This window comes from Ensifer sp. CCNWLY38 (assembly GCF_037120565.1).
GTDB classification, from domain to species: domain Bacteria; phylum Pseudomonadota; class Alphaproteobacteria; order Rhizobiales; family Rhizobiaceae; genus Ensifer; species Ensifer adhaerens_H.
The window spans coordinates 224,422-282,092 of the sequence record NZ_JBBBBO010000004.1 but is presented as its reverse complement, the minus strand read 5'-3'; the positions used below and the strand labels follow the sequence as shown (position 1 = coordinate 282,092).

At 64.4% G+C, this 57,671-nt stretch carries 51 protein-coding genes (2 of these 51 only partly in view); 24 read left to right on the top strand and 27 right to left on the bottom strand.

What is annotated here, in order from left to right:
* From V7S54_RS10950 to V7S54_RS10880, 15 genes are all read right to left on the bottom strand, one after another.
* Window positions 1-885: the 5' portion of a sugar phosphate isomerase/epimerase family protein gene (locus V7S54_RS10950; protein WP_065375023.1), read on the bottom strand. The gene continues 54 nt to the left of window position 1, outside the view; 885 of the gene's 939 nt are visible here — the first part of the coding sequence; the start codon lies at window positions 883-885; the stop codon falls past the left edge of the window.
* Window positions 886-899: 14 nt separating this feature from the next.
* On the bottom strand, window positions 900-1,745 hold the full coding sequence (locus V7S54_RS10945; protein ID WP_065375024.1) for a TIGR01459 family HAD-type hydrolase: 846 nt from the start codon (window positions 1,743-1,745) through the stop codon (window positions 900-902).
* Window positions 1,742-3,022, bottom strand: a complete 1,281-nt coding sequence (locus V7S54_RS10940) for an FGGY-family carbohydrate kinase (RefSeq protein WP_065375025.1) — start codon at window positions 3,020-3,022, stop codon at window positions 1,742-1,744. The genes V7S54_RS10945 and V7S54_RS10940 overlap by 4 nt, the downstream gene beginning before the upstream one ends.
* Window positions 3,019-4,071: a class II aldolase/adducin family protein gene (locus V7S54_RS10935; RefSeq protein ID WP_065375026.1), complete on the bottom strand. Its 1,053-nt coding sequence runs from the start codon at window positions 4,069-4,071 to the stop codon at window positions 3,019-3,021. Before V7S54_RS10935 ends, V7S54_RS10940 begins: the two co-directional genes overlap by 4 nt.
* A gap of 11 nt (window positions 4,072-4,082) precedes the next feature.
* Window positions 4,083-5,618 (bottom strand): glycerol-3-phosphate dehydrogenase, encoded by a 1,536-nt coding sequence (locus V7S54_RS10930; RefSeq protein WP_336408366.1) that lies wholly within the window; start codon window positions 5,616-5,618, stop codon window positions 4,083-4,085.
* A gap of 12 nt (window positions 5,619-5,630) precedes the next feature.
* Window positions 5,631-6,293, bottom strand: coding sequence for a class II aldolase/adducin family protein (locus V7S54_RS10925; protein WP_065377459.1), 663 nt, complete (start codon window positions 6,291-6,293; stop codon window positions 5,631-5,633).
* A 10-nt stretch (window positions 6,294-6,303) separates the two neighbouring features.
* Window positions 6,304-7,341, bottom strand: a complete 1,038-nt coding sequence (locus tag V7S54_RS10920; RefSeq protein WP_065377460.1) for a 2-hydroxyacid dehydrogenase — start codon at window positions 7,339-7,341, stop codon at window positions 6,304-6,306.
* Window positions 7,338-8,915, bottom strand: a complete 1,578-nt coding sequence (locus tag V7S54_RS10915; protein ID WP_065377461.1) for an FGGY-family carbohydrate kinase — start codon at window positions 8,913-8,915, stop codon at window positions 7,338-7,340. Before V7S54_RS10915 ends, V7S54_RS10920 begins: the two co-directional genes overlap by 4 nt.
* Window positions 8,915-10,039, bottom strand: coding sequence for an ABC transporter ATP-binding protein (locus V7S54_RS10910; protein ID WP_336408367.1), 1,125 nt, complete (start codon window positions 10,037-10,039; stop codon window positions 8,915-8,917). Before V7S54_RS10910 ends, V7S54_RS10915 begins: the two co-directional genes overlap by 1 nt.
* Window positions 10,036-11,154 carry an ABC transporter ATP-binding protein gene (locus V7S54_RS10905; protein WP_336408368.1) on the bottom strand — a complete coding sequence of 373 codons (1,119 nt, stop codon included), beginning with the start codon at window positions 11,152-11,154 and terminating at the stop codon, window positions 10,036-10,038. The genes V7S54_RS10910 and V7S54_RS10905 overlap by 4 nt, the downstream gene beginning before the upstream one ends.
* A 3-nt stretch (window positions 11,155-11,157) precedes the next feature.
* Complete coding sequence (locus V7S54_RS10900; RefSeq protein WP_057253349.1) at window positions 11,158-12,015, bottom strand: carbohydrate ABC transporter permease; 858 nt, start codon at window positions 12,013-12,015, stop codon at window positions 11,158-11,160.
* Window positions 12,016-12,026: 11 nt separating this feature from the next.
* Window positions 12,027-12,950: a carbohydrate ABC transporter permease gene (locus V7S54_RS10895; RefSeq protein WP_065377464.1), complete on the bottom strand. Its 924-nt coding sequence runs from the start codon at window positions 12,948-12,950 to the stop codon at window positions 12,027-12,029.
* Between the two features lie 183 nt (window positions 12,951-13,133).
* Complete coding sequence (locus V7S54_RS10890; protein WP_065377465.1) at window positions 13,134-14,576, bottom strand: extracellular solute-binding protein; 1,443 nt, start codon at window positions 14,574-14,576, stop codon at window positions 13,134-13,136.
* Between the two features lie 124 nt (window positions 14,577-14,700).
* Complete coding sequence (locus tag V7S54_RS10885) at window positions 14,701-15,666, bottom strand: sugar-binding transcriptional regulator (protein ID WP_065377475.1); 966 nt, start codon at window positions 15,664-15,666, stop codon at window positions 14,701-14,703.
* A 232-nt stretch (window positions 15,667-15,898) separates the two neighbouring features.
* The gene (locus V7S54_RS10880) at window positions 15,899-16,669 is read right to left on the bottom strand and encodes a helix-turn-helix transcriptional regulator (protein WP_419178192.1); all 771 of its coding nucleotides are present in this window, start codon (window positions 16,667-16,669) and stop codon (window positions 15,899-15,901) included.
* A gap of 219 nt (window positions 16,670-16,888) precedes the next feature.
* Here V7S54_RS10880 and V7S54_RS10875 point away from each other — a divergent pair, with 219 nt between their 5' ends.
* From V7S54_RS10875 to V7S54_RS10850, 6 genes are all read left to right on the top strand, one after another.
* Window positions 16,889-17,971, top strand: coding sequence for an ABC transporter ATP-binding protein (locus tag V7S54_RS10875; protein WP_065377467.1), 1,083 nt, complete (start codon window positions 16,889-16,891; stop codon window positions 17,969-17,971).
* 69 nt (window positions 17,972-18,040) lie between these two features.
* Complete coding sequence (locus V7S54_RS10870; RefSeq protein ID WP_065377468.1) at window positions 18,041-19,201, top strand: polyamine ABC transporter substrate-binding protein; 1,161 nt, start codon at window positions 18,041-18,043, stop codon at window positions 19,199-19,201.
* 225 nt (window positions 19,202-19,426) lie between these two features.
* Window positions 19,427-20,293: an ABC transporter permease gene (locus V7S54_RS10865; protein ID WP_065377469.1), complete on the top strand. Its 867-nt coding sequence runs from the start codon at window positions 19,427-19,429 to the stop codon at window positions 20,291-20,293.
* Window positions 20,293-21,108 (top strand): ABC transporter permease, encoded by an 816-nt coding sequence (locus V7S54_RS10860; protein WP_065377470.1) that lies wholly within the window; start codon window positions 20,293-20,295, stop codon window positions 21,106-21,108. The genes V7S54_RS10865 and V7S54_RS10860 overlap by 1 nt, the downstream gene beginning before the upstream one ends.
* A 4-nt stretch (window positions 21,109-21,112) precedes the next feature.
* Window positions 21,113-21,874: an SDR family NAD(P)-dependent oxidoreductase gene (locus V7S54_RS10855; RefSeq protein ID WP_065377471.1), complete on the top strand. Its 762-nt coding sequence runs from the start codon at window positions 21,113-21,115 to the stop codon at window positions 21,872-21,874.
* Between the two features lie 142 nt (window positions 21,875-22,016).
* Complete coding sequence (locus V7S54_RS10850) at window positions 22,017-22,394, top strand: hypothetical protein (protein WP_065377472.1); 378 nt, start codon at window positions 22,017-22,019, stop codon at window positions 22,392-22,394.
* 15 nt (window positions 22,395-22,409) lie between these two features.
* On the opposite strand, the gene V7S54_RS10845 is transcribed toward V7S54_RS10850, so the two are convergent.
* From V7S54_RS10845 to V7S54_RS10815, 7 genes are all read right to left on the bottom strand, one after another.
* Window positions 22,410-23,216, bottom strand: coding sequence for a class I SAM-dependent methyltransferase (locus V7S54_RS10845; RefSeq protein ID WP_065377473.1), 807 nt, complete (start codon window positions 23,214-23,216; stop codon window positions 22,410-22,412).
* Between the two features lie 377 nt (window positions 23,217-23,593).
* Window positions 23,594-25,252 (bottom strand): urocanate hydratase, encoded by a 1,659-nt coding sequence (locus V7S54_RS10840; RefSeq protein WP_065377474.1) that lies wholly within the window; start codon window positions 25,250-25,252, stop codon window positions 23,594-23,596.
* A 321-nt stretch (window positions 25,253-25,573) separates the two neighbouring features.
* A complete protein-coding gene (locus V7S54_RS10835) occupies window positions 25,574-25,903 on the bottom strand; it encodes a cold-shock protein (RefSeq protein ID WP_065377532.1) in 330 nt (109 codons plus the stop codon).
* A gap of 13 nt (window positions 25,904-25,916) precedes the next feature.
* A complete protein-coding gene (locus V7S54_RS10830) occupies window positions 25,917-27,011 on the bottom strand; it encodes a DUF917 domain-containing protein (protein ID WP_065377531.1) in 1,095 nt (364 codons plus the stop codon).
* A gap of 1 nt (window position 27,012) precedes the next feature.
* Entirely contained in the window at window positions 27,013-28,296 is a 1,284-nt protein-coding gene (locus tag V7S54_RS10825; RefSeq protein WP_065377530.1) for a Zn-dependent hydrolase, read from the bottom strand.
* Complete coding sequence (locus tag V7S54_RS10820; RefSeq protein WP_336408369.1) at window positions 28,296-29,672, bottom strand: dihydroorotase; 1,377 nt, start codon at window positions 29,670-29,672, stop codon at window positions 28,296-28,298. Before V7S54_RS10820 ends, V7S54_RS10825 begins: the two co-directional genes overlap by 1 nt.
* 28 nt (window positions 29,673-29,700) lie before the next feature.
* The gene (locus tag V7S54_RS10815; protein WP_065377533.1) at window positions 29,701-31,239 is read right to left on the bottom strand and encodes an aromatic amino acid lyase; all 1,539 of its coding nucleotides are present in this window, start codon (window positions 31,237-31,239) and stop codon (window positions 29,701-29,703) included.
* Between the two features lie 208 nt (window positions 31,240-31,447).
* Here V7S54_RS10815 and V7S54_RS10810 point away from each other — a divergent pair, with 208 nt between their 5' ends.
* The gene (locus V7S54_RS10810; protein ID WP_336408370.1) at window positions 31,448-32,626 is read left to right on the top strand and encodes a LysR family transcriptional regulator; all 1,179 of its coding nucleotides are present in this window, start codon (window positions 31,448-31,450) and stop codon (window positions 32,624-32,626) included.
* Window positions 32,627-32,945: 319 nt separating this feature from the next.
* Here the strand turns inward: V7S54_RS10810 and V7S54_RS10805 are convergent, their stop codons facing one another.
* A complete protein-coding gene (locus tag V7S54_RS10805; RefSeq protein WP_065375624.1) occupies window positions 32,946-33,917 on the bottom strand; it encodes a GlxA family transcriptional regulator in 972 nt (323 codons plus the stop codon).
* Between the two features lie 108 nt (window positions 33,918-34,025).
* Here V7S54_RS10805 and V7S54_RS10800 point away from each other — a divergent pair, with 108 nt between their 5' ends.
* The 9 genes from V7S54_RS10800 (at window position 34,026) to V7S54_RS10760 (ending at window position 46,508) form a co-directional block, all read left to right on the top strand.
* The gene (locus V7S54_RS10800; protein ID WP_065375625.1) at window positions 34,026-34,928 is read left to right on the top strand and encodes a 3-keto-5-aminohexanoate cleavage protein; all 903 of its coding nucleotides are present in this window, start codon (window positions 34,026-34,028) and stop codon (window positions 34,926-34,928) included.
* 157 nt (window positions 34,929-35,085) lie between these two features.
* The gene (locus V7S54_RS10795) at window positions 35,086-36,579 is read left to right on the top strand and encodes a carnitine 3-dehydrogenase (RefSeq protein WP_065375626.1); all 1,494 of its coding nucleotides are present in this window, start codon (window positions 35,086-35,088) and stop codon (window positions 36,577-36,579) included.
* 141 nt (window positions 36,580-36,720) lie between these two features.
* Complete coding sequence (locus V7S54_RS10790; RefSeq protein ID WP_065375627.1) at window positions 36,721-37,881, top strand: acyl-CoA dehydrogenase family protein; 1,161 nt, start codon at window positions 36,721-36,723, stop codon at window positions 37,879-37,881.
* A 231-nt stretch (window positions 37,882-38,112) separates the two neighbouring features.
* Entirely contained in the window at window positions 38,113-40,179 is a 2,067-nt protein-coding gene (locus tag V7S54_RS10785; RefSeq protein ID WP_065375629.1) for an acetate--CoA ligase family protein, read from the top strand.
* Between the two features lie 5 nt (window positions 40,180-40,184).
* Entirely contained in the window at window positions 40,185-40,967 is a 783-nt protein-coding gene (locus V7S54_RS10780; protein ID WP_065375630.1) for a carnitinyl-CoA dehydratase, read from the top strand.
* A gap of 391 nt (window positions 40,968-41,358) precedes the next feature.
* Complete coding sequence (locus V7S54_RS10775; RefSeq protein ID WP_065375631.1) at window positions 41,359-42,948, top strand: ABC transporter substrate-binding protein; 1,590 nt, start codon at window positions 41,359-41,361, stop codon at window positions 42,946-42,948.
* A complete protein-coding gene (locus V7S54_RS10770) occupies window positions 42,945-44,060 on the top strand; it encodes an ABC transporter permease (RefSeq protein ID WP_065375632.1) in 1,116 nt (371 codons plus the stop codon). The genes V7S54_RS10775 and V7S54_RS10770 overlap by 4 nt, the downstream gene beginning before the upstream one ends.
* Entirely contained in the window at window positions 44,057-44,884 is an 828-nt protein-coding gene (locus V7S54_RS10765) for an ABC transporter permease (protein WP_065375633.1), read from the top strand. The genes V7S54_RS10770 and V7S54_RS10765 overlap by 4 nt, the downstream gene beginning before the upstream one ends.
* Window positions 44,877-46,508, top strand: coding sequence for an ABC transporter ATP-binding protein (locus V7S54_RS10760; protein WP_065375634.1), 1,632 nt, complete (start codon window positions 44,877-44,879; stop codon window positions 46,506-46,508). The genes V7S54_RS10765 and V7S54_RS10760 overlap by 8 nt, the downstream gene beginning before the upstream one ends.
* 122 nt (window positions 46,509-46,630) lie before the next feature.
* Here the strand turns inward: V7S54_RS10760 and V7S54_RS10755 are convergent, their stop codons facing one another.
* Window positions 46,631-46,888: a DUF1127 domain-containing protein gene (locus V7S54_RS10755; RefSeq protein ID WP_065375635.1), complete on the bottom strand. Its 258-nt coding sequence runs from the start codon at window positions 46,886-46,888 to the stop codon at window positions 46,631-46,633.
* A gap of 146 nt (window positions 46,889-47,034) precedes the next feature.
* On the opposite strand from V7S54_RS10755, the gene V7S54_RS10750 reads away from it, so the two are divergent.
* Window positions 47,035-48,465, top strand: a complete 1,431-nt coding sequence (locus V7S54_RS10750) for a LuxR C-terminal-related transcriptional regulator (RefSeq protein ID WP_065375636.1) — start codon at window positions 47,035-47,037, stop codon at window positions 48,463-48,465.
* A 10-nt stretch (window positions 48,466-48,475) separates the two neighbouring features.
* On the opposite strand, the gene V7S54_RS10745 is transcribed toward V7S54_RS10750, so the two are convergent.
* Window positions 48,476-48,817 carry a PAAR domain-containing protein gene (locus V7S54_RS10745; RefSeq protein WP_065375637.1) on the bottom strand — a complete coding sequence of 114 codons (342 nt, stop codon included), beginning with the start codon at window positions 48,815-48,817 and terminating at the stop codon, window positions 48,476-48,478.
* 58 nt (window positions 48,818-48,875) lie between these two features.
* Entirely contained in the window at window positions 48,876-49,670 is a 795-nt protein-coding gene (locus V7S54_RS10740; protein WP_065375638.1) for a helix-turn-helix domain-containing protein, read from the bottom strand.
* 160 nt (window positions 49,671-49,830) lie between these two features.
* Here V7S54_RS10740 and V7S54_RS10735 point away from each other — a divergent pair, with 160 nt between their 5' ends.
* From V7S54_RS10735 to V7S54_RS10705, 7 genes are all read left to right on the top strand, one after another.
* Entirely contained in the window at window positions 49,831-51,420 is a 1,590-nt protein-coding gene (locus V7S54_RS10735) for an ABC transporter substrate-binding protein (protein ID WP_065375639.1), read from the top strand.
* A 56-nt stretch (window positions 51,421-51,476) separates the two neighbouring features.
* On the top strand, window positions 51,477-53,471 hold the full coding sequence (locus tag V7S54_RS10730; RefSeq protein ID WP_065375640.1) for a CocE/NonD family hydrolase: 1,995 nt from the start codon (window positions 51,477-51,479) through the stop codon (window positions 53,469-53,471).
* A gap of 120 nt (window positions 53,472-53,591) precedes the next feature.
* Window positions 53,592-54,086, top strand: a complete 495-nt coding sequence (locus tag V7S54_RS10725; protein WP_065375641.1) for an HPP family protein — start codon at window positions 53,592-53,594, stop codon at window positions 54,084-54,086.
* Window positions 54,083-54,649 carry a TetR/AcrR family transcriptional regulator gene (locus tag V7S54_RS10720; protein WP_065375642.1) on the top strand — a complete coding sequence of 189 codons (567 nt, stop codon included), beginning with the start codon at window positions 54,083-54,085 and terminating at the stop codon, window positions 54,647-54,649. The genes V7S54_RS10725 and V7S54_RS10720 overlap by 4 nt, the downstream gene beginning before the upstream one ends.
* A 178-nt stretch (window positions 54,650-54,827) precedes the next feature.
* Entirely contained in the window at window positions 54,828-55,292 is a 465-nt protein-coding gene (locus V7S54_RS10715) for an SRPBCC domain-containing protein (RefSeq protein ID WP_065375643.1), read from the top strand.
* Window positions 55,285-56,883, top strand: coding sequence for an MFS transporter (locus V7S54_RS10710; protein WP_336408371.1), 1,599 nt, complete (start codon window positions 55,285-55,287; stop codon window positions 56,881-56,883). Before V7S54_RS10715 ends, V7S54_RS10710 begins: the two co-directional genes overlap by 8 nt.
* A gap of 112 nt (window positions 56,884-56,995) precedes the next feature.
* Entirely contained in the window at window positions 56,996-57,415 is a 420-nt protein-coding gene (locus V7S54_RS10705) for a GFA family protein (RefSeq protein WP_065375645.1), read from the top strand.
* Between the two features lie 21 nt (window positions 57,416-57,436).
* Here the strand turns inward: V7S54_RS10705 and V7S54_RS10700 are convergent, their stop codons facing one another.
* On the bottom strand, window positions 57,437-57,671 hold the 3' portion of the coding sequence (locus V7S54_RS10700; protein WP_065375646.1) for an ACT domain-containing protein. Its footprint extends 167 nt past the window's final position; the window shows 235 of its 402 coding nt (coding positions 168-402); the start codon falls outside the window, past its right edge — the gene reads right to left on this strand; the stop codon is at window positions 57,437-57,439.

The window sequence follows — 57,671 nt, the reverse complement described above, 5'->3', positions numbered from 1 at the left end:
TTCGACGGACTCCCGGATCATTTCCACGACGGTGTGATCGGTCGGCTCGCGCTCGCGGAAGGAAAGCTCCAGGCAGATCTCGTTGTCGGTACCGCCCCCCGCTTTGACAGCGCCGATCAGCTTCTCCGGCGTGATGCGGCCGTCCCGGTTGTAGGCAGCGGTAAAGGGCCAATGGCCGCCCTTGTTCATCGACGACTGCTTGATGTGGATGATCGGCGAGCGCTCGGGAAAGGCGCCAGCCCAGGCATAGGGGTCGATATCGTCAGGATTGTCCGAGGTGACGTCGCCATGGTCGATATCGACCATCATCTTCATCGGGATCGGGAGATCGGCCTCGGCCAGCCGTCGGTCGAGCGCCCGGCATGCGGCGATCGTGTGGCCGAACTCGCGGCCGACCGACATCGGCTCCCAGAAGACATAAGAAAGTCCCGCCGCCTTGCCGTGCTCGGCCACCTCGCGCCAGCAATCGATGGCGACCCGCATCATCTCCTTGCGGCGCGCGGGATCGTCGTAGTCTTTCAGTGTGAAGATCGCGAACTGCGTGCCCATGCCGGAAGCACCGAGCTCGGCGGAGATATCGGCAAAGGTCTTGAACCAGTCGACATAATAGCGCCTGACGTCCGGATCCGGATGGCCGAAATGGTTGAGCCGGCCATAGGGGCCGGTCATGCCCGAGGTGATCTTCACGCCGGTGCGGTCAAGCGCCCGCCGGAACTGCCTGAGGGTCTTCGCGATCGTTGCCGCCGGCCAGCCGGGATTGACGAACTCATGGGTGAGTTGCACGTAGCCGATGCGGATCTTCTCGGCGATCGTGTCGATCAGGTCGTCAGGCTCGGCGAAGCGGTTGACCAGCGGATTGGTGTTGAGCGACAGCGTGAAGGCCACGACCTTACTCCTGGCTACCAGAGAAATTTCGGAAGGATGAAATCGGGGCTGGCGCCGTGTTCGGCAAAGAGCTTGCGGCGCTCTTCGCCCGAGGCCTTCTCCAGGATCCCGGTCGTCACCAACGCGGAATGAAGCCCGGCATTCGCCGCACCCGCAATGTCGTGCTCGATGCTGTCGCCGATGGCGCAGACCCGTGCCGGATCGGGATGACCGAGGAAATCAAGCGCGAAGGCGTAGATGTCGGCGAAGGGCTTGCCGATCCAGCGCACGTGGCCGCCGAGTTCCTCGTAAAGCTCGGCGATACGCCCAGCGGCGAAGGCATTTCCGGTCTTCGTCAACATTACCTTGTCGGGATTGGTGCAGAGGCAGGGAACGCCGCGCGCAGCCGCCGGCGCCAGCAACGCCTCATAGTGAGAGAGCGGATAGACGTCGCCCTCGCTCCCGGCCAGAAGCACGATATCGGCATCCGCGCCGTTTTCGGCGCGCTCGAGATCGAGGCCCGTCATTGGCGAGAGATCATCATCACGGCTGACGAGCAGGCATTTGCGCGCCCCGCCGCTTACACCTTCACCTTCCCGTTTCAGGATCTGCCAGGCGACCTCGCCCGAGGTCAGGAACCAGTCCCAGCTGCCGGCAACGAAGCCCAGATCGACAAGGCGACGGTCGTTCTCCGCCGAGCGTTTTCCCGAGTTGGAGAGAATGATGATGCGTTTTCCGGCATCCTTCAGCTGCACCAGCGTTTCGGCCGCCCCCGGATAGGGACCGCGCCCGTCTCTGAGCACGCCGAACTGGTCGATCAGGAAGGCATCGTAGCGATCGACGATGGCGCTCAGCCCGTCGATGGTTTGAATACCCGTCACAGCACACCTGCCTCTCTGGCGCCGGCAAGGGCAAGCCGCGCCGTGCCGGCCGCCGCCTCCTCGGAAAACACAGGCAGGAATGGCACGCCGAGCTTGCGCGTGCGGATCGCGGTCCAGGCCGCATTCTTTGCGCCGCCGCCGACGCTGCGGATCGAACGCAAGCCCGGCCCGCCAAGCGATGTCAGCCGCTGATAGGCAAGGTTCTCGACCCCGGCGATGCCTTCGAAGATCGCCTTCAGAAAGGTCGCATCGTCGGAGGGCCGTGGGCTCATGCGCGGCAGAAAATCCGGATCGGCGACCGGAAAACGCTCGCCGGGTTTGACGAGTGGATAATAGTCGAGCCTGGTATCGACAGCCGGGTTGATCTCCCCAGAAAGTGCGGCGATCCGTTCCGGCGAGAAATGCGCGGTGAGCACCACCCCGCCGGTATTGGATGCCCCGCCGGCCAGCCACATCTCGCCGATACGATGGCTGTAGAGCCCGTATTCCGGAGCAAACAGCGGGCGGTCGGAAAACATCTTCACCGTCAGTGTCGTGCCGAGCGCGCTGACGCCGTCGCCCGGCTGATCGGCGCCGGTGGCGAGAAACGAGGCGCACCCGTCCGTGGTGCCGGCAACGACCACCACCTCACCTGAAAGCCCGAAGGCTTCGGCAGCCACGGGACTGATGGTTGCGATCGGCGCTCCGGCCGGCAGCACATCCGGCAGCAGATCGACGCGCGCTCCGGTCTTTTCCATCCAGCCCGGCCAGGATCGCGATACCGGATCGTAGCCGGTCTTCAGCGCGTTGTTTTCGTCGGAGACATCGTAAAGCCCGGTGAAATGCCCCGCGAGCCAATCCGCCTGATGGATCACCCGGAAGACACCCGGCACCGACTGGAAGGCGAGAAGCTTGGCGAGGCCGGATGTGGCACCATGGGCGGCACTCTCCCGCGGCGCATGCGCAGAAACCGCGTCGAGAATAGCCCGGTCGGCAACCGGATCGTTGTACATCATCGGCGTCGCCAGCGGCGCACCGCTTTGATCGACCGGCAGCATCGTGCCCGAGGTGCCGTCGATCGCAAGCGCTAAGACCTTTTGGCGGTCGATGCTTCCGAGCGTTTCGCCGAGCGCCGCCTGCACCGCCTTCCACCAGCCGATGGGATCGCGATGATCCCCGGAAAAGGACGAGAGCTTCGCCGCACCCGTTGCGACGACGACACCATCCGCAGCCATGGCGACAGCACGCGCGCCCGAGGTGCCGATATCGATGCCGATAACGAGCCTGTCGCCGCTCATTGCAGCACCTGCCCTGCGCGGTTGAGCTGCTGGCGGTATTTTTCTGCGTCCCAGCCAAGAAGCTCGGCGTTCTCAGCCTCGGTCAGGTAGCGCAGGCGTGCATCCGCCGGAATGCGCGCCGTCACGTCGGCAAGGCACCGCGCCATGGCGAAGGCACCGGCGGACATCTCCTTCTGCACCAGCACGCCCTTGCCGGGGAAGAGCAGCAACGGCGGCAGGCTCTCGCCGGCTGCGCGCCGCTTCTCCTCGATCGACAAGGCAGTCTCGCCGGGAGCGGCTACTACGACGCCTTTGCCGAGGAAGATCACATGATCGGGATAGAGGCTGCCGCCGGCCGCAAGCCGGCAACTGTCGAGGTCTGCCGCGACCGCATGCAGGCAAGCATCTTCCGGCAACCGATACCCGCTATCGACTGCAAGCCGCGACAACGACGCGAGATCAGCCGTCGGCGCCTGCCGCCTTTGCCCGGTCAGGCGGCGCGTGACGTCGGTCAAAAGGATTGCCGTACCCGCAACGCTCTCGGCAGCGACGACGAGGCCGTGATTGCCGAGGACCAGCACCGACGTGTTGTCCTGCACCCGTTCGGCGATCGCCCGGGCAAGCGGCAGGCCCGGCCGGGCATAGGGCACAAAGACATGCGGAATACCGGCGAGCCGCTCGGCGGCGATCGCTGCACCGTTCGTCTGCACCGCCGTCGCGATCGTCTCGACGCAGTGCACATGCACGACCACTCTTTGCGGCATCAGCGCATGCACCGTCGTTTCGATCGAAGGGCGCAGGCCCGAGGGGTTGCGCTCGGCAATCACGAAATCCTGGGCCTTCTCGGTCGCCGGATCGTTCCGCTCCAGCGCGTCGAGCAAGGGGTCGAGCGCCACCGGCACCATGACGTCGCGCTGGCGCGCATGCGCCAGCCAGAGCCCCGATGCCTTGATCCAGAGCGTGCCACCCTCCTTGATAGAGGTGTTGCCACCCGCCCCCTGCACCAGCAGCGGGTCTGCCCCGACGCGGGCCGAAAGGTCGAGAAGCGCTTCGAATTCCAGACTTCGCATCTCGGTCTCCTTCAGGCCGCCGCCTGCTGACGCTCAAGCCAATGGGTGAAGGCCTGCCGTTCGGCCGGCGTCATGTGCAGGCCGTGTTTGGTGCGGCGGTCGAGAATGTCCTCCGCCGTCAGCGCCCATTCGTTGTCGATGAGGAAACGCGCCTCACGCTCGCGAAGGAGCGAACCAAAGGCCGGCCCGAGATCCTCGAGCGACGTGGCACCGGCAAGCAGCGCATGCGTCCTGGTGCCATAGAGCCGCGCATAATGCTTGGCGAGATCGGCGGGCAGCCAGCGGTAGCGCGCCTTGAGATCACCCAGGAACTGCTCGAAATCGGCATCCGCCATGTCGCCGCCCGGCAGATGGGCGCGTGCCGTCCAGGCCGGTCCCATCTTGGGGAGGAAGGGCTTCAGCCGTTCCAATGCATGTTCGGAAAGCTTGCGGAACGTGGTGATCTTGCCGCCGAACACCGAGAGCAGCGGCGCCTGGCCATCGGCCGCATCGACCTCGAAAATATAGTCGCGGGTGACGGCGGAGGGGTTTTCGGCATTGTCGTCATAGAGCGGGCGCACGCCGGAGAAGCTGTAGACGATATCGTCAGAGGTCAGTTGTTGCTTGAAGTAGCGGTTCACCGACTTCAGCAGATAGCTGATCTCGTTGCCGTCGGCAGATACGTCCTCCGGCCGGCCCTCATAGGGGATATCCGTCGTGCCGATCAGCGCCAGGTCGTTCTGATAGGGGTTGATGAAGATCACCCGCTTGTCCGGGTTCTGGACGAGATAGGCCTGCCGCCCCTCCCAAAACTTCGGCACGACGATGTGGCTGCCTTTGACCAGGCGCACGCTGCGGCTGGAGTTCATCCCGCCGATCCGGCCGATGACGTCGTTGACCCAGGGGCCGGCGGTGTTGACGACCGAGCGCGCCCTCGCCTCGGTCTTGGCGCCGGTGCGCGTATCGGTCATTTCGATATGCCACAGGCCATCGCGCCGGCGGATCGCGCTGCAGGCGGTGCGCGTCAGCACCCGGGCGCCACGGGAACGGGCATCGAGCGCGTTCAGGACGACGAGGCGGGCGTCGTCTACCCAACAGTCGGAATATTCGAAGGCTTTGCGGTATTCGCGCTTGATCGGCGCGCCCTCCGGCGCGGTCGAAAGATTGAGGCTCCGCGTCCCCGGCAGCCGTTTGCGTCCGCCGAGATGGTCGTAGAGGAACAGCCCGAGGCGCACGAGCCAGGCCGGCCGATCCTCAGGGTTATGCGGCAGCACGAAACGCATCGGCCAGATGATGTGCGGTGCGGATTGAAGCAGCACCTCGCGCTCGATCAACGCCTCGCGCACCAGGCGGAACTCGTAATATTCGAGATAGCGCAAGCCGCCATGCACCAACTTGCCCGAGCGCGAGCTCGTCCCTTGCGCCAGATCGTCCTTCTCGCACAGCAACACTGAGAGCCCCCGCCCGGCGGCGTCGCGGGCGATGCCCGCGCCATTGACGCCGCCACCGACGATGAACAGATCATACACTCCGGTCTCGGTACCCACCGCCCTTACTCCTGTCGCCATCGCCGCCACGCCTCACGCCGCCTTCGTCTTGTCCTGCAGGCCATAGGTGGAGAAGCCCTCGATCACGCCTGATATCTCGGCCTCCGACAGCACCACCGGACCGCCGATCAGCAGCGTGTGGTAATATTGCTTGGCGATCGTCTCGAGCTCGACCGCCGCCCACATCGCCTTCTCCAGGCTCGCGCCGGTCGCGATCATGCCGTGGTTCGCCATCAGGCAGGCGCTGCGGCCTTCGAGTGCGCGCAGAACGCTGTCGGAGAGCGCCTTGGTGCCGTAGCGCTCGTAGTCGGCAACCCGCACATTACTGCCGCCGAAGGCCGCGATCATGTAGTGGCAGGCCGGGATCGGCTTGCGGGCAATCGCCAGAATGGTCGAATACATCGCATGGGTGTGGACGACGGCGCCGACTTCCGGCCGGGCACGCAGGATATCCAGGTGGAACGGCCATTCGACCGAAGGCTTCTTCGGGCCCGACCAGCTGCCGTATTCGCCCTCGATCGGCATGGCGACGATCATCTCGGCCGTCATCTCGGCATAGGGAATGCCCGATGGCGTCACCAGCATGGTGTCACCATGGCGCACGCTGATGTTGCCCGAGGTGCCCTGGTTGAGCCCGATGGCGTTCATGTGGCGGCAATGGTCGACGATCGACTGCCGGAGTTCGTGTTCGCTCATAACTGTCACCTCAGCAGGGATGAACCGGCGGCAGGCCGGCGATATAGCGGCGGACTTCCTCCGCCGCCATTTCGGCGGCAAAGGTGACGGTGCGCACCGAGGCGCCGGCGATATGCGGCGTCAGCGTCACATTGGGGAGTTGCAGCAGCGGCCAATCCTCCGGCACCGGCTCCACGGCGAAGGTCTCCAGCATCGCCGCCGAGAGATGGCCGCTCAGCAGGTTTTCATAGAGCGCGTCGTAGTCGCAGAGCGGGCCACGCGCCGTGTTCACGAAGATCGCGCCCGGCTTCATCTTGGCGAAGGTCTCGGCGTTCATCATGTTGCGCGTCTCCTCCGTGACGCGTGGATGCAGCGTCACGAGGTCGGAACGGGAGAGAAGATCGTCGAGCGAGACCTGCTCGACGCCGGCATTGAGGTCGTCCGCCGAAAGCTGCACATAGGGGTCGTGCACCAGCACCTTGGTGCCGAAGGCGCGCAGCAGACGCACGACCTTCGTGCCGATGTTGCCGTAACCGATCACGCCGACGGTCATTTCGGAGAGTTCGCGGCCGGTTCGGTCGGCGCGGTAGAGATCGCCGCGCCATTCGCCCCTGCGCAAGGCCTCGTGACCGGTGCGGATCAGCCGCGTCTCGGCGAGGATCGCGCCGAGCGTAAATTCGGCAACGGCGCTTGCATTGCGGCCGGGCGTGTTGACGACGCGAACGCCGGCATCCCGCGCCGCTCCCATGTCGATATTGACAGGGCCGCCGCGAGAGACCGCGACGAGCTTAAGACCGGGGAGAGCCGCCAGCATCCCCCGAGACAGCGGCGCCAGCTGCGTCACCAGGATTTCCGCGTCGCCGATGAAGCCGACGATGTCCTCAGGCTTGCCGAGGTATTCCTTCAGCCCGTCCATGCCTTCGACGGCATAGCCGTGTTCCATCGGCACATCGGGCCAGGGCAGTTCGAGCGTGCGGATGTCATGGCCGTTGCCGGTCGCCTCGACGATCTTGTCGCGGAAGACGTCCGGCAGCATGAACCGGTCGCCGATAATGGCTATCTTCTTCATTTCGGTCTTTCCTGTTGGTTTCCGGCGTCAGCACCTTGGGAGAGTGCGTGCCAGACGGGTCTGAGCGCTGTTCGCGACTGCTGGTAGGCGGGGAAGAGTTCGTCATAACGGCGGGCCAGGGCCGGATCGGCGGCTTCCGCCGGTCGTTGGTAGGGGGTGACCCAATCGCCGAGGCAATCGGCCATCGAGGGATAGATGCCGAGCGAGACGGCGGCGATCATGGCAGCACCCGCCGCACCCGCCTCTTCCCGTTCGCTCGTCTGCACGCTGGCGCCGAGCGCCGCTCCGAGGATGCGGCGGAGCGAGGCGCTGCGGGCAGCACCACCCGTCAGCCGGATGCGCGCCGGCAGCGGCCCCATTTCGGCGTAGCAATCGCGCGCCGCCATGGCGAGCCCGTCGAAGACCGCCTTCACCATGTCGGGAAAGCCGTGGGTGATCGAGAGCCCGACAAAGGACGCACGCGCCGAGGCATCGACGAACGGCCCACGCTCGCCCGCCTCGGAAATATAGGGCTGGAAGATCAGCGGCGTGTCCCTGGCGTCGGCAAGCCAGCCGTCGACATGGGAAAGCAGTTCGTTCTTCGATTTCTCGACGCCCATGCCCTTGAGCAGGCCTGACGCCACCGACAGGATCCAGTCGATATTGAGCGTCGCTGCCATGTTCGACTGCATCTGCGCATAGGTGCCTGAGATCGGCATGCACATGGTGTAGCCGGTCAAATCGCGGTTGAGGCGCACATCGTCGGCACCGTTGGCCAGTCGCATATGCATGCCGGTCGAACCGATGATCGAGCAGCCGGTATCGGTGCCGGGATCATAGAGACCGGCGCCAAGCGCGGTGCAGACGACATCAACGTAGCCGAGCACAACAGGCGTGCCTTCGGTGAGGCCCGTGGCCTTCGCCGCTTCCGCCGAGAGCGGGTGATGGGTCGAGGCGCCGTCGACGATTTCCGGCAGCACATGCTTGAGTTTTTCGAGGCCGAGGAAAGCGATGACGTCGTCGCTGTAGGTCCGGGTGCGGAAGTTGCCGAAGCTGAAATTGGCCTCAGACGGATCGGTCGCCCGCTTGCCGGTCAGCCTGAAATAGAGCCAGTCCTTGCAATGGAAGGTGGTGGCGACGCCGTTCAACATCTCAGGCGCATGGTCGCGCATCCAGCGAAGCTGCGGGCCCTGCTGGCAGGCGGCGAGCCCCACGCCGGTGCTTTGAAAGCGGGCGATATCGCCGCTGTCGGCGCGCAGGCGCTCCACCGTCTCGCCGGCGCGCGCATCGAGCCAGAGCCAGCCCTTGCTGACAGGCGCGCCCGCCCTGTCGATCATCCAGGTGCCGTCCCCCTGACCGGTCACCGCGATCGCGGCAACGCGGCCGGCGAGGTTTTCGATCTTGTCGGAGAGCTGCTTGAGTGTCGCGGCCGCGTCGGCCCAGGTGCGGTCGAGATCCTGCACGCTGCCGGCGCGACCCACGGCCTCATAGGCGTTTGGCAGGGCCGCCATGGCGATCTGCCGACCGCGCAGGTCGAAGGCCACCGATTTGATGACCGACGTACCCGCATCTATGCCGATGAGGATGTCCCGCATCAGGCGAGCTCCTGTCCATGGCTGATCGCCCGGCCGCTTTCGCCGTCGAAGACATGAAGGCTCGACGGGTCGAGATGGATGCCGATCGGCTGGCCGACATCAAGCTCCGTCCGGTCGTGCTCGACTAGCACCATGGTGCCGCCGGCAAAATCCGCGGCGATATGGGTCTGGTCACCCAGCCATTGGTTGACGGCCACGCGGCCGGTGACGCCGTCGGCGCTGCGGCGCACCGAATAGGGCCGGATGCCGAGCACCACCTTCTGCCGCTGAACCAGCGCATCACGCACCGCATGCGAGAAGTCCGAGGCTGGATATTCGAGCCGCACGCCATCCTTGAGGCCGAAGGCAACTTTGCTCTCCGATCCCGAAACGCTGGCCTCGAAGACGTTCATCGGCGGCTCGCCGACGAAGGTGCCGGTGAAGAGATTGGCCGGCCGCTCCTTGATCTTCTGCGGGGTGTCGAACTGCTGCAGCACCCCGCCTTCCATGACGGCGATGCGGTCGGCCAGCGCGTTGGCCTCGGTCTGATCGTGGGTGACGAGGATCGCCGTCAGCCCCCGCTCCTTGATGTAGTGCTTGATGCGGCCGCGAAGCAGCGCGCGAAGCTGCGGCTCGAGTTGTCCCATCGGCTCGTCGAGCAGATGCAGGTTGGCGTCTCGGATGAGCGCGCGCCCAAGCGAGGCGCGCTGCTGCTGGCCGCCGGAGATCGAGCTCGGGTAGCGCCCGAGGATGTCCTCGATTTCCAAGAGCTTGGCGATACCAGCGACCTTCTCGTCGACGACGCCTTGCGAAAGCTTCGACGCCTTCAGCGCGAAGGCGATGTTCTCGCGCACCGTCAGCGGCGGGTAGAGCGAATAGCCCTCGAATGCCATGGCGACGTTGCGGCGCACCGGCGGCAGGGTCTGTACCGGCCGGCCGGCAAGCGAGATCGTGCCGCGCGACACCGCCTCGAAGCCGGCGATCATGCGGAGTGTCGAGGTCTTGCCGCAGCCGGACGAGCCGAGCAGCGCGATGATCTCACCCTTCTGAACATCCATGTTCAGCTTCTTCACGGCGTGCACGCCGTAATCGACAGGGCCGTAGAACTTGTCGACGTCCTTGATCAAAAGAGCGGTGTCGGTCATGCCGCTTCTCCATTGCGCTTGGCTGCGAGGTCGGCGCGCGGCAGCAGGGCGCCGCTCGTCTTGTCGAAGAGGAAGGCCTGGGTGCCATTGACGGCAATATGGGCCGGGCCGGCGACCGGACCAGGCGTACCGGCCGGACGCGACACCAGGATTTCGCGGCCGCGGGCGGTCAGTGCCAGCGTCACGGTCTTTTCGTTGAGCGGCGTCTCCGCCTCCACCGTCACGGGGATGGCGCCGGGCGCTCCGGCGTCGGCAAAGCTGATCGCCTCCGGACGCAGGCCGAGGACGCATTCCTTACCCGCGACATCGGCATCATAATCGGCAAGGCGTACCCGGACATTGGAGAGCTCGACGAACACGCCCTCGCCGCTGCGCTGCGGCACCACGTCGAGCAGGTTGATGGTGGGATCGCCGAAGAGCCGCGCGATCTCGATATCGGCCGGCGCATTGTAGATTTCCTGCGGCGTGCCGATCTGGCGGATACGGCCGGCGGCCATGACGGCGATGCGGTCGCCGAGCGCCATCGCTTCCTTGTAGTCCTGGGTGACATAGACGACGGTGGCGCCTTGCGCCGCCAGCAGCCGCGGCAGTTCAAGCCGCATCTCGAAGCGCAGTTTCGCATCGACGTTGCGCAAGGGATCGTCGAGCAGAAGCAGCGGCGGCGAACCGACGAGTGCACGGGCAAGTGCCGTTCGCTGCTTCTGGCCGTTCGAAAGCGCCTTCGGATGATGGCTCAGCACATGGTCGATCTTCAAGAGTTTCGCGACCTTCTGCACGCCGGCAGCGATCTTCTCCTTCGACGACCTTGTCGCGGTCAGCGGGCTTGCGATGTTGTCGAAGGCGCTCATGTGCGGGAAGAGCGCGAAGTTCTGGAAGGCCATGCCGACGCCGCGATGCTCGGCATCGACGTCGGTCATGTCCTCGCCACCGATCAGCACCCGGCCCTCGTCGGGCTCGATGACCCCGGCCACCAGCCGGAGCAGCACCGTCTTGCCGGCGCCGGAGGGGCCGAAGAGCACCAGCCGCTCGCCATCGGCGACGTCGAGCGTCAGGTCGTCGAGAACCGTCTGGCTCTTGTAGCGCTTGACGATATTCTTCAGTTGCAGCGTGGTCATGAGTTACCCTTTCACCGCGCCGAGCGACAGGCCTTCGACAAGGTAGCGCTGGGCGTAGAGTGCCAGTGCGAGCGTCGGCGTGACCGAGAGCACGATGGCGGCCGCTATCTGCCCGTACTGGATGCCCGAGGACGTGACGAAGGCAAGCGCCCCGACGGTCACCGGCTGCTTGTCGGCGGATGCCAGCACCAGCGCGAAGACGAAGTTGTTCCAGGCGAAGATGAAGGCAAGCAGGCCGGCGGCGGCGATGCCGGGGCCCGCAAGCGGCAGGGCAATCTTGCGGAAGGTCGCAAACCAGGAATGGCCTGCGATGCGATAGGCATATTCGACGTCGGCCGAGATATCCTCGAAGTAGCCGCGCACGATCCAGAGGATGAGTGGCAGGCAGATGAGCTGGTAGACCCAGATCAGCCCGAAATAGGTGTTGGAGAGGCCGAGCCACTGGAAATACTGCGTCAGCGGCAAGAGCACGAGCAGCGGCGGTGCGAAGCGGAAGGACAGCAGCGTGAACGCGATGTCTTCCGATCCCTTGAACTTGTGGCGGGCAAACGCATAGGCCGCGGGTACGCCGAGCACGAGGGCTACGGCAACGGAGGCGACCGACAGGAAGATCGAGTTGCCGAGATTGCGCATGAAGGCAATGTCGAGCGTACCGGCCGCCGTCTGCAGCTTGCCTGTTATCAGCGCCGCGTAGTTCGACAGTGTCGGCGAGAACACGATCGACGGCGGGATGGCGAGGATCGTCTCGTTCGTCTGGAACGACATCAGGAAGATCCAGAAAATCGGGAACATGAAGAAGACGACGACGAGCGTGAGGGCGAGACCGCGCAAGACCCGTTCGAGCGGAGACATGGTTTCCATTGGTCCCTCCTTTAAGCTTCGCCGCGAGCGCGTTCGCGCAGCCGCAGCCAGTTCTTGATGAAGACGTTGGAGAGCGTGTAGGTGATCGCCCACAGGATGATCAGCAGCGCCGCCGAACGGCCGACATTGGTCGACTGGAAGAAGTTGAGATAGGCCTCGACCTGGAAGACGGTGAGCGTGTTGCCGGGCCCGCCTTGCGTCATCGCGTAGATGATGTCGAACTGCTGGATGCTGTCGAGCAGCCGGAAGAGCGTCGCCGTCAGGATATAGGGCGTCAGCATCGGCAGCGTGATGCGGAAGAAGACGAAGCTGCGCGGCACGCCGTCGAGTGCGGCCGCCTCGAAGGGCTGCGTCGGCAGCGAGCGCAGGCCCGCCAGAAGCAGGATCATGATGAAGGGCGTATAGACCCAGATATCGACGAGCACGACGGTCAGAAGCGCGGTGTCCGGCGACGACGCCCAGCGGAAATCATGCAGGCCGATCTGGCTTGCGAGGTAGCTGAGGATGCCGAAGCTCGGATTGGTCATCAGCTTCCACATCAAGGCGGCGAGCGCCGGCGCGATCATCAGCGGCAGAAGCAGCATGATCGAGATGAAGTTGTTGACCGTCGAGCGGCGCTGCAGGAGCAGCGCAATGCCGAGACCGAGCAGGAGTTCCAGCGTCACGGTGATACCGGCATAAAGCAGCGACACCTTGAGCGTGTTCCAGAAGGCCGGGTCGGTGACGAAGTTGAGATAATTTTCGCCCCAGTTGAACTGGCGTGCCCAGGGCTGGCTCAGCCGGTAGCGCTGGAAGGAATAGATCACCGCCGTGAAGAACGGGATGAGGATGCCGATGCACACAAGCAGGGCCGGCAGGCTCAGCACATAGGGAAGCATCTTCCTGCTGATCCTGAAACCGGAGGCCGGTCTGCGGAGGGTTTCTGTTGAAGCCATGTCGAGCTCCGTTCCTGAAGTCTTTAAAGAGCACGCGGCACGCGGGAGCCTATAGGCGCCGCGCCAGTCCCTCGGCATCTCGGGTTGATTTCGGTGCAACCTCAAACCGGTCGCAACAGGCCGGCTCAACCGGCATCTCGGGATGCCCGGCGCCGCAGCGCCGGGCATCGCTTGGGAGGCCTATCAGCCGAGACCCGCCTCTTGGAGCTGGCGGTTGATGCTTTCTGCGAGCTGGTCGAGACCTTCGTCGATCGGCACCTGCTTGGCGACCATCTTCTGCAGCGTCGCCGCCCATTCGGTGGTGACGTCGAAGAACAGCGGCTGCGGCGTGAACTTGATGGAGGCGCCCGCAGCCGAAGCGTCGAACATTTCGACGTAACCCGGATACTTGCCGTTCAGCTTCTCGCGGAAGATCTCGTCCTTCCAGATCGACTGGCGAACCGGATCGACGAAGTCCATCTTGGTGGCGCCGAACAGCGCATGCTCCGGACCGGAAGCCCATTGCAGGAAGTACCAGGTGGCGTCCTTATCCCTAGAAAAGTTGGACATGGCCAGCGACCAGATCCAGATGTTCGGCGTCGAGGCCGTGGCTTCCGGGTTGGCGGCAAAGGCGGCATAACCGAGCTTGCCGGCCATCTTGTTGTCGCCGCCGTTCATGAAGTAGCCCAGGCAATCGGCGTCGAAGATCATCGCCGATGCGCCGGCGCCGAGGTCTGTGCCGACCTGATACCAGGTATAGGTCGACCAGTCCTTTGGGCCGCTTTCCTGGATCATCTGCACGAACTTGGCGTGATAGGCCTTGGATTCGGCGGTGTTCATCGCAGCCGAAAGCTTACCATCCGCCGAAACGTTCAGGTCTTTCTGGTTGAAGTTGGCATAACCCGAGAGGAAGCCCGGATGGATCGTCGCCCAGGAGCGCGAACCACGAACGCCGATGCCGTAGATGCCGCCGATGTCCTTCTGCAGCTTGGCCGCGACCGCGATCATGTCGTCGAGATTCTTCGGCAATTCGACGCCGGCCTTGTCGAACATCTCGCGGTTGTAGGTGATGTTGTTCTGTTCGAACGCCCACGGAATGCACCATTGCTTGGCGTCTTCGGACCCAAGCGCTCCGCCCGGCTGGCCGTTCCAGGCGCAGGAGTTCTTCACGCCGACGAGGAAATCGTCCCAGTTGTAGTTCGGGTTGGTCTTGGTCGGATCCTTGATCCATTCGTTGAGGTCGGCGATCCAGCCGGCCGGACCATAGGTCCAGGTCATATAGGCGCCGGTCATGAAGGCGTCGTATTCGGCAGAACCCGACGACAGCGCCGCCGTCACCTTGTCGAAATAGACGTCTTCCGGGAACACGTCATAGGTGACGTCGATGCCGGTCAGGTCTTTGAAGGCCTGCAGGTTGGCGATCATCGCGTCGGCATAGGGATGCTTGTTCAAAAGCAGCTTCAGCTTCTTGCCGGAATGCGCCTTCCAGTCGAAATCGGCGGCAAGCGCCCGGGTCGACATCATATTGAACAACGTGCCGGCCGTGCCGGCGGTCAGGCCTGCGGCACCCAATCCCTTGAGCATGCCGCGGCGGTCCACCTCCCCACGCAGGAATGCGCTGATGAGGTCCTTCTCCTTCTCGTACATCCGTCTTCTCCTCCGTTGCGGGTATGATTGCGACTTCCGGCTACCCCACCGGTATTCCTCCCTTTGAGACCCGAACGGCAAATCCTCCCTGCCCTCCGCATGGCCTCGAATGTCTCAGCGCGCCTCATGCGCTTTCGGCCGCAAGCGCCCGTGCCGTCCGCTCGTCGGTGATCAGGCCGCTCAAATGCCCGCTGGCAAGTACCGCCCGGATGGCCGGCACCTTGATCTTGCCGCCGGCGATCGCGACCGTGCGGCGGTGCTTCAGGTCGTCGCGGCTAAGGGTGAAGGTGCGGTCAGACAACGCTGTTTCGACTGGTGCGCCGTCCTTGTCGAAGAAGTGGCCGAGCAACTCGCCCATCGCCCCGCCCTTCTGGATCTCCTCGATCTCGCTCGTCTCGATCATGCCGGTCGAAACCAGCGATGCCTCGCGCTCGACGGTGCCGATGCCGACCATCAGAAGATCGGCGGTCTTGGCGAGATCGAAGACCTCGCGCACGCCGCGCTGGCTGAAGAGCACGTCACGATCCTCGACCGTGTTGGCGAAGAACGGCACCGGCATGACATAGGCCTCCGCACCGGTGCGCTCGGCAAGCCGGTGGATCACGTCATGCGGGTTGGCCGAGAACTTGCGGGTGAGACCGCCGAGCAGCGAGACGAAGCGGGTGTTGCCGCTCGTCATGCGCGGCAGATATTCGACGCAGGCCGCGAGCGTACGGCCGTGGCCGACGCCGACCAGCGCCGTCTCGCCGCGCTCGATCTCGCGCTTCAGGAACTGGGCGCCGGAAATGCCGAGCGCCTTCAGCGGCAGATCGTCGGAATCGAAATCCGGCACCACCTCGCAATAATCGAGGCCATAGCGGGCCGAAAGTGCCTGTTCGAGCTCCACGCATTCGGAGACTTCGCCGTCGATATAGACCTTCACCAGCCCTTCCTGGTTGGCCTTCATGATCAGCCGATGGGCTTTGAGCGAGGTAAGCCCCAGGCGCTTGGCGACCTCCGCCTGCGTCAGTCCGCCGGCATAGTGCAGCCAGGCCGCCCGCGTCGCCATGCTGGTCTCGTCGTCACGAATGCCTGTCGCACCAATCGTCATTGTCTCCACCCGGCTCTTGTTGCGCTGCATGATAATTTTTGCATCGCGTGATATTTTTATCCGTTGATGAAAGAAATTTCATGGCGTGCAAAAAATGTCAATAGCGATCAGCCGCGCGATCGATCACGTTTGTGGAGGAATGGGATTGAGAGAGCTGGCATCGACCGGCGCCGCGCGTCGTCGGGGCACCGCTACGGTCGAACATGCAGCGATGGACGCGTTCTGACGCGGCTTACTGCCCGAGGTTTCTTAGATACAGCGACAGCAATTGCGTCTGCGAGGAAATGCCGAGCTTGCGGTAGACATTGCGGCGGTGAACCTTGACCGTACCGGTGGAGATGCCGAGCCTGAGGCCGATCGATTCCGACGAATGGCCCTGCAGCACCAGCTCGATGATCGAGGCTTCGCGGTCCGTCAGATTGAGATGCTGCCAGACCCCATCGGCCGGCGGATGCGTGGCCTTGCGTTTGCTGCGGCCGGTTCTTGCAAGCGCCGCATCGAACCGGCGGCCGAGACCCGCCCAATGGTGGCGCACCAGCGCCGCGACCAGAGGTTCGACCTTCTTCAGAAGCGCGAACTCCGCAGCACTGAATGTCCCCGTCGCCTCGCGCCGCATCAGCGACAGAACGACGGTGATCTGCTCGTCGACCGGCACGAAGAAGCCCACCTCCTCGGCAAGCCCGGTCTGCACGTAATAGGTACGGTAATATTCCGAGGAGAAGAACCGATCGGGCGCAAGCTCCCGCATCCGCCAGACCCCCGGCTTGCCCTGTGACGCCGCATGATAGAACGGGTCGAGCAGATAGGGCCCTGCCTGGTAGAGGCTGACGAAGAGGACGTGATCCCTAGCGTTGAAGGTGCTGAAGAGATCGATCGGCCGTTCCTTGCCGCGATAGGCAAAAACGACCACGTAGTCGAAGGTCATCAGCGTCGACATCAACTGCCGATAGGCGGTGCCGACTGCCTCATCCTCCAGCGCGGCACCCGTCACCAGCGGCGCCATGACCTGAAAAAGTCCCTCGAGATCGACGCTCAAACCGCCCTCCCGGCCAATGCCTGCAGTTTCGGGATATACTCCTCACACAGAGCAATCTGCGTTGAAATACCTCTCTCGGGGTATATACCGGCAGGGTGCGCGCTGACTAGGCTGCATATCAATGACGGTGGAGTGCCAGGACGGGAGATTCCTGGCTGCATCCGAAAACAACCGCAGGGAACAGACGTGACATCCGCTTCGACGAACGACATCGAATTCCGTTCGGTCGCCAAACGTTATGGCGCCGTGACGGCCGTATCGGACATCAATCTTGAAGTGCCGCGCGGCGCCTTCATGGCGCTTCTCGGGCCTTCCGGCTGCGGCAAGACCACGTGTCTGCGCATGATCGGCGGCTTCGAGCAGCCGAGCGAGGGCACGGTCTTCATCAGCGGCGAGCCGATGAACGGCGTCGCCGCCTACCGCCGCCCGGTCAACATGGTGTTCCAGCACTATGCGCTCTTCCCCCATCTCGACGTCGAAGCCAACGTCTCCTACGGCTTGAGGCAGATGCGGCCGCGCATCGCCAGTTCGGAGATTTCCCGCCGCGCCCAAGAAGCGCTGGAAATGGTGCGGCTCGGCGGCTTCGGCAAACGCCGCATCCACGAAATGTCCGGCGGCCAGCAGCAGCGCGTGGCGCTTGCCCGCGCCATCGTCAACAAGCCGAAGGTGCTGCTGCTCGACGAGCCATTGGCGGCGCTGGACAAGAAGCTGCGCACCGCCATGCAGATCGAGCTGCAGACGCTGCAGCGCGAACTCGGCATCACCTTCGTGCTCGTCACCCACGACCAGGAAGAAGCGCTGTCGATGAGCGATTTCGTCTGCGTCATGAACGCCGGCCGCATCGTCCAGGTCGGCCCGCCACAGGAGATCTACGATCGTCCCGCGAGCCTCTTCGTCGCCGATTTCGTCGGCAAGACCAACCGCATCGATGCGACCGTCGACGGCGCCTCGTCGCTCGTCCTTGCCAACGGCGCCCGCTTCGCCACCTCCGCCGTCAACGGCACCAGGGGAGCCGCAACGGTGGCGCTCAGGCCAGAGGCGATCCGTCTCACGCGCAATGGTGCGGTGAGCGCGGAAGCACTCGCCGGCACCGTCACCCACCGGATCTTCTTAGGCTCAGCGGTTGAATACTCCGTCGCCGTTGACGGGCTCGGCGATTTCCTGGTGACGGCCGACCGCCGCACGCTTGGCGACAGCGAACTGGTCGAGCCCGGCGAAAAGGTCGGCCTCGCCTTCGATCCGAACGCGCTGCACGTCTTTCCAGCCTGAACTCTCCCGGCTTCACCGAGCCGGTTCTGCCACCTCGCATGAACGTCAAACGATAAAGGGAACAGCGTCATGAGCAAATGGTACAGAGAAAATGCCCCCATCACCGCCGATCAGCTCGCCGACGAACTGATGCGCCTGAAGCGCGGCTCGGTCACGCGCCGCCACTTCCTCGGCGTCACCGGCCTCGGGCTTGCGACCGCGGTTCTCGCGCGCCAGCCGGGCCTCTTCAATTCCACCGCCTTCGCCGGCGATCTCGGCACGCAGATGTCGATCGCCACCTGGCCGAACTACCATGACCCCGCGACCTTCGAGGCTTTCCAGGCCGCAACCGGCGTCGCCGTCGAGGTCAACGTCTTCGGCTCCAACGAGGAGATGCTCGCGAAGCTCCAGGCCGGTGGCACCGGTTGGGATCTCTTCGTTCCCACCAACTACACGATCTCCACCTATGTGAAGCTCGGCCTCATCGACGAGCTCGATCTCTCGAAGCTGTCGAATTACGACGCCTCGACCGAGACCGCGCGTTTCACCAACGAAGGCGTCGTCGACGGCAAGACCTATGCCGTGCCGAAGAACTGGGGCACGACCGGCATCGCGCTCAACTCCGGAAAGATCAAGACGCCGGTGACCAGCTGGAAGGACTTCTTCGAGATCGCCATGACCGAGGCCGACGGCCGCGCCATGGTCCACGACTACCAGCTCACCACCATCGGCAATGCGCTGGTCTCGCTTGGCTACTCCTTCAACTCGATCAAGCCGGATGAGCTCGCCAAGGCCGAGGAACTGCTGATCAAGGTGAAGCCGCATCTCTACGCCATCAACAGCGACTATCAGCCGTCGATGCGCGCGACCGATGCCTGGATGACCATGTGCTGGACCAATGACGGCGCCCAGCTCAACCGCGACATGCCGGAAATCCAGTTCGTCCTCGGCAAGGACGGCGGTGAGATCTGGTCGGACTTCTACGCGATCCCGAAGAGTGCCGCCAACAAGGCGGCGGGCTATGCCCTGCTGAACTATCTGATGGCGCCGGAAAACGCCATGAAGGAGCACATCGCCAACGGTGCTCCGACGACCGACAGCCGCGTGATGAAGCTGCTTCCGGCCGACGTGACCGGCAACAAGATCGTCTATCCGGACGAGGCCTCGCTGACGCCGCTCGAATTCGGCGCCGCCGTAACGCTCACCGACCCCGGCCGCGCCGAGTTGATGGCGCGCTTCAAGTCGGCTTGATCGATATCGCCATGTGATTGCCCCTCATCCGCCTGCCGGCACCTTCTCCCCGTTCTGACGGGGAGAAGGGGACAAGCTGCGACCTCCCTGCCCCCTTGCTTCTGTCGGAATAGGGGGGACCAAGGCCGTCGCCACGGGTCCCCTTCGCCCCGCCTGCGGGGAGAAGGTGGCCGGCAGGCCGGATGAGGGGCGGAACTCGATAACTAGTTAGACGGATACATTTTGATGCCCGCGGCAACGAACACGAAGAGAAACCTGGTGACGGCGGCGCTGGTTGCGCCGGCGGCGGCATGGCTGATGATCTTCCTCGTGCTGCCCTTCATCGCCATGCTGGTCTTCGCCTTTGGCGAGCGCGCACCGGAAGGCGGCTATCAGGCGGCCTTCACCTTTGCCCAGTTCGCCAACCTGCCGACGCGGGCGGCGGCCTTTTGGAACACGCTCGTACTTGCGCCAGTCGGCGCGCTCGCCTGCCTGCTGATCGCCTATCCGGTCGCCTACTATCTCGCGGTCAAGGCGAACCCACGCTACCGGCTGATCCTGGTGTCGCTTGTCGTCGTGCCCTTCTGGACCAGCCTCTTGGTGCGCACCTATGCCTGGATGTACATCCTAGGCTCGCGCGGCATCCCCAATCTGCTGTCGATGATCGGCATTGAGGACGTACGGATGCTGAACACGCCGGGCGCAGTCCTGCTTGGCATCGTCTACGGCTACCTGCCGCTGATGATCATGCCGATTTATGTCAGCCTCGAAAAACTCGATCGCCGGCTGCTTGAAGCCTCCGCCGATCTCGGTGCAAAACCCGTATCGACCTTCTTCGGCGTCACGCTGCCGCTGTCGTTGCCCGGCGTCATGACCGGCGTCGCCCTGGTGACGATCCTGCTTCTTGGCGAATATCTGATCCCGCAGTTGCTCGGTGGTGGCAAGGTGTTCTTCATCGGCAATGCGCTGGTCGATCTCTTCCTGCAATCGCGAAACTGGCCCTTCGGCTCGGCGATCGCCGTCACGCTCGTTGCCGTCGTCGTGGTGATCCTGATGGTGGCGATGCGCATTGCCTTCCGCGTTGCCGGCACAAGACAGGTGGATCTCGTCTGATGCGCGCCTTCATCTCCTCCGTCTATCTCTTCCTCTACGCGCCGATCGCGCTCGTCGTCTTGTTCTCCTTCAACGCCGGGCGCAACGCCAGCGAGTTCACCGGGTTTTCGACCGCCTGGTACGGCAAGGCGCTGGGGAATACCTTCCTGGTCTCCGCGCTGCAAAACAGCCTGATGATCGCCTTTACCAGCGCGACCCTTGCCGCGATCTTCGGCACCATGGCAGCCCTTGGCATGGAGCGGCTGGCGCCGCGCAACCGGGCGATCTTCGACGCGCTCTTTGCAGCCGCCATCGTCGTGCCCGGCGTCGTCATCGGCATCGCGACGCTGGTGGCACTCGTTGCCGTCTTTTCCTTCGTCAATCCGGCGCTCGCCACCATCTGGCCGGGCGAGCAGCCGCCGCAGCTCGGCCTCGGCTACGGCTCTATCATTGCCGCCCATGGCCTGTTCTCGATGGCGCTGGTGACGATGATCGTGAAGGCGCGCATCGCCAGCCTCGGCCGCGATATCGTCGAGGCGTCGGGCGATCTCTACGCGACACCGCTCACCACCTTCCGCCTCATCGTGCTGCCGCAGATCCTGCCCTCGATCCTCGCCGGCTTCCTTCTGGCCTTCACCTTCTCTTTCGACGATTTCATCATCGCCTTCTTCGTCGCGGGCTCGAAGACGACGCTGCCGATCTACGTCTTCGCCTCGATCCGCCGCGGCGTGACGCCCGAAATCAACGCGATCGCGACGCTGGTGCTCGTCGCCTCGCTGCTTCTGATCCTGACCGCCCGCATCCTGATGCGGGAAAGAACAAAATCCGGGGAGTGAAACCATGATCCTGAAAGACCGGGTCGCGATCGTGACCGGAGCCGGCTCCGGGATCGGTCAGGCGGGCGCCGCCATCATGGCGCGCGAGGGCGCCCATGTCGTCGTCGTCGATCGCAGTCTTGCGGCAGCGGCAACCGCCGTCGAGGCAATCACCGCCAAGGGCGGCAGCGCCGAGGCGCTGGCGATCGACGTGACGGATGACGCAGCCCTCTCCGACGGCATCGCCGATATCCTCTATCGCCACGGCCGCATCGACATCCTGCACAACCACGCCGGTGCCCAGGTCGCGGGTGATCTGGAAGAGGTCGAGGTCGCCGGCTTCGACCGCTCCTGGAACCTCAACGTGCGCGCCCATTTCATGGCCGCACGCCTCGTCATGCCGTCGATGCGGGCCGCCGGGCGCGGCGTCATTGTCAACACCTCGTCCTCATCGGGCGTGCTCTACGACCGCGAGATGATCGCCTATACCACCACCAAACACGCCGTCATCGCCATGACCAAGCAGATGGCCGGCGACTACGCCCGCCACGGCATCCGCGTCAACGCGCTCTGCCCTGGCTGGGTCGACACCCCCTTCAACGAGCCCTTCATTGCGCAAATGGGCGGCCGCGGCGCGATTGAATCCTACATCCGCGAAAAGGTGCCGCTCGGTCGCTGGGCAAGCGTCGACGAGATCGCCGAGTCGATCCTCTTCCTCGTCTCCGACCGCTCCTCCTACATGACCGGTCAGATCCTGGTGGTGGACGGCGGCGAGACGGTTGTGTGATTGCCAGACCTTGGGAAGTTGATGATGAGCGCGCTGGGCATTCTTGCGATTGATTGACAGCGATATCGGCACTATCGATCAGGTTGCACCGAAGGCGGTGCACATACGCGCAGCGACCTCCCCGTAATAACAAGGGCCTGACATGAAGACACTGTGCCTCTCGCTTGTGATCGCTGCCAGCAGCGCCACCAGTGTACTTGCTCGGGACATAGACTACCCACGCAGGAAACTTCCTGAAGACCAGTTCTTGTCATATCTGGGAACGGCAGCGGTCGCTGCTGCTGCCTGCCCAGGTTTGGCTGCCAATGAACAGTTTGCGAACGGATACGTGCGCGCGACTGGGGTTGCGCCTGAGTTTCATCGCGCCTTTGGCGACTCTCTGGAAAAGGCTCAGGAAGATGCAAAGCGCGACCTCGACGGGTTCTGCGCTGCCGCTCGCACCTCGCTCTCCTTGCAAAGCAGAGAGGCCGCGGTCCCGCTGCTAATCGAAAGCTCCGATAAGGCGACCACGCCGCAGTGATGAACGGTTCCCCTATCACGCCTCCGGAACGATGCCCCGACAGGCCCAGGCGACTGCCGCAAACGACCGCGGGCCATCCGCCTGGCCAGCCTCATAGGCGGCCTTCACCGTCGCGTCGACCTTCGCCCGCAGCGCCGGAACGAGCGAGCCAACATATTTGCCCAAGGGTCCCTCGCCCGCCGCGATCGGCTGCCAGAAATCCTCGAACGACTGATAGTCCATGCGGATCATCAGCGACGTCTGCTCGATATCCTCAAGGCCATGCGCGGCAAAGCTCTGCGTCATCTCACCCGGCCGCATCATCGGCTGGAAACAGTAGCGGCTGCGCACCTCACCGGCGTTTTCATCGAGCATCGCCGCCGTGTCGAGCACCATGCGCATGCCCGGCATGCCGCCGAGGTGATCCCAGACCACGGCGGCGACCACGCCGCCCGGCCGCGTGACCCGGCGCATTTCGGCAACCGCCTTTCCCGCCTCCGGCACGAAATGCAGCACCAGCAGCGCCAGCGCCCGGTCGAACGAAGCATCGGCAAAGGGAAGCGCGCAGGCATCGGCCTGCTGGATCTTGATCCGTGGATCGCTGTTCGCCCGGGTCGCCGCCTCGACGAAGACGGGTGAAAAATCGATCGCGACAATCTCGCTGAGATCGGCCGCATGCGGCAGCGCGAAGGTCAGGCTTCCGGTGCCGCAGCCGACGTCCAGCACCCGTTCGCCGTCGCCAATGCCGACAAAGTCGATGAACAGCGGCGCAAGCTGCCGGCTCCACCGGCCCATCAGTTGTTCGTAACCATCAGCACTCTGCACATTGAAGCTCGAAGTCATGATCGCCTCCAGGCAGCAAAGGCGGCATTCTAGCGCGGAGCGGACGGCGCACCAAGGAGCCCGTATGCGGGGCGGCCTCGATCAGCGAGAACAATGGAGGCGGTCGCCAGATTTTCGGCATGCGCGTTCTTTGTGAGACCCGCCATCGCGCCTCCACCAGGAGTTCGCCCGCAGCTGCAGAGCGTTTCCTACCCACCCTCATTTCTGTGCTGTCACAGAAATCCAGCCAGGCGCGTCCGCGCCGTGAATGACGCTCTGCAGTCAGCGAAAATGAAAGCGTCTCTAGCGCCGCCGACGCGGCGCTGCTGGATTCCTGTGACGAGCACAGGAATGAGGTCGGCGAATGTGACGACCCTGCGCGGGCATTACGCCAAGGCCTACACCTTCACATGCCCGATGCCCTTGGCAGCGATCTCCTCAAAACTCTCGTCGTAGCCGGCATCGGCGTAGCGGATGACGCCGAGCGCGGTATCGTTGGTGAGCGCATGGTCGAGCCGCTCGTCGGCCTCGACCGTACCGTCGGCAACGACGGTGACGCCGCAGCTCGTCATGTAGCCGGCATAGCCACCGCCGCCGGAATGGACGACGACGAGGTCGGCCATCGACGAGCAGAGCAGCATGGCGTCGAGCAGCGGCCAGTCGGCGATCGCGTCCGATCCGTCTTTCATCCGCTCCGTCATGATGTTCGGGTGCGCCATGGCGCCAGCATCGAGATGGTCGCGCGAGAACGCGATCGGTCCCTTGAGTTCGCCGGACGCCACCAGTTCGTTGACGCGCCGCGCCAGTGCGGTGCGCTCGCCGTGGCCGAGCCAGGCGATGCGCGCCGGCAACCCCTCGAAGGGGATATGCTGACGCGCAAGCCTGATCCAGTTGGTGATGATCTTGTTGTCCGGGAACATCTCCAAAAGCAGGTCGTCGATCCGGGCGATGTCGCTTTCCTCGCCTGACAGCGCCATCCAGCGGAACGGGCCGATGGCGCGGGCAAAGAGCGGGCGCAGATAGGCTTCGGTGAAGATCGGAATGTCGAAGGCGTTGGCGACACCGCCCTCGCGCGCCTGGGTGCGAATGAGATTGCCGTTGTCGAAGACTTCCGCGCCCTTTTTCTGGAAGTCGAGCATCGCCTTGACGTGCTCGACGATCGAGGCGCGGCTTGCCGCCATCAGTTGCCCCTGGCCCTCGTCGCGCAATGACTTCACCTGATCGAGGCTCATGCCCTTCGGCACATAGCCGTAGACGAGATCATGCGCCGAGGTCTGGTCGGTGACCACGTCGGGCACGATGCCGCGCCTTGCGATTTCCGGGTAGATTTCCGCCGCATTGCCGACGAGGCCGACGGAAAGCGCGCGCTTCTCCTTCACCGCCGTGTCGATCATCGCCAGCGCCGCATCGAGATCGGGCGCGATCTCCTGCAGATAGCCGATCTCCTGGCGCTTGCTTGCCCGCTCCGCGTCGATGTCGACGCAGAGGATCGCCGCCCCCGCCATGCGGCCGGCAAGCGGCTGCGCCCCGCCCATGCCTCCGAGCCCCGCCGTCAGCACGAAGCGGCCGGAGAGATCGCCGCCGAAACGGCGCTCGGCGATGCGCATGAAGATCTCATAGGTCCCCTGTATCACGCCTTGGCTGCCGATATATTGCCAGGCGCCGGCCGTCAGCCCGCCCCAGCAGATCAGCCCTTTCCGTTGCAATTCGTAAAACACCTCGGCCTTTGCCCATTGGCCGACGATGTTGCAATTGGCCATGATCACCAGCGGCGCCTTGGCATGGGTCTTGAGCAGCCCCACCGGCTTGCCCGACTGGATGATCAGCGTCTGGTCCTCGTCCATCTCGATCAGCGTCTTGACGATGGCGCGGTGCGCTGGCCAGTTGCGCGCCGCCTTGCCGAGTGCCGCGTAAACGACGAGGTTGTCAGGGTCCTCGCCGACGGAAAGCACGTTTTCGAGCAGCCGCAGCAGCGCCTCCTGCCGCCAGCCCTTGGCGCGCAGCTCCGGTCCGCCAGGGATCGGGAAACCAGGGTGACGGGGGTTGGCCTTGGGCATTGTCCTGCTCCTCATTGTTGTCTCGGCGGGGTGGTCGCTCATTCGCAATGGCGCGTGGCAATTGCCCCTCACCCTAACCCTCTCCCCGCACGCGGGGAGAGGGAATACCGTTGTGCTTGCCGCCTGGGTCTCATCCGATCACTTGGCCGAAGCGCGCACCCTTCCAGCAAATGCAAAACGCTCGCCAGAACCATTTCAGACGCTGGCAATCTCGTCCCCTCTCCCCGCCCGCGGGGAGAGGGTTAGGGTGAGGGGCAGATCACCAACCTCATTGTTGAGGGCCAAACCTCGCCGCTCATCGGCGAGACAAGCCACCAACTTTCACTTCGGCGGCAGCGTCTCCACGAAGGCGATCGCCCCATCGAGCAGCCGCCGGCGCAAGGCATCGTCGCCATAGGCATCCGCGCCTGCGCGCACCCAGCCATGCATCGCGCGTCCGTTCATCACCATCAGCTCGATATCGGGCAGCGTGAGCGCCCAGCCGTCATTGCCCTTGCCGAGCCGCACCAGCAGCGAGCCCTCGCGTGCGCCAAGGAGCAGGTTGCCATGCAGCAGATAAGCCCAGCCGCCAAACATCGCCTTTTCCGAAAGGCCAGCTCGCTCGCCGAGTTCCTCCCGTAACAGTTCCTCAAGCCCTGCATCACGCGCCATGGCATCGCTCCCGTCAGCTTTCGGAAAGCGCGTAGCGGGCAAGCTCGATGCCCATCGCCTTTTCGACAGACGGATAGACCGTTGGGTCGAGCACGCTGGAAGAAAGCGGGATCACCGTCTTCGGCACGTGCAGCACGAAGATCCTCATGCCCACGTGCAGCTGGCCGACGCTTAAAGGCTCGCCCTCCGGCGAAAGCGTGGTGATGACGTCGGGGAAGGTCGCGCGCCTTTGGCCTTCCGCAGAGTCAACCGCCATGTATTCGTTCATCACGTGCAGTACCGTCGAGTCAGCGCCCTTCCCCAGCGTCACCGTGCCGATATCGAAGGCTTCCTTGGTATAGACGACCGATTTGTCGGTGATCGTACCTTCGGCAAGGATCGCGCCATTGGTCGCCTTGACGATCGCGTCGATGATGGCGCTGCCGCCTTTGGCTTCCGCCGCGATGATCGCCTCACCCAGAGCCAGCGCCAGCGAGATACCTCCGAGCGCCGCATTGGCTTTCACATAGGATGCGCGCACCGGATTGCGGCACGACGCGATGAAGCCGCCCGACATGTCGGAGGCGGTGCGCAGGACCGGCGAGACCTTGGCGGTGGCGCCGCGCACCACCAGTTCGATATAGCGGTTCTCGTCGCGATTACCCCCGACGGCCGTCTGGATCATTGGTTCGGGCGAGCCGGCAAGGCCGATCGACCCCATGTCGCCGGTCGGATGCGCGCGGATGTCGCCGACGGCATCGACCACCTTGGTGCCGAGGATCGCCGAAGGCAGCCAGCCGTTCAGCGTCGAGGACTTGCCGTTCTGGCCGATGATCAGGCCCGAGAGCTTCTCGCCGAGCGCCTCCTGCAAAAGCTGCACGGCCTTGACGTAATCGACGCCGCGCATCTCCCAGGGCGTGGTGGAGGCAGGCGCCCCGATGGCGGCTGCCGTCGCCACCCAGTCATTGGCGTCGAGCTCGTCAATCGAGACCAGCTCCGGCTTGCCGATCGAGACCGCGGCGTAGCCAAGCATGCGCCCATGGTCGGCCCAGCCGCCACCGCCCGCCGCATAGACGGAACCGCCCTTGACCGCCGCCTCGACGTCCTTTTCCTTCAGTATCCGGCCCATCTCACACCTTCTCCTGCAATCTCTTGTCGAGCCTCTTCACCGCATCGAAGAGCACGGCGGCGCCAAGCGCGATGTCGTCATTTTCGGCCCATTCCTCCGGCGCATGCGAGCGCCCACCGAGGCACGGTATGAAGATCATCGCCGAGCGGGTGATCCGGCCCATCCAGGCGGTGTCATGCCCGGCCCCGGACGCCATGCGTCGATGCTTCGCGCCGATCGCATCGCAGCTTTCTTCGAGCGTCGAAAGCAGCAGCGCGTCGCCCGGCGTCGGATGGTTATCGGAAATCACATTGGCAGGCGCGATCGTCACGCCCGACGCTTCGGCAACGCTCTGGCAAAGAGGGCCGAGTTCGGTCAGGAACCGCTCCATTTGCGGCCGCAGCTCGGCGCGCGCATCGATCAGCAGCCGCACCCTGGAGGGCACCACATTGGCGGCGTTCGGCTCGATCGAGAACTCGCCGACCGTTGCGGTGAAATGGCCCTCGCCCTTCGAAAACTCCGTTGCCAGCCGCTCGATCTCCAGCACGAGCCGCGAGGCGGCAACCAGCGCATCGCGCCGATGCCCCATCGGCGTCGTGCCGGCGTGATCCGCCTGCCCCTCGACGATGACCTCGATGCGGGTGATGCCGGAGATGGCGGTAACGACCCCAACATCGAGCCGCCCGGTTTCCAGCACCGGCCCCTGCTCGATGTGCAGTTCCAGAAATGCCCTGATGTCGGAGCGCTTCGAACCCGAAAGCCGCGACGGGTCGCCGCCGACTTCGACGATTCCCTGCCGCAGACTGAGTTCGCCCTGCGCGCGGCTCAGCCAGCCATCCGGCAGCACGCCCGCCATGCCGCGGCTGCCGACGCAGGAGACGCCGAAGATCGACACTTCCTCCGCCAGGAAGTCGACGATCTCCAGATCGTGGTCAAGTTCAATGCCGGCATCCGAAAGTGCACGCGCCACTTCGAGCGCGGCCGCGACGCCAGCGATGCCGTCGAAACGGCCGCCATCGGGCACCGTGTCGGAATGGGAGCCGAGCATGATCGTGCCGAGCGCCGATTTGCGCCCCTTCCGCCGGCCGATCAGATTTCCGGCGGCGTCGATCCGGGTTTCGAGACCGGCTGCGCGGAAGCGCCGGTCGAGAAAGGCGCGGCCTTCGAGGAACAGCGGCGTAAAGGCGCGCCGCGTATAGGGCCGATCGGGCTCGGTTATGCCGGCGAGACCGTTGATGATGCCGGCGATCCGGCCGGCATTGACCGGCAGGTTGGCCGGGACTTTGTTATGGGCGGTCTTGCTCATCACGCCTCCTGCAGCGCCAACGTGGCCAGCGGCCGGACGAATTGCCCAACACCGGGCTCGGCCAGCACCTCGCGACCATCGAAGGCGAGCCTGCCGCGCAGATACGTGGCAGACACCCGCCAGGGCAGCCTGATACCGTTATAGGGCGACCAGCCGACAACGTTGTGACCGCTTGCCGCCGCGTCATAGACATAGGGCTCGGGCGTCATGACGATGATATCGGCATCCTTGCCGGCTTCGAGCGCGCCCTTCTGATGGTCGAGGCGGAAATGCCGCGCCGGGTTCAGCGTCATCAGTTCCGCCGCCCGGGTCAGCGGAATTCCGCGCTCCAGCGCGCCCTTGACGAAGAGCGACACCATGACTTCGAGCCCCGGCACGCCCGAGGCATTGGCCAGCATGTCCGGATTGGTCTTGCGATCCTCCGACCAGCTCACATGATCGGTCGAGACCATCGTCACCGTACCGTCGGCCACGTGCCGCCAGAGCTTTTCCACCTCGGCGCGCGGGCGAATCGGCGGATTGATCTTCGCCTTGCCGCCGAGGCGTCGGACGTCGTTTTCCTCGTCGAGCGTCAGATAGTGGATGCAGCACTCGATCGTCGCCGCATGGCCTTGCGCTCGGTAAGCGGCGGCAATCTCGTAGCCGCGGCCGAGCGAGCAGTGCACCACATGCGCGGGGCAGCCCGTGGCAGCGCCGGTCTCGTAAATCTGGTTGGTGGCCAGCAGTTCCGTCAGCGGCGGGCGCGACAGCCCATGGGCGCGGTAGTCGGTAATTCCTGCCACCTTGACCTTTTCGATCGCGGCGCGCACCGCCTCATCATCCTCGTTGTGCACGCCGGCTGAAAGCCCTGACGGCGCGATCGCGCGGAAGCAATCTTCAAGGAGCGCCGCCGGAATGCGCGGAAAGCGCTTGGGATCGGTACCGAAGGTCGAGAACTTGAAGGCGGCGACACCCGCCTCCACCATTTCGCCGATGCGCGCCGGCCCCTCCTCTGGGTCGACGGTGCCATAAAGCGCGAAGTCGACGCGCGCCTGCGGCCCGGCATGGTCGATCTTGCGGCGTAGCGCTTCAGCCGAGCAAACGAGATTGCCCTCGTCATAGGGCATGTCGACGATGGTGGTGACGCCGCCGGCCGCGGCCGATCGCGTCGACCAGATGAAATCCTCCTGGTTCTTCTGCGACAGCGAGTGCACCTGCGCGTCGACGGCGCCGGGCAGGATCAGCGCCTGCCCGAGATCGTGCCGCTCGCGCGCGGCCGGTGCCGCACCCTGGCCGACATGCACCACCTTGCCGTCGCGAACCGCCACGTTCCCGCCCTCGACGATCCGGTGAGGGAGAACAACGGTGCCTTTCAGAACGAGATCGAAATCGGACATGCTGTACTCCCGATGGGTCAGGTGTGGGTCACTTGCCGAGCGCGAAGAAGTCGTCGAACTCCGGCATCGGCGCTGTCGCCACAAAGGAGCGCAACAGGTCGTGGCAGGTAAACGCGTCCTGTAGCGCCTCGATCTCCTTCGAGAGCGGCCGGTCCTTGAGATATATAGGGCTGACGGAACGGGTCTGGTCGTAGGCGCGCTTGACGACGCCCTGCGGCTGGTCGCCGACGAGATCGATCGCCTGCGACGACAGCATCGCCTCGATAGCGGCAAGCTGGCGCAGGTCCCGCACCTGCGTCTCCATGCGCTCGACGATCAGCGGCAGGAAGGTCGCTTCTTCCTCGAGACCGCCGGCAACCACGATCGATTGCGCCGAGAGCGGCACAGCAAGCGACTGCACCCGCATGTAAAGTTCGACGGCGAGCTTCATCAACGGACCGAGCCCGGTCGCCACCTCTCCCGGCGCGACAAGATTGACCGAGAGATTGCGACGTCCGCCATTCGACAGAAGAATGCAGCGGTTCAACACGTTGCGTGCCGCATGCGAAAAGGCGATCTGTGCCGCCTCGATATAGAGCGTCGTGGTCAGCGGCAGCGACGCACCGGAGGAATGGACCTGACCGCCAAGCACCACCGGGTTGTCGTCGGAGAGATAGGTCGCCTCCACCAGCCGCCCGGCAGCAACCATCAGCGTGTCGACGACGGCCCCGAAGACCTGGGCGGTCATGCGCAGGCTGAGTGGATCGTGGATTGCCGTCGGCACCGGCCAGTCGGCAACGCCGGATTGACCGTAGAGCCAGGAGCCGACCAGCGCCTCGCCGCGGGTCGAGAGCGTGGCCGCCACCCGCCAGGGATCGGCGGACGCGCCGAGCGCGAGCGAAGACATCACCCCGGTGACCAGCAACACCCGAATGGCGGACGCCGCCTCGCGCAGCACGTTGACCGCCGCAGCGAAGGAAATGGCATTGACGCTGAGTGCCGCCAGCGCGTCGCGCGGCTGCATGACGAATGGCTTCAGGCCCGCTTCGGTAAGCGCCGTCTCGGCCGAAACGAGGCGCCCTTGATAGTAGGCCTCGCCGACGCCTGTCAGCACCGAGGCGATCTGCCCCATCAGGCCGATATCGGCGCAGCCCATCGAGCCGTGCCGACGCACCGCCGGAATGATGTCGGCCGCAAGAAGGGACAGAAACGCCTGGATCAGATCCGGGCTGCAGCCGGTGTGGCCGCGCATGGCGGTGTTGACGCGGATGGCGATCGCCATGCGCACGATCGCCGGCGCGAAGAACTCGCCGGTGCCGAAATGGTGGGCTCTGACCAGCGAATTGTTGAATTCAGCCAGATCGTCGGCTGTCCAGAGACGGTCCTTCATCGAGCCGACGCCGGTGTTGGAGCCATAGACGGGAAGCCCCATCGCGACACGCTCGGCAACCACCTTGTGGGCCGCGGCCACCCGTTCCATGCCGCCGTCATCGGCCACCGGCCGTCCCCTTCCCGTGCCGATATCCTCGAGCGTCGCGAAGTCCAGCGGTTTTCCGCAGAGAACGATGGTTTTGACCTGATGCAGCATGCCGATGGATACCTTTCCGCGCGGGCCTGCTTCGGTTTCGAAACGGTGCGCGGATGCTCTGATTTCTCGCAACCGCCGCTCGAAAATGCGGGCTTGCTGGATGCATGCTATGCGCTTATCGCACATCCATGCTATATCCTAAATCTGGAACGGATGATGCCGAATCCGGAACGCTCCGTTAGAGGGCGCTGCCTCCGGGGATGTGTGGATGGATATGGCAACGATCGTGCTGGTCGATGCAGTGCTTCGGGAGGGTGGCATCCGCCGCGCCGCAGCCCTTTGCGGGCGCGCTCCATCGAGTGTCAGCGCGGCCGTCAAGCGCTTCGAACAGGCAATCTCGATGTCGCTTTTCCGGCGGGAGGAAACCGCTCTCGTCTTGACCCTCGAAGCGCGTGCCCGCGCAGCCGACATCAAGCAAGCGACAGCGAGAATTACGGACATCCTCACGGCCGCGGGCTGGCAGGCGACCGATCCCGCGCCGCCGATCGGCCTCGTCGCGCTCGATCGCTTCGTCCGCATCGCCCGCTCCGGCAGCATCCGCGCTACGGCAAAAGCGCTCGGTCTCGGCCAGCCGCAGCTGACACGGCAGATGGCCGACCTTGAACGCCATCTCGGCAGCCGCCTGTTCGAGCGCTCCCATGGCGGTGTCCTCGGCACGGCAACCGCTGAGCGGATCATTCCATTGGTCGAGGCCCTGCTCGACATCTGGGCGCGGCTGACACACGCATCGGCCGATCGCTTCCGCCGCGACGCCGCCACCTGGCGGCTGGGCGCCGTCATGCCGCTCGGTCCCGAAAGCGAGATCGCCCGCATGCTGGCGGCGCTGACAGCGAACTGGCAACGCACCCGCCCGCGCCAGCCGCTATACATATCCAGCACCACGGCGGATGAACTTTTGGCTGGCCTTAGAAGCCGGCGGTTCGACGCCGCCCTGCTCGATGTCGCCGAGATCCCCACGGATTGTGATGGCCGGCTGGTGTCGCAGATGCCGCTGGCGCTGGCGGGCCCCGCTTCCGTCCTTTCCGCGTTCGCAGGCGATCTGCCAAGGCTGCTCGCCGCCTGCCCGATCGCAGTGCCAAGCGTCAGGAGCGGATTGCGCCGCGAGACCGCCCGCTTCCTCGACGACACGCTTGATGAGGCCGAGCGTCGCCGCATCGCCCTCGTCGAAGTCGATTCCATTCCTGTCATCATCAACCTCGTCGCTCAGCACGGCTACCTCTCGGTGCTGCCGGAATCCTCGCTCGCAAGGATGCATCGGCCTCCGGCGATGATCCGGCTTGGCCCGGCCTATCGCCAATCCCTCACACTTGTCTGGCCGCGTGGCGCTTTCGCCGGCGAGATCGGCGAGCTGATGATTTCGATGATGAGGACAAGCGCACAGGCCTGATGCTTTGTGGTCACACGCTCCGCAACACAAAGATCTCGTATGCCGGCGCATCTCCCTTGCCGTCATTCCTGTGCTCGTCACAGGAATCCAGCCAGTCCAAGTCCTTGGGCTGAAAAGAGTCTTTTCGACGCGCCGACGCGCCTCGACTAGATTCTTGTGACGAGCACAGGAATGACGGAAGAGAGAGACTGTCGCAGCTCAAAGCAAGCAAGCTCCGTATCTCGTGTACCGGCGCCGGAATCAGTTCCTGACCATCCGCGGCCAACCGTCTGAAACGACTCAGTAAATCACCACCTGATTCACCACTTGAAGGGCGCTCTCAACCCTTCAGCTTCAACCGCCTGCGGGTCTCGCTCGGGCTCTCGCGGTAATGCGCCCGGTAGCTGCGCGAGAAGGAGGAGGATGAGTTGAAGCCGGAGATCGCGGCGATGTCGGCGAATTCCAGACGCGTCTCGATCACCTTGCGCCGCGCCGCATTGAGACGCAGCGCCAGATAATGCTCGTGCGGAGCAACGCCCATCGTGTCGCGGAAAAGGTCCTGCAGGTGGCGGGTGCTGACGCCGATACGCCGGGCAAGCCGCGCTAGCGTCAAGGGCGCCTCCACGGTTTCCTCCATCAGCTTGACGGCAGCGCCGACGCGCGGGTCGAGGATGCGCATGTTGCCGATCGCCGGCATCTGCAGGAGGTCGCCGCGGGTCCGCTCCTGCTCGTAGATGAAGAGCCGCGACACTTCGAGCGCCAGCGAATAGCCGTGCGCCCGGCGGATCAGCTCCAGCATCAGGTCGAGTGTCGGCAGCGAGCCGCCGGTCGTGATGCGCTTGCCGTCGATGACGAAGCGCTCGCGCACCATCGTCACCTGCGGATAGGTGGTGGTGAAGTCCTCGAAGTCCTCCCAGTGGGTGGTCGCCTTGAAATTGTCGAGCAGGCTGGTTTCGGCAAGCAGCCAGGAGCCGGATTCGATGCCGGCCATCATCTCGCGGTGCCGCGCCGTCTGCGACAGCAGCATCTTCAGCTGCGAGGTGGCGCTACGCTGCCAGTTGTAGCTCGACAGGATGAAGAGCGGCGACGTTTCGCGCTGCGGCCGGAAGATGCCCGAGACGGGGATAGGTATGCCGCTCTTCGTCTCGATCGGCGCGCCGTCCGGGCTATAGATCGTCCAGTCATAGAGCGGACGCCCGGCGATGCGGTTGGCCGCGCGCATCGGTTCGATGACCGAGGCAACCAGGATCAGATTGGTCTCCGGCAGCACCAGGATATCAACGTGCTGCACCTGCGAAACGTTCTGATCCATGCCCAAACTTCTCCGCCTTGTCGCCGATAATGTATAGGATGCAGCCGATAATGAAAAGCAATGCCGCCCTTCTTGGCTCGTAATGGACGCAATAAAAGGGAGACAGCAATGCCGCTCAGCATGAACCGCGAGGTATTCATCACCTGTGCCGTCACCGGCTCGGGAGACACCGTTTCGAAGTCCAGCCACGTTCCGATCACGCCGAAACAGATCGCCGAAGCGGCGGTCGAGGCGGCCAAGGCCGGGGCCGCCGTGATCCACTGCCACGTCCGCGATCCGGAAACCGGCGCGCCCTCCCGCAGGCTCGATCTCTACCGGGAAGTGACCGACCGCATCCGCTCCGCCGATATCGATATCGTGTTGAACCTGACGGCCGGCATGGGCGGCGACCTGGTGTTCGGCAATGTCGAAAGCCCCTTGCCCGTCAACGAGAAGGGCACCGACATGGCCGGCGCCACCGAACGCGTCGCCCATGTGGCCGAATGTCTGCCGGAGATCTGCACCCTCGACTGCGGCACCATGAATTTCTCGCTCGGCGATTACGTCATGACCAACACGCCGTCGATGCTGCGCGAAATGGCCCGCCAGATGACCGCGCTTGGCGTCCGCCCCGAGGTCGAGGCCTTCGACACCGGCCATCTCTGGTTCGCCAAGCAGCTCGCCGAAGAAGGTCTGATCGAGGATCCGGTGCTGATCCAGCTCTGCATGGGCATTCCATGGGGCGCGCCTGATGACCTCAACACCTTCATGGCGATGGTCAACAACGTGCCGGCCAATTGGACCTTCTCGGCCTTCTCCATCGGCCGCAACGCGCTTGCCTATCCGGCAGCGGCGATCCTGGCCGGCGGCAACGTTCGCGTCGGCCTCGAAGACAACCTCTATATCGGCAAGGGCCAGCTCGCGACCAACGGCCAGCTCGTCGAAAAGGCGGTCGGCGTCATCGAGGGCATGGGCGCCAAGATCATCGGGCCGAAAGAGGTCCGCGAGAAACTGAAGCTGACGAAGCGCTGAGAGCATCGCCAAAACGCCCCTCATCCGCCTGCCGGCACCTTCTCCCCGCAAGACGGGGAGAAGGCCGCAAGCCGAGAGCGCTCAGTCCCCTCTCCCCGCCTGCGGGGAGAGGGTTAGGGTGAGGGGCAGTTTGCAATTTTAGAAGTCGAGGTGAGGAATGACCGAAATCAAGAATGCAGCCTGTGTCGGTGGCGGCGTTATCGGCGGCGCCTGGGTGGCGCGCTTCGCGCTCGCCGGCATTGATGTGAAGATTTTCGACCCGCATCCGGAAGCCGAGCGCATCATCGGCGAGGTCATGGCCAATGCCGAGCGCGCCTATGCGATGCTCACCATGGCGCCGCTGCCGCCGAAGGGAAAACTGACCTTCTGCAAGAGCATCGAAGAAGCCGTCGAAGGTGCTGACTGGATTCAGGAAAGCGTGCCGGAACGGCTGGAACTGAAGCGCGGCGTCATCACGAAGATCGATGCGGCCGCCAAGGCCGATGCATTGATCGGCTCGTCGACCTCGGGCCTGCTTCCTTCCGACCTGCAAGCCGAGATGCACCACCCCGAGCGCATGTTCGTGGCGCATCCCTATAACCCCGTCTACCTGCTGCCGCTCGTCGAACTCGTCGGCGGCAAGAAGACGACGAAGGCGACGATCGAGCGCGCCATGCAGGGTGTCGAGCAGATCGGCATGAAGGGCGTCGTCATCGCCAAGGAGATCGAGGCGTTCGTCGGCGACCGCCTGCTCGAAGCGCTGTGGCGCGAGGCGCTGTGGCTGATCCAGGACGACATCTGCGACACCGAAACGCTCGACAACGTCATGCGTTATTCCTTCGGCATGCGCTGGGCACAGATGGGCCTGTTCGAGACCTATCGTATCGCCGGCGGCGAAGCCGGCATGCGCCACTTCCTCGCCCAGTTCGGCCCCTGCCTCAAATGGCCCTGGACGAAGTTTACCGATGTCGTCGACCTCGACGATGCGCTGGTCGAAAAGATCGGCGCCCAGTCGGACGCGCAGGCTGCCGGTCGCTCGATCCGCGAGCTTGAACGCATCCGCGATGAAAACCTCGTCGGCATCATGCATGCGCTGAAATCCGGCAACGGCGGCGAAGGCTGGGGTGCCGGCAAGCTGCTTGCCGATTTCGAGGCCAAGCTCTGGGCCAACGCCAAGAAGCCGGAAGCCGACCTCGGCGACGTCAAGCCGCTGCGCATCGTCGACACCAAGGTGAGTGCCGCCTGGGTCGACTACAACGGCCACATGACCGAGCACCGCTATCTGCAGGTTTTCGGCGATACAACCGACGGCTTGCTGCGCCTGATCGGCGTCGACCTCGATTACGTGCGCGACGGGCATAGCTACTACACGGTCGAGACCCACATCCGGAACCTCGGCGAGGCCAAGCTCGGCGACGCGCTCTACTCGACCTGCCAGGTGCTGTCGTCCGACGAGAAGCGCCTGCACATCTTCTCGACGATCTACAACGCCGAGACCAACGAAGCAGTGGCGACCGCCGAGCAGATGGCGCTGCACGTCGACAGCAAGGCCGGCAAGTCCGTGCCCGCACCGGAACACGTGCTGAACAAGCTTGCCGCCATTGCCGAAGCGCATGCGCAGCTGCCGGCACCGGAAGGTGTGGGCCGCTTCGTCGGCCAGAAACGCGCCTGACCGCAACAGCGGCAGGTCATCGAGCAGGCAGCTTCGCCGCACCGGCGGCGGGGCTGCGAACCGCAGTGGAGGGAGGCTTGAGGAGGCATCCCTCGTTTGCGGAATGGACGTCAGCGGCGCGAAAACGAGGGGTAGAGAACAATGAATTTCGCACTGACCGAAGAACAGCAGATGATCGTCGATACGGTCAGGAGCTTCGTCGAAACGGAGATCTATCCGCATGAGGACGAGGTCGAGCGCACCGGCGTGGTTCCGCGCGAGCTTGGCCAGGAGATCGCCCGCAAGTGCAAGGAGATCGGTTTCTTCGGCTGCAATTTTCCGGAAGAAGTCGGCGGCGCCGGTCTCGACCACACCTCCTTTACCCTCGTCGAGCGCGAGCTTGGCCGCGGCTCGATGGGCCTGACCGTCTTCTTCGGCCGCCCCTCGGGCATCCTGATGGCGTGCAATGCCGAGCAGCGCGAGAAATACCTGCTGCCGGCGGTCAAGGGCGACAAGTTCGATGCGCTCGCCATGACAGAGCCGGATGCCGGTTCCGACGTGCGCGGCATGAAGTGTTTTGCCCGCAAGGACGGTGACGACTGGATCGTCAATGGCACCAAGCACTTCATCAGCCATGCCGACATCGCCGATTTCGTCATCGTCTTCATCGCCACCGGCGAAGAGGACACGCCGCGCGGCCCGAAGAAGAAGATCACCTGTTTCCTCGTCGACCGCGGCACGCCCGGCTTCGAGATCCGCAAGGGCTACAACTCCGTCTCCCATCGCGGCTACAACAACTGCATCCTGACCTTCGACGACTGCCGCCTGCCCTCCGCCCAGATCCTCGGCGAAGTGCACAAGGGCTTCGACGTCGCCAACGACTGGCTGTTTGCCACGCGGCTGACGGTGGCTGCGACCTCGGTCGGCCGGGCGCGCCGCGCCTTCGACTATGCGCTGAACTACGCCGCCGACCGCAAGCAGTTCGGCAAGCCGATCGGCGCCAACCAGGGCGTTTCCTTCAAGCTCGCCGACATGATCACCGAGATCGACGCCGCCGACCTCCTGACGCTGTCTGCCGCCTGGCGGCTCGATAACGGCCTGCCGTCGAACCGCGAAATCGCGTCCGCCAAGGTTTTTGCCACCGAGATGCTCGCCCGCGTCACCGACGAGGCGATCCAGATCTTCGGCGGCATGGGCCTGATGGACGACCTGCCGCTCGCCCGCTTCTGGCGCGACGCCCGCGTCGAGCGCATCTGGGACGGCACGTCTGAAATCCAGCGCCACATCATCAGCCGCGACCTGCTCCGGCCGCTGGGGGCGTGACGGGATGGTGACCAACCTCTCTCCCTCCCTCATTCCTGTGCTTGTCACAGGAATCCAGCAGCGGCACGTCCGTGCCGCGCATGACCGAAGCAAGCAGCGCATACGGTTCGAGATGGAAGTCCTCACCGGCTTGCCGACGCAAGCCGGCTGGATTCCTGTGACAAGCACAGGAATGAGGGCGTTGTTGGCGAGCGCTCCGACGGCCATCGGTGTGAGGGAGTGTCTGGCGCGATGACTTCCACCCCCCGCTCCCTCGACCGTCTGATCCGCCCGCGCACCATCGCCGTCTTCGGCGGCAAGGAAGCCCGGCGTGTCATCGAACAATGCGACAAGATGGGTTTTCCCGGCGAGATCTGGCCGGTGCATCCGCGCGAGGACCAGATCCTCGGTCGCAAGTGCTACCGCTCGGTGGCGGAACTGCCCGGCGCACCGGATGCCTCCTTTGTCGGCGTCAATCGGCAGCTGACGATCGATATCATCCGCGATCTCGCAAGCCGCGGCGCCGGCGGCGCGGTCTGCTACGCCTCGGGCTTTCGCGAGGCGGCAAGCGAGCTTGACGACGGCGACGACATGCAGGAGGCGCTGGTGGCGGCCGCCGGCGACATGCCGATCGTCGGCCCCAATTGCTACGGCTTCATCAACATGCTCGACGGCGCTCTGCTCTGGCCGGACCAGCATGGAATGCAGCGCGTCGAAAAGGGCGTCGCGATCCTGACGCAGTCCTCCAACATCGCCTGCAACATCTCGATGCAGACGCGCGGCCTGCCGCTCGCCTATGTCATGACCGCCGGCAACCAGGCGCAGACGGGCCTGTCCGACATCGCCTGTGCCGTGCTGGAAGATCCGCGCGTCACAGCCGTCGGCCTGCATATCGAAGGCTTCGACAGCATGGCCGCCCTCGAGCGGCTCGCGACCCGGGCGCGCGAACTCGGCAAGCCGGTGGTGACGCTGAAAGTCGGCAAATCCGAAGCCGCCCAGCTGGCGACGGTGTCGCACACCGCGTCTCTTGCCGGCAACGACCGCGTCTCCTCGGCGCTGCTTGCCCGTCTCGGCATCGGCCGGGTCGACACCCTGCCCGCACTCCTGGAAACGCTGAAGTTGCTGCATGTGGCCGGACCGCTCGATAGCCGCGACATCTCCTCGATGAGTTGCTCCGGCGGCGAGGCCTCGCTGATGGCGGACGCCGGCGAGCGCTACCGGGTAAATTACCGGGCGCTGCGCGACGAGCAGAAGAAGCCGCTGAAGGACGCGCTCGGCGAGATGGTGACGATCGCCAACCCGCTCGATTACCACACCTTCGTCTGGGGCAATCGCGAGAAGCAGACCACCGCCTTCACCGCCATGATGAAGGGAGGCTATGCGATCAATCTGCTCGTACTCGACTTCCCCCGCCTTGACCGATGCGACCCGGCCGACTGGGAGACCACCTGCCATGCGGTGATCGACGCGGCTCGGGCAACGGGCGCCCGCGCCGGCATCGTCGCCAGCCTCGGCGAAAACATGCCGGAGGCGACCGCCCTCTTCCTGATGAAGGCGGGCGTCGTCCCCTTCTTCGGCATCGAGGAGGCACTGGCCGCGATCGAGACGGCCGCCGACATCGGCACCACCTGGGTGAAACCGGTCCCGCCCCGCCTGCTCGACGGCAGCGGCAGCGCTGCTGGCGAGGCGATCACACTCAGCGAACATGAGGCGAAGGTGGAGCTTGCCGCTTCTGGCCTCAAGGTGCCTGAAGGCAGAACAGCGGCGACCGCCGAAGAGGCCGCAAACGCTGCCGAGGCCCTCGGTTTCCCCGTCGTGCTCAAGGGTCTGGGCGTCGCCCACAAGACCGAAGCGGGCGCGGTGAAGCTCAACCTCGCGAACCGAGATGACGTCTACAGCGCGGCGAAGGCCATGGCCGCCGTCGCCTCGGGCTATCTCGTCGAGAAGATGGTGGCAAAACCAGTCGCCGAACTGATCATCGGCGCCATGCGCGATCCAGTCGCGGGCCCCGTGCTGACGATTGGCGCCGGCGGCATCCTGGTGGAACTGCTCGACGATTCCGCCATCCTGACGCTGCCGACGACACCGGAAGCGATAAGTGAGGCAATCGCCGGACTGAAGATCCGCAAGCTCATCGACGGCTATCGCGGCGGCCCGGCCGGCGATTTCGCGGCATTGGTCGAGGCTGTCGCCGCAGCGGCATCCTATGTCGTTTCAAACGCCTCGAAGCTCGAAGAACTCGATATCAATCCTTTGATGGTGTTGCCCAATGGCCAGGGAGCCGTTGCCGCCGACGCCCTCATCCGCCGGAGGAACTGACCCTGATGACCGGACCGATCCTCACGCGCCACGAAGGCGGCATTCTCGAAGTCACGATCGACCGGCCGAAGGCCAATGCCATCGACCTGAAGACCAGCCGGGTGATGGGCGAGATCTTCCGCGACTTCCGCGACGACGACAGCTTACGCGTCGCGATCATCACCGGCGCCGGTGAAAAATTCTTCTGTCCGGGATGGGACCTGAAAGCGGCGGCTGACGGCGACGCGGTCGACGGCGACTATGGCGTCGGCGGCTTCGGCGGCATGCAGGAGCTGCGCGACCTCAACAAGCCGATCATTGCGGCGATCAACGGCATCTGCTGCGGCGGCGGTCTCGAAATCGCGCTGTCGACCGACCTGATCCTGGCGGCAGAGCACGCGACCTTTGCGCTACCTGAGATCCGCTCCGGCACAGTTGCTGACGCCGCCTCGATCAAGCTGCCGAAGCGCATCCCCTATCATATCGCCATGGACATGTTGCTCACCGGCCGTTGGCTCGATGTGGCGGAGGCCCACCGCTGGGGCTTCGTCAACGAGATTCTGCCGGCGAGCAAGCTGATGGAACGGGCCTGGGAACTCGCGCGCCTGCTCGAGAGCGGGCCGCCGCTGGTCTACGCCGCGATCAAGGAAGTGGTGCGCGCCGCCGAAGGCGAAGCCTTCCAGACGACCATGAACAAGATCACCCAGCGGCAGTTCAAGACCGTCGACATTCTCTATTCGAGCGAAGACCAACTGGAGGGCGCCCGCGCCTTCGCCGAGAAGCGCGACCCCGTCTGGAAGGGCCGCTAGAGCGGGATGAGGAAAAGTGTGTGCGGTTTTCCGCCCGCATCCCGCTCTAAATAGACCCACCGCCATCCTTGGTGGCGCGGGGAACCGAGCCGGGCGACCGGCATTGAGACGTGACGAGACGCGCGGGCAATGCCGCGCGCCATAAACCACGCGTCCATAAGCCAAGCTTATGGAAATAAATTGTAATTTAGGGCGTTACAAGAACAGTTCCAGCGATTACGCTTATCGATCTGAAGCTAATGCGCCCGGTCGACGAAAGGAGAATGAAACCCGACGAAACAAGAAGCGGCCGCCCGGGCCGATCCGAAATGCCATCGATACAATGGCTGTACGCAGCAATCTCTAACAACCACAACGAACGGCGAATGCCGACAAAGAAGGGAACAGGGGAATGAGCGATTACAAGGATTACCTCACACGACAGGTCATGCTCGGCAAGATGAACCGGCGCGAGTTTCTCGGACGCGCCGCCGCCGCCGGCATTCTCGCCTCGACGGCCGGCACGCTGTTTGCGACCAGCGCAGCGGCGCAGGAGCCGAAGCGCGGCGGTCATCTGAAACTCGGCCTCGAGGGTGCTGCCGCGACCGACTCGAAGGACCCGGCCAAGGCTCTCTCACAATTCATGTTCGTCGTCGGCCGCAATTGGGGCGACATGCTCGTCGAAAGCCATCCGACGACAGGCGCCGCGGTGCCGGCTCTTGCCGAATCCTGGGAACCGTCGGCCGATGCGTCGACCTGGACCTTTACCATCCGCAAGGGCGTCAAGTTCCACGACGGCAAGGAGCTGACTGTCGACGACGTCATCAAGACCCTCCATCGCCACACCGATGACAAGTCGGAGTCCGGCGCACTCGGCGTGATGAAGTCGATCAAGGAAATCAAGGCGGACGGCGGCAAGCTCGTGCTGACGCTGACGGAAGGCAATGCCGACCTGCCGCTGCTGCTTTCCGACTACCACCTCATCATCCAGCCGAACGGCGGCCTGGACAATCCCGATGCCATGATCGGCACCGGCCCCTACAAGGTGACGAGCTTCGAACCCGGCGTGCGCGCGACCTTCGAAAAGAACGCCGACGATTGGCGCACCGACCGCGGCTACGTGGATACGGTCGAACTGATCGCCATGAACGACGCGACCGCCCGCATCGCCGCCCTCTCCTCTGGCCAGGTCCACTACATCAACCGTGTCGACCCGAAGACGGTCAACCTGTTGAAGAGGGCGCCGACCGTCGAAATCCTGACCACGTCCGGCCGCGGCCACTACGTGTTCCTCATGCATTGCAACACGGCGCCCTTCGACAACAACGACCTGCGCATGGCGTTGAAATACGCGATGGACCGCGAGACCATGGTCGAGCGCATCCTCGGTGGCTACGGCAAGGTCGGCAACGACTTCCCGATCAACGACACCTATGCCCTCTTCCCGGAAGGCATCGAGCAGCGCGCCTATGACCCCGACAAGGCGGCCTTCCACTACAAGAAGTCGGGCCATAGCGGCCCGGTGCTGCTGCGCACCTCCGATGTCGCCTTCCCGGGCGCGGTCGACGCGGCCGTGCTCTACCAGGATAGCGCCAAGAAGGCGGGCATCGAAATCGAGGTCAAACGCGAACCGGGCGACGGCTACTGGACCAACGTCTGGAACGTCCAGCCCTTCTCAACCTCCTACTGGGGCGGACGTCCGACCCAGGACCAGATGTACTCGACCGCCTACCACTCCGGCGCCGATTGGAACGACACCCGCTTCCAGCGCGAGGATTTCGACAAGATCCTGCTCGAGGCCCGCGCCGAACTCGACGAGCCCAAGCGCAAGGAGATGTATCGCACCATGGCGATGATGGTGCGCGACGAAGGCGGCCTGATCCTGCCGATGTTCAACGACTTCGTGAACGCCTCCACCAAGCAGGTGAAGGGCTACGTGCACGATATCGGCAACGACATGTCGAACGGCTATGTCGCAACCCGGGTGTGGCTGGACGCATGACGATGGAAAGCGGACCGCTCACTGGTCCGGTTCCGACGGAAGGGAACGCGGATGGAACCCATCCGCGTCCCGCCGAACTTTCCGGAGTACCAGCCAAACCCAACCCAGCCGCCCAGGGTGAAATCGGCGGCACCTTCTGGCGGCGCTTCACTTTCCGTCGCCCTCTCGTGGCGCTGATCCTTCAGCGCCTCGGCCTCAGCGTCGGGCTTCTCTTCGCTGTGTCCTTGATGATCTTCGGCGGCATCGAAGCGCTCCCCGGCGACTTCGCCACCACCTATCTCGGCCAGTCCGCAACGCCGCAGGCGGTCGAAAACATCCGCAAGGATCTCGGCCTCGACAAGCCGTGGACCGAGCGCTACCTCTCCTGGCTCGGCGGCGCGGTGCAAGGCGATTTCGGCACCTCCTGGGCCAGCAAGAATTCCGTCGGCGAACAGATCGGCAAGCGCCTCGGCAATTCGCTGTTCCTCGCCTTCTTCGCAGCATTCATTTCCGTGCCGCTCGCCGTCGGCCTCGGCATGCTGGCGGTGCAGTTCCGCAACAGATTGCCCGACAAGATCATCAACGTCGTCTCGCTCGCGGCCATCTCCTTGCCCGAGTTCTTCGTCGGCTATCTGCTGATCATGTTCTTCGCCGTCAAATTCGGCGTCGCGACCTTCCCGGCGACCGTCTATGACAGCATGAGCTTCACCGAGCGGCTTTCAGCCATCGCACTTCCGGTCGCCACGCTCGTTCTCGTCGTGCTCGCCCACATGATGCGCATGACCCGGGCAGCGATCCTCAACGTCATGTCGTCTGCCTATGTCGAGACCGCTGAACTCAAGGGCCTCAGCATGTTCCGCATCATCGCGCGCCATGCGGCTCCCAATGCGGTGGCACCCGTCATCAACGTCATCGCCCTGAACCTCGCGTATCTCGTCGTCGGCGTCGTCGTGGTCGAGGTGGTCTTCGTCTATCCCGGCATGGGGCAATACATGGTGGATGCCGTGACCGTGCGCGACATGCCCGTCGTTCAGGCCTGCGGCCTGATCTTCGCCGCCTTCTACATCTTCCTCAACATGGCGGCCGACATTCTCGCAATCATCGCCAACCCGAGACTGAGGCATCCGCGATGAACCTGAGATCCATCCCCTTCAGCGCCTGGGTCGGCATCGCCGGCATCGCCCTTGCGATCTTCTGCGCCGTCTTCGCACCCGTCATCGCCCCCTTCGGCGAACGCGACGTCGTCGGTGACATCTGGCTTCCGGCCGGCGGCGACTTCCTGCTCGGCACCGACAATCTCGGCCGCGATCTCCTGTCGCGTCTGGTCTATGGCGCCCGCACCACGATCTTCGTGGCGCTGGCGGCAACCGTGCTCTCCTTCTCGCTGGGCATGCTCCTGAGCTTCACCGCGGCCGTCGTGGGCGGTTTCACCGACCAGCTCTTCTCCCGCTTCAACGACCTGATGATGGCGATCCCGACGCTGATCTTCGCCCTCGTCGTTCTCGCCGTGCTGCCGCAGCATCTGTGGATCCTGATCCTCGTCATGGCAGTGCTCGACAGCACCCGCGTCTTCCGCATCGGCCGCGCCGTGGCACTCGACGTCGCGGTCATGGAATTCGTCGAGGCCGCAAGGCTGCGCGGCGAAGGCTCGCTCTGGATCATCTTCCGCGAAATCCTGCCGAACACGCTGTCGCCGCTGCTCGCCGAATTCGGCCTGCGCTTCGCCTTCTCGATCCTGTTCCTCTCCACCCTCTCCTTCCTCGGCCTCGGTATCCAGCCGCCGTCCGCCGACTGGGGCGGCATGGTCAAGGACAACAAGGACGGCATCATCTTCGGCATCTCGGCGGCACTGATCCCAGGGGCTGCAATCGCGACGCTGGCGATCTGCGTCAACCTCGTTGTCGACTGGCTGATGAAACGAACCTCGAGCCTCAAGGGAGGACGCGGCGATGCCTGAGATGCTTTCCGTCAAGAACCTCAAGATCGAAGCGACCAGCTATCCGCCGGGCGAACCACCCAAGGTCGTGACCCTCGTCGAGGGCGTCTCCTTCGACGTTGAGAAGGGCAAGGTGCTCGGCCTCATCGGCGAATCCGGCGCCGGCAAGTCGACGATCGGCCTTTCGGCGCTCGCCTATGGCCGCGGCGGCGTGCGTATCACCGGTGGCCAGGTCCTGCTCGACGGCAAGGACATCCTGACGCTCGACAAGAACGGTATCCGCTCGATCCGCGGCGCCCGCGTGTGCTACGTCGCGCAATCCGCGGCCGCCGCCTTCAACCCGGCCCACCGGCTTGGCGACCAGGTGATCGAGGCGTCGCTCCGCCACGGCATCATGAGCCGGGAGGAGGCGAAGAAGCGGGCGCTCTATCTCTTCCGGGTGCTGGGCCTCCCCAATCCGGAAACCTTTGGCGACCGCTATCCGCACCAGGTCTCCGGTGGCCAGCTCCAGCGCGCCATGACCGCCATGGCGCTTTGCCCCAATCCGGAGCTGATCGTCTTCGACGAGCCGACCACCGCGCTCGACGTGACGACCCAGATCGACGTGCTCGCCGCGATCAAGCACGCGATCGAGGAGACGCATACGGCAGCGCTCTACATCACCCATGATCTCGCGGTCGTCGCCCAGATCTCCGACGACATCATGGTGCTGCGCCATGGCAAGACCGTGGAATACGGCACCACCAAGCAGGTCATCGAGGCACCGCGGGAGGATTACACCCGCGCACTCGTCAGCGTCCGCCAGACCAAGCGCGACGAGGCGGCCGACCAGGCCGGGGCGCAATTGAAGATCGAGCATGTCAGCGCCGGCTACGCCAACGGCTTCAAGGTGCTGCACGACGTCTCGATGCATCTGCCCAAGGGCCAGACGCTGGCGATCGTCGGCGAAAGCGGCTCGGGCAAATCGACGCTCGCCCGGGTCATCACCGGGCTCCTGCCGCCGACCGAGGGCCGCATCAGCTTCGAGGGCAAGGAACTGCCGCGGGCCTTGAAGGGCCGCAGCAATGACGAGCTGCGCCGCATCCAGATGATCTACCAGATGGCCGACACGGCAATGAACCCGCGCCAGACGGTGCGCGACATCGTCGGCCGGCCCCTCTCCTTCTATTTCGGCATGCACGGCCAGAAGAAGTCGGAGCGGGTCAAGGAACTCTTGGACCAGATCGAGATGGGCAGCCGCTTCCTCGATCGGTATCCGGCCGAGCTGTCCGGCGGGCAGAAACAGCGCGTGGCGATCGCCCGGGCGCTGGCCGCCAAGCCGGAGCTGATCCTCTGCGACGAGCCGACCTCGGCGCTCGACCCGCTGGTGGCCGAAGGCATCCTGAATCTGCTTTTGAAGCTTCAGGAGGAAACCGCTGTTTCCTATGTCTTTATCACCCACGACATCGCCATCGTCCGGGCGATCGCCGACAGCGTCGCGGTCATGCATCGCGGCCGCCTCGTGCGCTTCGGGCCGAAGTCGAAGGTACTGTCGCCACCCTTCGACGACTATACCGACCTGCTGTTGAAGTCGGTTCCGGAAATGGAGATCGGCTGGCTGGAGCGCGTGCTGAAAACCCGGCGCATGGAAAGCGCCGGCAACTGAAGCCATCGAACGGATCTAAAATGGAAGCCGACCGCCGCACAGGCGGTCGGCTTTTCTGCCCCCAATGCTCGGATTCCGCGCCAGGATGCCAAAGACGCTTTCACGCTGCCCGTGAGCTCGCGTCAATGCTCCCAGAAATGCTTCTTGACCTCGGTATCGATCTGCTTTTCGGTCAGGCCGATATCATCGATCAACTCCGGCGCATCGGCTGCCATATGGGCAAGCTGATCGCGGTAGTGCTGACGATCGTCCCACATGGCAAAGAGACGCTTCGGGTGAAACCACTTGGTGATGCGGCCATCGCCGGGCTCGGACGTCTGCTCAACGTCCTCGAATACGGCGTGGTAGAAGTCGGACATGCCTGACAGAAGCTTGCTCATGGTCGTCCTCCCACGTGATGTTCAGCGCAAACTCTAGCCTCATAGGGCTATGCGGCAATCGCACATGTGCGGTGTTTTGCCTCCAGCATTTGTAGTATTTTACTGAAGCCGCAGCAGAACCGAACCGGTGAAACAAGGAGGCAGGTATGACCCGCATCCTGACGCGTCGCTTTGTGCCTGCGATCCTGTCGGATCGCGAGCGCGCAGTCGCCGAACGCTTTGCTGCCGGCCTGACCTACCGGCAGATCGGCGAAGCGCTCTGCATCGCGCCATCGACCGTGCGCAGCCATCTCGCGACGATCTATGGCAAGCTCGGCGTCCGCAACAAGATCGCGCTGGCGTCGGAGATAGCTGGGCCAGCGGAGGGAATGACCGCGGCAGCGGCCGAGCAAGGTCCGCCGGTCCTCGCCCTGCTCCCGATCGAAAGCCTGAACGAAGAGCGGCGCTGGCGCCGGTTTGCCGACGGCCTGTCGTCGGATATCTGCGTCGATCTCGCGCGCTACGCGGATCTGCCTGTTGTCGCCTTTCACACCATGAAGCTGCTCGGCAATCGTGCGGAGAGCTACGATGACCATGTCCGGGCCATCGGCGCGACCTATGCGGTGACCGGCCAAGTGCGCGCCGACGACCGGCAGGTGCGGCTGACGATCCAGCTCTCGGAAACGCGCTCCGGTATGACGCTCTGGAGCGAACGCTACGACCGGCCGATCGGAGACATACTCTCGCTTCAGGACGATTTGACGGAGAGCGTTGTCAACGCGCTGGCAGGCTGCTTCGGCAAGCTGGCCGCCCTCAGGCGCAATGCCAGCCGCAAGAAGGCCCCCCCGAACTTGCATTCCTACGATTACTATCTTCTCGGCGTCGAACAGCTCAACCGGTTCAGCCCAGAGGGAAACGCTGCGGCAATCCACCTCCTCACGCGATCGCTCGAATTGGACCCCGCACGGGTAAGGGCCTGGACCGAACTGGCCTATGCCTACTCCGTCCAGGCGTGCAACGGCTATGGCATTGACTTTGATACGACCATCGGGAACTGGCGATCGGCTATCGAGGAGGCCTTGCGCCTCGATCCGGCAAACCCGTTCGCCCATACCTGCCTTGGCGATCTCAAGGCGTGCCTCGGCGACATCAAAGGTGCCGCCGACGCCCAGGCGCACGCGTTCGAGCACGGCAAGCACAATGCCGATACCCTGGCGCTCTTGGCCGGCAGCAAGGCTCTGGTGGCCGGAGATCCGGACGAAGCGATATCGCTGATCGAGAAGGCGCTGTCCCTCAATCCCTTGGCTCCCCCCTGGTACTACGGCATGCTCGGTCGCGTCCTCTTCGTCATCGGCCGTCATGCGGAGAGCCTTTCGGCGCTGGGACGCAGTTCACAAGAATCGCCCAATACGCTGATGTTTCAGGCCATGGGACACGCCCGTATCGGAGAGACCGAAGAAGCGGCAAGCGCCGCATCACGGTTACGCACCGAGTTCCCGGACTTCTCCGTCGAGCGCTTCATCGCCGGCTACCCGGTCACCAACCCGCCGGCGCTCAAAGCCGTTCAGGAAGGAGCCCGGCTGGCGATGCTCGACTGACGGCGCAATCTCACTTCTGCCGGCAATCGACGTCGCCCACGCGCTGGGCGGCTTCGCCTTCAAACGTCACAGACGGTTCTGCCTTCGCGGTACAATCGCCCTTGGCGCCAGCACCCGCGCGGAAATGCACGACCGGCTGGCCCTCGATCATGATGCTCGGCACCACCTCGTAGAGTTCCGGCGGGCAATTGGCGACGTCGGAGAGCCTGAGCGCCGGCTGGCCGCCGATCATCACGCTGGAGGCGCCCGAAAGCGCGCAGGATGGAATCGGCGCCCGCGCCTCCTCGGCCATCGCAAACGGAGCCGGCACGGCAAACCAAAGGCAGGCAGTGACGGCCGCTACAGCTTTCATGATCTCTCCTCCAATTGTCCCTTGCCGGTGCAAGCTATCACACGGGCCCGCCCGCACCTCAATATTCAGTCGGCACGGTCAAGAGCTCGGCATCGGGCGCATCGAGGAAAGCGCGGACCGTCTGCGGCAGATGGCGCGAGGCAAAGGACAGCACGCCGCAGCGCGAGAGCATCTGGCGCAGATCCGGCTGAGCCCCAAGAGATCGCCAGATCATCCGAGACGCATAGGGCAGGTTCTCCTTGCGCCAGGAAACCCCCATGGTCGTGCCACGCAGATAGACGCGCTGGTGCACTTCGAAAGGCAAAAGGATCGTCTGCGCCAGCATCGGCTCGCGCCCGATGCTGCGCTCGGCGACGAAGATGCGGTTTCGCCAGAAGGTGACGAGACCGACATATTTCGAGAACTGCTGGATCTCGTTTTTCGGGTCGCGGATGCGCTCGATCGATTTGACCCGGATCGAGCCCGCCTCCTCGTAGATCCGGGCGCAGGAGCAGACGACCAACCCCGGCCAGGAGAGCGAAACGTGGTAAGTCTGATAGTAGCCGATATGGCGCCTCAAGCCCGCGATGTCGCCGGGAAAGCCTTCGAGCAGCAGGCCGGCGTCCGAGCGATCGCGGTCCGGTCGCGTCATGCGCGCCTCGAACTGTTTTGCCGGTAGTGCGAAGTCCTCGGCCGCCAGTCCGAAGAAGCGGGCGATGCGCGCGACATTGTGCGGTGACGGCCGCGCTTCGCCACCGATATAGCGGTTGAACTGCTGCCGGTTGATGCCGATCTCGCGACAGATCTGCGAGATCGAGCGCCGCGTCGCGCAGGCAAACCTGAGATTGGTCGAGAAGATTTCGATGTCCTGCATTGTGCTATCCGCCCTCACCTTCGCGCCAGCCGCCCTGATATGAGCCGGCGGCGAACGGATAGCGTAAAAGCGCGTAAAAACGCGTCAAGTCGCGAAATTGTGCGCGCGCCTGCAGCCGTTAGGTTTTCCCGATAAACATCTCACCAAAGGGAACCTTGAAATGACCGAATTCACGAAGCGACCCGACGGCCTTCTCGTCCCCGCCGGCATCAGCCGGCGCGGCTTCCTGGCCGGCAGTGCAGCGCTTGGACTTGCGGCCAGCCTCGGTGCAACGCTTGCGGCGGGCGACGCGCGGGCTGAGGAGCCGAAGCGCGGCGGCCATCTGAAGCTCGGTCTCAAGGGCGGCGCCACCACCGATTCGCTCGACCCCGCCGCCTATAGCGGTTCCGTCTCCTTCGTCATCGGTCACCTCTGGGGCGACACGCTGGTCGAATCCGACCCGAAGACCGGCGCGCCGCTGCCGGCCCTTGCCGAATCCTGGGAGCCTTCGGCGGATGCGTCGCAGTGGACCTTCAAGATCCGCGGCGACGTCAGTTTCCATGACGGCAGCAAGCTGACGGTCGCCGACGTCGTCGCAACACTGAAGCGCCATGCGGACGAAGGCTCGAAGTCCGGTGCCCTCGGACTGATGCGCTCGATCAAGACGATCGAGGAGAAGGCAGGCAGCCTGGTGCTGACGCTCACCGAAGGCAATGCCGACCTGCCGCTGCTTCTGACCGACTATCACCTGATCATCCAGCCGAAGGGCGGCGTCGACAATCCGGCCTCGCCGATCGGCACCGGCCCCTACAAGCTTGCAAGCTACGAGGCGGGCCTGCGCGCCACCTTCGAGAAGAACGCCGCTGACTGGCGCTCGGACCGCGGCTTCGTCGACAGTGTCGAGATCATCGTGATGAACGACACGACGGCGCGCATCGCAGCCCTCTCGTCCGGCCAGGTCCACTTCATCAACAACATCGACCCGAAGACCGTGCCGCTTTTGAAGCGCGCGCCGCGCGTCGAGATCCTCAGGACCGCCGGCAAGGGCTTCTACAGCTTCCTGATGCATTGCGACACCGCGCCCTTCGACAACAACGACCTCAGGCTGGCGCTGAAATATGCTGTTGATCGCCAGGCGATCCTCGACCGGGTGCTCGGCGGCTTCGGCACGCTCGGCAACGACTATCCGGTCAACGGCAACTATGCGCTGGCGCCGGAAGGCATCGAGCAGCGGGCCTATGACCCCGACAAGGCCGCCTTCCACTTCAAGAAATCCGGCCATGACCGGCCGATCCTGCTGCGCACCTCCGACGCCGCCTTCCCCGGTGCTGCCGATGCAGCCGTGCTCTTCCAGGAAAGCGCCAAGAAGGCTGGTATCGAGCTGGAAGTGCGGCGCGAGCCCGAGGACGGCTACTGGACCAACGTCTGGAACGTGCAGCCCTTCTGCGCCTCCTATTGGGGCGGCCGGCCGACGCAGGATTCGCGCTACTCGACCTCTTACCTTTCGACCGCCGAGTGGAACGACACGCGCTTCAAGCGCGAGGACTTCGACAAGCTCCTGCTTCAGGCCCGCTCCGAGCTCGACGATGCCAAGCGCAAGGCGATGTACCACACGATGGCAATGACGGTGCGCGACGAAGGCGGCCTGATCCTGCCGGTCTTCAACGATTACGTGAACGCCGCCTCGGCCTCGCTCAAGGGCTTCGTCGACGACATCGGCAACGATCTTTCCAATGGCTATGTCGGAAGCCGCGTCTGGTTCGACAGCTAAGCAATTCCGCGTCCGGAAGTGCCAGAGAGAACAAAGAGATAGAGTGCTAGAACGACATGTCAGAACGTGAATTCACTGTGATCGAAAACGAATGGATCCGGCTGAAGGACGGCACCCGGCTTGCCGCCCGCATCTGGATGCCCGCCGGCGCGGGAGCCGCGCCGGTTCCGGCCGTGCTCGAATACCTGCCCTACCGCAAGCAGGGCGGCACGAGTCTGCGCGACGAATCCACCTATCCCGTCTTTGCCGCCGCCGGCATTGCCGGCGTGCGCGTCGACATCAGAGGCTCCGGCGAAAGCGATGGCGTCATCGATGGCGAGTACACGCCGCGCGAACTTTCGGACGGGTGCGAAATCATCGAATGGATCGCGGCGCAGCCCTGGTCCAACGGCAAGGTCGGCATGATGGGTATCTCCTGGGGCGGCTTCAACTGCCTGCAGGTCGCAGCCCTGAAGCCGCCGGCGCTGAAAGCCGTTATCTCCATCGCCTCGACAGTCGACCGCTACAACGACGACATCCACTACAAGAACGGCTGCCACCTTTCCGCCCAGCTTTCCTGGGCGGCGACCATGCTCGGCTACCAGTCGCGCTCGCCGGATCCCGCAATCGTCGGCGACCGCTGGAAGGAAATGTGGCTGGAGCGGCTGGAGAACGAGCCCTATTTCATGGAGGAGTGGCTGGAGCACCAGCGCCGCGACGCCTTCTGGCAGCACGGCTCGATCGCGGAGGATTTCGAAAGCGTCGAGGTGCCGGCACTCGTCATCGCCGGCTGGGCTGACGGTTACCGCAACACGCCCTTGAAGGCAGTCGAGGGTCTCGGCGACAAGGCGAAGGCCCTGATCGGCCCCTGGGTGCACAAGTATCCGCACTTTGCATTCCCGAAGCCGCGCGCCGATTTTCACGGCGAGGCAATCCGCTGGTGGAACCGCTGGCTGCGCGACGAGAAGAACGGCGCCGAGGACGGCCCCCAGGTGCGCGCCTATATGCTCGACGGCCCGCGCCCGTCGCTCCGGCGCGACAGCGATCCCGGCCGCTGGGTGGCGAAGGAAGCGTGGGCATCGCCGGACATGCAGCTTTTCGGCGTTTCCCATGACGGGCGGCTCACGCCTTCGGCCGGCGGCACCGGTATCGGCGAGATCTACCTGAAATCGCCGCTCGATACCGGGACGGCATCCGGCGAGTATTTCACCCTGAAGCCCGACGCCGAAATGGCCGGTGATCAGCGCATCGACGATGCCGGCTCGCTTGTGTTCGAGACGGCGCCGCTGCTTGCTGCCGCCGACTATCTCGGCCAGCCGACGCTGACCGTCGATGTCAGCTGCCAGGCGGCAACCGCCAACCTCGCCGTGCGCCTCGTCGACGTGCATCCGGATGGCACCGCGACCCGCGTCGCCTTCGGCGTCCTGAACCTTGCGCATCGCGACGGCAACGAAAGCCCAAGGGCGATGGAGCCCGGCCGCAAGACGCGGATCACGCTTGCGCTCGACGCCTGCGGCTACCGCTTCCGTGCGGGCAACCGCATTCGCGTGTCGCTCTCCACCTCCTACTGGCCGCTGATCCTGCCATCACCCACGGAGCCGGGCCTCACGATCGACACATCAAGCCTGTCGCTGGCGCTTCCGCTGCTTGGCGCTCACCGCGAAATCGCCGTGCCCGAGCCGGAAAACCCCGATCCGCTGCCGAAATACCGCGAACTGACACGCGGTACATCGAGCCGCACCGTCGAGCGCGACATGACCCATGGCATGACCCACTACCGGATCTACGAGGACACCGGCCTCTCCGAACATCCGGATACCGGCCTTGCCACCCAGGACATCCGCGACGAAACCTGGTCGATCGCGCCCGACGATCCGCTCTCGATGATCGGAACCTCGACCTGGACCTGTGTCGCCAAGCGCGACGGCTGGTCGGTGCGCACGGTTTCGACCTCGACGCTCCACTGCACCGAAAGCGAGTGGATCACCGAGGCTGAAGTCGTCGCCTATGAGGGTGACAGGCAGCTCTTCGAGAAGCACTTCAAGAAGCGCATCCCTCGCGATTTCATGTGAGGTGCGCGCCAGGAACGGGCGGGCCGTTGGCCGCCGCCACGCCCGGTCCGGCAGTACTCTCTTGACTTCATCGGCAAGTCATTGTACCAATCGGTAAACACTTGACCGATTGGTACACAAATGCGCCACTTCTTCTCGCGTCACCAGCCTCCCGTTCATATCAACCGCGGCCTCATTGCCGGTATCGGCGGCCTCGTCGCCATCGCCGCCGTCGGCGCGCTCACCAATCTCGTCGGCCATCCGCTGCTGATGGCGCCTTTCGGCGCAAGCTGCGTGCTGATTTTCTCGGTCGCATCAAGCCCGCTGTCGCAGCCGGCCAATGTCGTCGGCGGCCATGTCGTCGCCACGCTCGTCGGCCTGGTCCTGAGAGCCTTTTTCCCCAACGAATGGTGGGCAGTGGCAATCGCCGTCGGCGCGGCGATCGCGCTGATGGCGGCGCTGCGCATCACCCATCCACCGGCGGGCGCCAATCCGCTCGTCGTCTTCTCGGCCGATCCCGGTTTCGAGTTCCTGCTCTTCCCCGTGCTGACCGGCTCACTCATCCTCGTCGCCGTTGGCGCCCTCTTCCACCGTTTCGCGAAGGTGGAGTATCCGCTGGTGAGGAAGCCGGCATGAGCCGCATCGTCGCCGAACGAAAGGACGTCATTGCCACGCTGGCGGAAATCTTCCGCGAACACGGCTATGATGGCACCAGCCTCAGCCTGATCACCGAAAAGACCGGCCTTGGCAAAGGCAGCCTCTACCATTTCTTCCCCGGCGGTAAGGAGGAGATGGCCGAGGCCGTGCTTGGTGACATCGCCGCTTGGTTCCGCACCCACATCTTCGACGCGCTGCGCGACACGGAAAACCCGGCGCAAGCGCTGGAGGCAATGTTTGCGGGCGTGGACGGCTATTTCCGCCAGGGCCGCAGGCTGTGCCTGATGGGGGTAATCGCCGCAAGCGGCGCCCACGACCGTTTCGCACGCGAACTCAACGGTTACTTCTCCGACTGGCGCGCCGATCTCGCTGCGACGCTTGAACGCGCCGGCACGCCAAAGGCGGAATGCAACGCGCTCGCCGAGGAAATCGTCGGCGGCATCCAGGGGGCGTTGATCCTTGCCCGCAGCCTTGACGATCCCGGCGCCTTCGGCCGGGTGCTCGCCCGGCTGAAGCCGCGGTGCCTGCCCGCATCGGCGTGAAGAGCGAAATATCGGCGGGAAACGGCCCACACCTCCCGCGCCGCGGCAATTGACAAAACTCAGTTCTCGGACGCTGCGCGCCTTGACAACCCGTGTCGTGCGCAGATATTAACCGATGAGTTAAATAACTCTGAGGTTAAAGACTGGGCGCACTGGACCGCTCAGGGAGGGAGGCAGGATGACAGCGGCGACCGCGAACGCAACGCGCAAAGAAATCGGACTGGAAATCGTGCGCGACTTCGAAGCGCCGGTGAACCTTGTCTTCAAGGTCTGGTCGACGCCCGAGCACATGCTGCGCTGGTGGGGACCGCGGGATTTCACGCCTCATTCGCTGAGCATGGATTTCCGCCCCGGCGGCGCCTGGCGCGCCTGCATCCGCTCGCCCGAAGGCCAGGACTATTGGATGAGCGGCGTCTATCGCGAAGTGCGCGAGCCCGAAAAACTGGTCTTCACCTTCGCCTGGGATGAAGACGGCGAGCCCGGCACCGACACGCTGGTCACCGTGTCCTTTGCCGATATCGGCGGCCGGACGCGGCTGACCTTCCAGCAAACACCATTCGAGACCGTCGAGGAGCGCGACTCGCACCAGGAAGGCTGGGGCGAGTGCCTCGAGCGGCTCAAGGATTACGTCGAACATGTCTGAGATCGCAAACCTGCAAAGCCCTGTGACGCCCGGCCCTAGGGCGACCCGGCGCGAATGGATCGGGCTCGCCGTGCTGGCCCTGCCCTGCATGCTCTATTCCATGGACCTGACCGTGCTGAACCTTGCGGTCCCACAACTGACCGAAGAGCTGAAACCCTCCGCCGCCCAGCTTCTCTGGATCATCGACATCTACGGCTTCATGGTCGCGGGCTCCCTGATAACTATGGGCACGCTCGGCGACCGCATCGGCCGCCGGCGGCTGCTGATGATCGGCTCGATCGCCTTCGGCCTCGCCTCGATCTTCGCCGCCTTCGCCTGGAACGCAGAGACACTGATCCTGGCGCGCGCCGTGCTCGGCGTTGCGGCCGCAACACTTGCGCCCTCCACTCTCTCGCTGATCCGCAACATGTTCCTCGACGACAGGCAGCGCACCTTCGCGATCGGCGTCTGGCTTGCCAGCTTCTCCGCGGGCGGCGCCATCGGCCCGGTCGTCGGCGGCCTCATGCTGTCGCAGTTCTGGTGGGGCTCGGTCTTCCTGCTCGCCGTGCCCGTGATGGCGCTCATCCTCGTCCTCGGACCGATCCTGCTGCCCGAGTTCCGCGATCCCGAGGCCGGCCGGATCGATCTCACCAGCGCTGCCCAGTCGCTGATATCAGTGCTTTCGGCCATCTACGGCGTGAAGCATATCGCCGAGGCCGGGCTCGACACGACGGCGATCTTCTTCATCCTTCTCGGCATCGCCATCGCAATCCTGTTTGCACGGCGCCAGCTCCGGCTTGCCGATCCCTTGATTGATCTGAGGCTGTTCAAGACACCCACCTTCAGCGCGGCACTGGGCGTCAACATCCTCGGCATGTTCGTCGGCTTCGGCGCGTTCCTGTTCGTGGCGCAGTATCTGCAGCTCGTCCTCGGGCTTTCGCCTTTCGTCGCCGGGCTCTGGTCGATGCCAACGGGCGTCGCGATGATCCTCGCTTCGATGGGGGTTCCGATGCTTGCCACACGCATCGCCGCCTCCAACCTGATTGCCGCAGGTTTCGTGCTGGCGGCCATCGGTTTCGCGATCTGCACCCAGGTCGGCACATCGAGCAGCCCACTGCTCGTCACGACGGGTCTCGTCGTCCTCTGCCTCGGCTTCGCCTCGATCGGAACCTTGACGACAGACATGATCGTCGGCTCGGCACCGCCGGAACGTGCGGGTGCGGCCTCGGCGATCCCGGAAACCAGCTTTGAATTCGGCGGCGCGCTCGGCATCGCCGTGCTCGGCAGCCTGCTGACCTCGGCCTATCGCGGCCGGATGGACGGGCTGGTGGTAACCGGCCTGCCGGAAGAGACGATCGCCGCGGCCCGGCAGACGCTCGGCGGCGCGGTGGCCGTCGCCGCCGATCTACCGTCGGCTGAAGCCGAGCGTCTACTGACGGCGGCGCGCGGCGTCTTCACCCAGTCCTTCGCCTTCACCGCCTCGATCTGCGTATTCCTGTCGCTCGCCACCGCGCTCATGGCCTTCCTGCTCCTGCGCAAGGCGAGCGATGACGGCGACGGCAAGGATCCGGTCATCGCCGATCGGCCGGCCCCTTCGGGCACCGTCGGGTAACGACGCCCGGCGTCAGGGCGCCGGACCGGAAACGGAACACAGCACAGCCTTCATCGGCGTCGGCCGCCCGGCCGGCGTACGGTGAGGCGCGGCCAAAATCAGGGAGGAAACGATGAAGAAGCTCTATCGCGGCGGCTGCCATTGCGGTGCCGTCGCCTTCGAATGCCAGCTCGATCTTGCCGATGGCATCCGCCGCTGCAACTGTTCCTTCTGTGCCAAGACGCGGATGCAGAAGGCCTTTGCGCTCCGAAAAGAATTCGAGATCACCGCCGGCAAGGACAAGCTCACGAGCTACCGGGCCGACAACTCGAGCTGGAACGTGGGCGACGTCGATCATTATTTCTGCAGCCGCTGCGGCGTCCGCCCCTTCTCGCGCGGCTATCACAAGGATTTTCTCGGCCATTTCTACGCGGTCAACGTCGCCTGCCTCGACGGCGTCAGCGACGCGGAACTGGGCGAGGCTCCGATCATTTACGAGAACGGCCGCGCCGACGATCATTTCAATCCGCCGGAAGACACGCGCTTCATGTAACCGCCGGGCAGCTCGGGACGGTCAGGCGATCGTCAGCGCGCGAAGTGCCGCCAGCGCCCGCTCGGCATCCGCTTCCGGCACGAAGATGTGGTCGTGATAATAGGCGGCAATCACATTGGCGCTGATGCCCTCGCGCGTCAGCGCCGCCGATACCGCCGCCGTCAGCCCGACCGCTTCGAGTGCCGAATGCACGTTGAGCGTGATGCGCCGGAGCAGCGGGCCATAGTCGAGCCCCGCCTCGTCCGCAGCGCTGCGG

Coding starts and splice junctions, on each gene's coding strand:
- V7S54_RS10735 (WP_065375639.1), top strand. CDS start 49,831: ATGACCGAATTCACGAAGCGACCCGACGGCCTTCTCGTCCCCGCCGGC.
- V7S54_RS10835 (WP_065377532.1), bottom strand. CDS start 25,903: ATGGCGCGTGATGCAGGGCTTGAGGAACTGTTACGGGAGGAACTCGGC.
- V7S54_RS10740 (WP_065375638.1), bottom strand. CDS start 49,670: ATGCAGGACATCGAAATCTTCTCGACCAATCTCAGGTTTGCCTGCGCG.
- V7S54_RS10790 (WP_065375627.1), top strand. CDS start 36,721: ATGAATTTCGCACTGACCGAAGAACAGCAGATGATCGTCGATACGGTC.
- V7S54_RS10750 (WP_065375636.1), top strand. CDS start 47,035: ATGACCCGCATCCTGACGCGTCGCTTTGTGCCTGCGATCCTGTCGGAT.
- V7S54_RS10940 (WP_065375025.1), bottom strand. CDS start 3,022: ATGAGCGGCGACAGGCTCGTTATCGGCATCGATATCGGCACCTCGGGC.
- V7S54_RS10745 (WP_065375637.1), bottom strand. CDS start 48,817: ATGAAAGCTGTAGCGGCCGTCACTGCCTGCCTTTGGTTTGCCGTGCCG.
- V7S54_RS10870 (WP_065377468.1), top strand. CDS start 18,041: ATGAGCAAATGGTACAGAGAAAATGCCCCCATCACCGCCGATCAGCTC.
- V7S54_RS10910 (WP_336408367.1), bottom strand. CDS start 10,039: ATGACCGACACCGCTCTTTTGATCAAGGACGTCGACAAGTTCTACGGC.
- V7S54_RS10895 (WP_065377464.1), bottom strand. CDS start 12,950: ATGGCTTCAACAGAAACCCTCCGCAGACCGGCCTCCGGTTTCAGGATC.
- V7S54_RS10765 (WP_065375633.1), top strand. CDS start 44,057: ATGAACCTGAGATCCATCCCCTTCAGCGCCTGGGTCGGCATCGCCGGC.
- V7S54_RS10885 (WP_065377475.1), bottom strand. CDS start 15,666: ATGACGATTGGTGCGACAGGCATTCGTGACGACGAGACCAGCATGGCG.
- V7S54_RS10755 (WP_065375635.1), bottom strand. CDS start 46,888: ATGAGCAAGCTTCTGTCAGGCATGTCCGACTTCTACCACGCCGTATTC.
- V7S54_RS10900 (WP_057253349.1), bottom strand. CDS start 12,015: ATGGAAACCATGTCTCCGCTCGAACGGGTCTTGCGCGGTCTCGCCCTC.
- V7S54_RS10855 (WP_065377471.1), top strand. CDS start 21,113: ATGATCCTGAAAGACCGGGTCGCGATCGTGACCGGAGCCGGCTCCGGG.
- V7S54_RS10805 (WP_065375624.1), bottom strand. CDS start 33,917: ATGGATCAGAACGTTTCGCAGGTGCAGCACGTTGATATCCTGGTGCTG.
- V7S54_RS10800 (WP_065375625.1), top strand. CDS start 34,026: ATGCCGCTCAGCATGAACCGCGAGGTATTCATCACCTGTGCCGTCACC.
- V7S54_RS10760 (WP_065375634.1), top strand. CDS start 44,877: ATGCCTGAGATGCTTTCCGTCAAGAACCTCAAGATCGAAGCGACCAGC.
- V7S54_RS10925 (WP_065377459.1), bottom strand. CDS start 6,293: ATGAGCGAACACGAACTCCGGCAGTCGATCGTCGACCATTGCCGCCAC.
- V7S54_RS10715 (WP_065375643.1), top strand. CDS start 54,828: ATGACAGCGGCGACCGCGAACGCAACGCGCAAAGAAATCGGACTGGAA.
- V7S54_RS10830 (WP_065377531.1), bottom strand. CDS start 27,011: ATGGGCCGGATACTGAAGGAAAAGGACGTCGAGGCGGCGGTCAAGGGC.
- V7S54_RS10710 (WP_336408371.1), top strand. CDS start 55,285: ATGTCTGAGATCGCAAACCTGCAAAGCCCTGTGACGCCCGGCCCTAGG.
- V7S54_RS10770 (WP_065375632.1), top strand. CDS start 42,945: ATGACGATGGAAAGCGGACCGCTCACTGGTCCGGTTCCGACGGAAGGG.
- V7S54_RS10880 (WP_419178192.1), bottom strand. CDS start 16,669: ATGGCGCCGCTGGTGACGGGTGCCGCGCTGGAGGATGAGGCAGTCGGC.
- V7S54_RS10840 (WP_065377474.1), bottom strand. CDS start 25,252: ATGCCCAAGGCCAACCCCCGTCACCCTGGTTTCCCGATCCCTGGCGGA.
- V7S54_RS10795 (WP_065375626.1), top strand. CDS start 35,086: ATGACCGAAATCAAGAATGCAGCCTGTGTCGGTGGCGGCGTTATCGGC.
- V7S54_RS10920 (WP_065377460.1), bottom strand. CDS start 7,341: ATGAAGAAGATAGCCATTATCGGCGACCGGTTCATGCTGCCGGACGTC.
- V7S54_RS10890 (WP_065377465.1), bottom strand. CDS start 14,576: ATGTACGAGAAGGAGAAGGACCTCATCAGCGCATTCCTGCGTGGGGAG.
- V7S54_RS10720 (WP_065375642.1), top strand. CDS start 54,083: ATGAGCCGCATCGTCGCCGAACGAAAGGACGTCATTGCCACGCTGGCG.
- V7S54_RS10820 (WP_336408369.1), bottom strand. CDS start 29,672: ATGTCCGATTTCGATCTCGTTCTGAAAGGCACCGTTGTTCTCCCTCAC.
- V7S54_RS10705 (WP_065375645.1), top strand. CDS start 56,996: ATGAAGAAGCTCTATCGCGGCGGCTGCCATTGCGGTGCCGTCGCCTTC.
- V7S54_RS10825 (WP_065377530.1), bottom strand. CDS start 28,296: ATGAGCAAGACCGCCCATAACAAAGTCCCGGCCAACCTGCCGGTCAAT.
- V7S54_RS10865 (WP_065377469.1), top strand. CDS start 19,427: ATGCCCGCGGCAACGAACACGAAGAGAAACCTGGTGACGGCGGCGCTG.
- V7S54_RS10930 (WP_336408366.1), bottom strand. CDS start 5,618: ATGGCGACAGGAGTAAGGGCGGTGGGTACCGAGACCGGAGTGTATGAT.
- V7S54_RS10730 (WP_065375640.1), top strand. CDS start 51,477: ATGTCAGAACGTGAATTCACTGTGATCGAAAACGAATGGATCCGGCTG.
- V7S54_RS10815 (WP_065377533.1), bottom strand. CDS start 31,239: ATGCTGCATCAGGTCAAAACCATCGTTCTCTGCGGAAAACCGCTGGAC.
- V7S54_RS10845 (WP_065377473.1), bottom strand. CDS start 23,216: ATGACTTCGAGCTTCAATGTGCAGAGTGCTGATGGTTACGAACAACTG.
- V7S54_RS10775 (WP_065375631.1), top strand. CDS start 41,359: ATGAGCGATTACAAGGATTACCTCACACGACAGGTCATGCTCGGCAAG.
- V7S54_RS10725 (WP_065375641.1), top strand. CDS start 53,592: ATGCGCCACTTCTTCTCGCGTCACCAGCCTCCCGTTCATATCAACCGC.
- V7S54_RS10850 (WP_065377472.1), top strand. CDS start 22,017: ATGAAGACACTGTGCCTCTCGCTTGTGATCGCTGCCAGCAGCGCCACC.
- V7S54_RS10785 (WP_065375629.1), top strand. CDS start 38,113: ATGACTTCCACCCCCCGCTCCCTCGACCGTCTGATCCGCCCGCGCACC.
- V7S54_RS10810 (WP_336408370.1), top strand. CDS start 31,448: ATGGATATGGCAACGATCGTGCTGGTCGATGCAGTGCTTCGGGAGGGT.
- V7S54_RS10780 (WP_065375630.1), top strand. CDS start 40,185: ATGACCGGACCGATCCTCACGCGCCACGAAGGCGGCATTCTCGAAGTC.
- V7S54_RS10860 (WP_065377470.1), top strand. CDS start 20,293: ATGCGCGCCTTCATCTCCTCCGTCTATCTCTTCCTCTACGCGCCGATC.
- V7S54_RS10905 (WP_336408368.1), bottom strand. CDS start 11,154: ATGACCACGCTGCAACTGAAGAATATCGTCAAGCGCTACAAGAGCCAG.
- V7S54_RS10935 (WP_065375026.1), bottom strand. CDS start 4,071: ATGCGAAGTCTGGAATTCGAAGCGCTTCTCGACCTTTCGGCCCGCGTC.
- V7S54_RS10915 (WP_065377461.1), bottom strand. CDS start 8,915: ATGCGGGACATCCTCATCGGCATAGATGCGGGTACGTCGGTCATCAAA.